The 49,805-nt window shown below is 63.7% G+C and carries 55 protein-coding genes and 1 pseudogene; 32 read left to right on the forward strand and 24 right to left on the reverse strand.

Annotated features, from left to right (window positions below):
• Positions 1-168: 168 nt before the first annotated feature.
• From V6M52_RS13795 to V6M52_RS13820, 6 genes are all read right to left on the reverse strand, one after another.
• Complete coding sequence (locus tag V6M52_RS13795; RefSeq protein ID WP_332692244.1) at positions 169-1,908, reverse strand: ABC transporter ATP-binding protein; 1,740 nt, start codon at positions 1,906-1,908, stop codon at positions 169-171.
• A 9-nt stretch (positions 1,909-1,917) separates the two neighbouring features.
• Positions 1,918-2,997 carry an ABC transporter permease gene (locus V6M52_RS13800; protein WP_332692247.1) on the reverse strand — a complete coding sequence of 360 codons (1,080 nt, stop codon included), beginning with the start codon at positions 2,995-2,997 and terminating at the stop codon, positions 1,918-1,920.
• Positions 2,998-3,066: 69 nt separating this feature from the next.
• Positions 3,067-4,386 carry a CmpA/NrtA family ABC transporter substrate-binding protein gene (locus V6M52_RS13805; RefSeq protein ID WP_332701462.1) on the reverse strand — a complete coding sequence of 440 codons (1,320 nt, stop codon included), beginning with the start codon at positions 4,384-4,386 and terminating at the stop codon, positions 3,067-3,069.
• Positions 4,387-4,792: 406 nt separating this feature from the next.
• A complete protein-coding gene (locus V6M52_RS13810; protein ID WP_332687733.1) occupies positions 4,793-6,007 on the reverse strand; it encodes a CmpA/NrtA family ABC transporter substrate-binding protein in 1,215 nt (404 codons plus the stop codon).
• A gap of 10 nt (positions 6,008-6,017) precedes the next feature.
• Positions 6,018-6,608 carry an ANTAR domain-containing response regulator gene (locus V6M52_RS13815; RefSeq protein ID WP_332701435.1) on the reverse strand — a complete coding sequence of 197 codons (591 nt, stop codon included), beginning with the start codon at positions 6,606-6,608 and terminating at the stop codon, positions 6,018-6,020.
• Positions 6,609-6,689: 81 nt separating this feature from the next.
• The gene (locus V6M52_RS13820; protein WP_332688490.1) at positions 6,690-7,559 is read right to left on the reverse strand and encodes an NAD-dependent epimerase/dehydratase family protein; all 870 of its coding nucleotides are present in this window, start codon (positions 7,557-7,559) and stop codon (positions 6,690-6,692) included.
• A 184-nt stretch (positions 7,560-7,743) separates the two neighbouring features.
• Here V6M52_RS13820 and V6M52_RS13825 point away from each other — a divergent pair, with 184 nt between their 5' ends.
• The 3 genes from V6M52_RS13825 to V6M52_RS13835 all read left to right on the forward strand — a co-directional run bounded on the left by V6M52_RS13825 (position 7,744) and on the right by V6M52_RS13835 (position 9,813).
• A complete protein-coding gene (locus V6M52_RS13825; protein ID WP_332688488.1) occupies positions 7,744-8,166 on the forward strand; it encodes a hypothetical protein in 423 nt (140 codons plus the stop codon).
• A gap of 108 nt (positions 8,167-8,274) precedes the next feature.
• On the forward strand, positions 8,275-8,613 hold the full coding sequence (locus V6M52_RS13830; RefSeq protein WP_332688486.1) for an SH3 domain-containing protein: 339 nt from the start codon (positions 8,275-8,277) through the stop codon (positions 8,611-8,613).
• 201 nt (positions 8,614-8,814) lie between these two features.
• On the forward strand, positions 8,815-9,813 hold the full coding sequence (locus tag V6M52_RS13835) for an asparaginase (protein WP_332701436.1): 999 nt from the start codon (positions 8,815-8,817) through the stop codon (positions 9,811-9,813).
• Here V6M52_RS13835 and V6M52_RS13840 read toward each other — a convergent pair.
• Positions 9,810-11,111 (reverse strand): TIGR03808 family TAT-translocated repetitive protein, encoded by a 1,302-nt coding sequence (locus V6M52_RS13840; protein WP_332701437.1) that lies wholly within the window; start codon positions 11,109-11,111, stop codon positions 9,810-9,812. The genes V6M52_RS13835 and V6M52_RS13840 overlap by 4 nt on opposite strands.
• A gap of 118 nt (positions 11,112-11,229) precedes the next feature.
• On the opposite strand from V6M52_RS13840, the gene V6M52_RS13845 reads away from it, so the two are divergent.
• The gene (locus V6M52_RS13845) at positions 11,230-12,720 is read left to right on the forward strand and encodes a helicase HerA-like domain-containing protein (RefSeq protein ID WP_332688480.1); all 1,491 of its coding nucleotides are present in this window, start codon (positions 11,230-11,232) and stop codon (positions 12,718-12,720) included.
• Positions 12,717-13,286: an LOG family protein gene (locus V6M52_RS13850; RefSeq protein ID WP_332688478.1), complete on the forward strand. Its 570-nt coding sequence runs from the start codon at positions 12,717-12,719 to the stop codon at positions 13,284-13,286. Before V6M52_RS13845 ends, V6M52_RS13850 begins: the two co-directional genes overlap by 4 nt.
• Here the strand turns inward: V6M52_RS13850 and V6M52_RS13855 are convergent.
• The 3 genes from V6M52_RS13855 to V6M52_RS13865 form a co-directional block, all read right to left on the reverse strand.
• Positions 13,283-13,822, reverse strand: a complete 540-nt coding sequence (locus V6M52_RS13855) for a response regulator (RefSeq protein WP_332688476.1) — start codon at positions 13,820-13,822, stop codon at positions 13,283-13,285. The two genes, V6M52_RS13850 and V6M52_RS13855, sit on opposite strands and share 4 nt — an antisense overlap.
• A gap of 171 nt (positions 13,823-13,993) precedes the next feature.
• Positions 13,994-14,602 (reverse strand): superoxide dismutase, encoded by a 609-nt coding sequence (locus V6M52_RS13860; RefSeq protein WP_332688474.1) that lies wholly within the window; start codon positions 14,600-14,602, stop codon positions 13,994-13,996.
• 74 nt (positions 14,603-14,676) lie between these two features.
• Positions 14,677-16,773, reverse strand: coding sequence for a S9 family peptidase (locus V6M52_RS13865; protein WP_332701438.1), 2,097 nt, complete (start codon positions 16,771-16,773; stop codon positions 14,677-14,679).
• 200 nt (positions 16,774-16,973) lie between these two features.
• Here V6M52_RS13865 and mbhE point away from each other — a divergent pair, with 200 nt between their 5' ends.
• The 10 genes from mbhE (at position 16,974) to V6M52_RS13915 (ending at position 24,369) form a co-directional block, all read left to right on the forward strand.
• Entirely contained in the window at positions 16,974-19,316 is a 2,343-nt protein-coding gene (gene mbhE, locus V6M52_RS13870) for a hydrogen gas-evolving membrane-bound hydrogenase subunit E (RefSeq protein WP_332701439.1), read from the forward strand.
• The gene (locus tag V6M52_RS13875) at positions 19,313-19,738 is read left to right on the forward strand and encodes an MnhB domain-containing protein (RefSeq protein ID WP_332688468.1); all 426 of its coding nucleotides are present in this window, start codon (positions 19,313-19,315) and stop codon (positions 19,736-19,738) included. Before mbhE ends, V6M52_RS13875 begins: the two co-directional genes overlap by 4 nt.
• The gene (locus V6M52_RS13880; RefSeq protein ID WP_332688466.1) at positions 19,738-20,115 is read left to right on the forward strand and encodes a Na+/H+ antiporter subunit C; all 378 of its coding nucleotides are present in this window, start codon (positions 19,738-19,740) and stop codon (positions 20,113-20,115) included. Before V6M52_RS13875 ends, V6M52_RS13880 begins: the two co-directional genes overlap by 1 nt.
• Position 20,116: 1 nt before the next feature.
• Positions 20,117-21,670, forward strand: coding sequence for a proton-conducting transporter transmembrane domain-containing protein (locus V6M52_RS13885; RefSeq protein WP_332701440.1), 1,554 nt, complete (start codon positions 20,117-20,119; stop codon positions 21,668-21,670).
• Positions 21,667-22,146, forward strand: coding sequence for a Na+/H+ antiporter subunit E (locus V6M52_RS13890; RefSeq protein ID WP_332688462.1), 480 nt, complete (start codon positions 21,667-21,669; stop codon positions 22,144-22,146). The genes V6M52_RS13885 and V6M52_RS13890 overlap by 4 nt, the downstream gene beginning before the upstream one ends.
• On the forward strand, positions 22,143-22,442 hold the full coding sequence (locus tag V6M52_RS13895; RefSeq protein WP_332688460.1) for a cation:proton antiporter: 300 nt from the start codon (positions 22,143-22,145) through the stop codon (positions 22,440-22,442). The genes V6M52_RS13890 and V6M52_RS13895 overlap by 4 nt, the downstream gene beginning before the upstream one ends.
• Positions 22,439-22,792, forward strand: a complete 354-nt coding sequence (gene mnhG, locus V6M52_RS13900) for a monovalent cation/H(+) antiporter subunit G (RefSeq protein WP_332688458.1) — start codon at positions 22,439-22,441, stop codon at positions 22,790-22,792. Before V6M52_RS13895 ends, mnhG begins: the two co-directional genes overlap by 4 nt.
• Positions 22,793-22,914: 122 nt before the next feature.
• Positions 22,915-23,337: a MucR family transcriptional regulator gene (locus V6M52_RS13905; RefSeq protein ID WP_332688456.1), complete on the forward strand. Its 423-nt coding sequence runs from the start codon at positions 22,915-22,917 to the stop codon at positions 23,335-23,337.
• A gap of 161 nt (positions 23,338-23,498) precedes the next feature.
• The gene (locus V6M52_RS13910) at positions 23,499-23,876 is read left to right on the forward strand and encodes a helix-turn-helix domain-containing protein (protein WP_332688454.1); all 378 of its coding nucleotides are present in this window, start codon (positions 23,499-23,501) and stop codon (positions 23,874-23,876) included.
• Complete coding sequence (locus tag V6M52_RS13915) at positions 23,866-24,369, forward strand: DUF6456 domain-containing protein (RefSeq protein WP_332701441.1); 504 nt, start codon at positions 23,866-23,868, stop codon at positions 24,367-24,369. Before V6M52_RS13910 ends, V6M52_RS13915 begins: the two co-directional genes overlap by 11 nt.
• 12 nt (positions 24,370-24,381) lie before the next feature.
• Here the strand turns inward: V6M52_RS13915 and V6M52_RS13920 are convergent, their stop codons facing one another.
• Both V6M52_RS13920 and V6M52_RS13925 read right to left on the reverse strand, forming a co-directional pair.
• Positions 24,382-24,807 (reverse strand): SufE family protein, encoded by a 426-nt coding sequence (locus V6M52_RS13920; protein ID WP_332701442.1) that lies wholly within the window; start codon positions 24,805-24,807, stop codon positions 24,382-24,384.
• 171 nt (positions 24,808-24,978) lie between these two features.
• Complete coding sequence (locus V6M52_RS13925) at positions 24,979-25,272, reverse strand: hypothetical protein (RefSeq protein WP_332688448.1); 294 nt, start codon at positions 25,270-25,272, stop codon at positions 24,979-24,981.
• Positions 25,273-25,652: 380 nt separating this feature from the next.
• Here V6M52_RS13925 and V6M52_RS13930 point away from each other — a divergent pair, with 380 nt between their 5' ends.
• From V6M52_RS13930 to V6M52_RS13940, 3 genes are read left to right on the forward strand one after another with little or no spacing between them, the layout of a single operon-like run.
• A complete protein-coding gene (locus tag V6M52_RS13930) occupies positions 25,653-27,422 on the forward strand; it encodes a PAS domain-containing sensor histidine kinase (protein WP_332701443.1) in 1,770 nt (589 codons plus the stop codon).
• Positions 27,419-28,603 carry a peptidoglycan-binding protein gene (locus V6M52_RS13935; protein ID WP_332701444.1) on the forward strand — a complete coding sequence of 395 codons (1,185 nt, stop codon included), beginning with the start codon at positions 27,419-27,421 and terminating at the stop codon, positions 28,601-28,603. The genes V6M52_RS13930 and V6M52_RS13935 overlap by 4 nt, the downstream gene beginning before the upstream one ends.
• A complete protein-coding gene (locus V6M52_RS13940) occupies positions 28,603-28,935 on the forward strand; it encodes a DUF1491 family protein (RefSeq protein WP_332701445.1) in 333 nt (110 codons plus the stop codon). The genes V6M52_RS13935 and V6M52_RS13940 overlap by 1 nt, the downstream gene beginning before the upstream one ends.
• Here V6M52_RS13940 and V6M52_RS13945 read toward each other — a convergent pair.
• Complete coding sequence (locus V6M52_RS13945; RefSeq protein WP_332693731.1) at positions 28,932-30,080, reverse strand: DUF2336 domain-containing protein; 1,149 nt, start codon at positions 30,078-30,080, stop codon at positions 28,932-28,934. The two genes, V6M52_RS13940 and V6M52_RS13945, sit on opposite strands and share 4 nt — an antisense overlap.
• A gap of 200 nt (positions 30,081-30,280) precedes the next feature.
• Here V6M52_RS13945 and V6M52_RS13950 point away from each other — a divergent pair, with 200 nt between their 5' ends.
• Both V6M52_RS13950 and V6M52_RS13955 read left to right on the forward strand, forming a co-directional pair.
• Positions 30,281-30,451, forward strand: coding sequence for a hypothetical protein (locus V6M52_RS13950; RefSeq protein WP_332693728.1), 171 nt, complete (start codon positions 30,281-30,283; stop codon positions 30,449-30,451).
• Positions 30,444-31,259, forward strand: coding sequence for a hypothetical protein (locus V6M52_RS13955; RefSeq protein ID WP_332701446.1), 816 nt, complete (start codon positions 30,444-30,446; stop codon positions 31,257-31,259). Before V6M52_RS13950 ends, V6M52_RS13955 begins: the two co-directional genes overlap by 8 nt.
• A 9-nt stretch (positions 31,260-31,268) precedes the next feature.
• On the opposite strand, the gene chrA is transcribed toward V6M52_RS13955, so the two are convergent.
• Together chrA and V6M52_RS13965 are read right to left on the reverse strand one after the other, a co-directional pair.
• A complete protein-coding gene (gene chrA, locus V6M52_RS13960; RefSeq protein WP_332701447.1) occupies positions 31,269-32,669 on the reverse strand; it encodes a chromate efflux transporter in 1,401 nt (466 codons plus the stop codon).
• A 2-nt stretch (positions 32,670-32,671) separates the two neighbouring features.
• Positions 32,672-33,490: a chromate resistance protein ChrB domain-containing protein gene (locus V6M52_RS13965; RefSeq protein WP_332701448.1), complete on the reverse strand. Its 819-nt coding sequence runs from the start codon at positions 33,488-33,490 to the stop codon at positions 32,672-32,674.
• Between the two features lie 274 nt (positions 33,491-33,764).
• Between V6M52_RS13965 and V6M52_RS13970 the strand changes: the two genes are divergently transcribed.
• Together V6M52_RS13970 and V6M52_RS13975 are read left to right on the forward strand one after the other, a co-directional pair.
• Positions 33,765-34,493, forward strand: coding sequence for an MBL fold metallo-hydrolase (locus tag V6M52_RS13970; protein WP_332701449.1), 729 nt, complete (start codon positions 33,765-33,767; stop codon positions 34,491-34,493).
• A gap of 1 nt (position 34,494) precedes the next feature.
• On the forward strand, positions 34,495-35,760 hold the full coding sequence (locus V6M52_RS13975) for an MFS transporter (protein WP_332693713.1): 1,266 nt from the start codon (positions 34,495-34,497) through the stop codon (positions 35,758-35,760).
• A gap of 24 nt (positions 35,761-35,784) precedes the next feature.
• Here V6M52_RS13975 and V6M52_RS13980 read toward each other — a convergent pair whose 3' ends face one another.
• The 5 genes from V6M52_RS13980 to V6M52_RS14000 form a co-directional block, all read right to left on the reverse strand.
• Positions 35,785-36,330 carry a DUF1254 domain-containing protein gene (locus V6M52_RS13980; protein ID WP_332693710.1) on the reverse strand — a complete coding sequence of 182 codons (546 nt, stop codon included), beginning with the start codon at positions 36,328-36,330 and terminating at the stop codon, positions 35,785-35,787.
• Entirely contained in the window at positions 36,327-36,899 is a 573-nt protein-coding gene (locus V6M52_RS13985; protein ID WP_332701450.1) for a DUF1214 domain-containing protein, read from the reverse strand. The genes V6M52_RS13980 and V6M52_RS13985 overlap by 4 nt, the downstream gene beginning before the upstream one ends.
• 111 nt (positions 36,900-37,010) lie before the next feature.
• Positions 37,011-37,352, reverse strand: a complete 342-nt coding sequence (locus tag V6M52_RS13990) for a helix-turn-helix transcriptional regulator (RefSeq protein WP_332693704.1) — start codon at positions 37,350-37,352, stop codon at positions 37,011-37,013.
• A gap of 12 nt (positions 37,353-37,364) precedes the next feature.
• The gene (locus tag V6M52_RS13995; RefSeq protein ID WP_332701451.1) at positions 37,365-37,613 is read right to left on the reverse strand and encodes a type II toxin-antitoxin system RelE family toxin; all 249 of its coding nucleotides are present in this window, start codon (positions 37,611-37,613) and stop codon (positions 37,365-37,367) included.
• Between the two features lie 61 nt (positions 37,614-37,674).
• A complete protein-coding gene (locus V6M52_RS14000; RefSeq protein WP_332701452.1) occupies positions 37,675-39,837 on the reverse strand; it encodes a transglycosylase domain-containing protein in 2,163 nt (720 codons plus the stop codon).
• Between the two features lie 133 nt (positions 39,838-39,970).
• On the opposite strand from V6M52_RS14000, the gene V6M52_RS14005 reads away from it, so the two are divergent.
• A complete protein-coding gene (locus tag V6M52_RS14005) occupies positions 39,971-40,426 on the forward strand; it encodes a YcgN family cysteine cluster protein (RefSeq protein ID WP_332693698.1) in 456 nt (151 codons plus the stop codon).
• Here V6M52_RS14005 and V6M52_RS14010 read toward each other — a convergent pair.
• Positions 40,423-40,866 (reverse strand): annotated as a pseudogene (locus V6M52_RS14010) (mobile mystery protein B); the annotation flags it as partial. The gene V6M52_RS14005 and the pseudogene V6M52_RS14010 sit on opposite strands and share 4 nt — an antisense overlap.
• A 316-nt stretch (positions 40,867-41,182) precedes the next feature.
• Here V6M52_RS14010 and V6M52_RS14015 point away from each other — a divergent pair.
• The 6 genes from V6M52_RS14015 to V6M52_RS14040 all read left to right on the forward strand — a co-directional run bounded on the left by V6M52_RS14015 (position 41,183) and on the right by V6M52_RS14040 (position 47,100).
• Positions 41,183-41,824 carry a diguanylate cyclase domain-containing protein gene (locus tag V6M52_RS14015; RefSeq protein WP_332701453.1) on the forward strand — a complete coding sequence of 214 codons (642 nt, stop codon included), beginning with the start codon at positions 41,183-41,185 and terminating at the stop codon, positions 41,822-41,824.
• Positions 41,825-41,903: 79 nt separating this feature from the next.
• Positions 41,904-43,160: an Hsp70 family protein gene (locus V6M52_RS14020; protein ID WP_332701454.1), complete on the forward strand. Its 1,257-nt coding sequence runs from the start codon at positions 41,904-41,906 to the stop codon at positions 43,158-43,160.
• A gap of 287 nt (positions 43,161-43,447) precedes the next feature.
• Positions 43,448-43,834, forward strand: coding sequence for a DUF2147 domain-containing protein (locus V6M52_RS14025; protein WP_332701455.1), 387 nt, complete (start codon positions 43,448-43,450; stop codon positions 43,832-43,834).
• A 259-nt stretch (positions 43,835-44,093) separates the two neighbouring features.
• On the forward strand, positions 44,094-44,516 hold the full coding sequence (locus V6M52_RS14030) for a hypothetical protein (protein WP_332693647.1): 423 nt from the start codon (positions 44,094-44,096) through the stop codon (positions 44,514-44,516).
• Entirely contained in the window at positions 44,497-45,750 is a 1,254-nt protein-coding gene (locus V6M52_RS14035) for a DNA-packaging protein (RefSeq protein ID WP_332701456.1), read from the forward strand. The genes V6M52_RS14030 and V6M52_RS14035 overlap by 20 nt, the downstream gene beginning before the upstream one ends.
• A gap of 195 nt (positions 45,751-45,945) precedes the next feature.
• The gene (locus V6M52_RS14040; protein ID WP_332701457.1) at positions 45,946-47,100 is read left to right on the forward strand and encodes a phage portal protein; all 1,155 of its coding nucleotides are present in this window, start codon (positions 45,946-45,948) and stop codon (positions 47,098-47,100) included.
• Here the strand turns inward: V6M52_RS14040 and V6M52_RS14045 are convergent.
• Genes V6M52_RS14045 through V6M52_RS14055 form a run of 3 tightly spaced genes read right to left on the reverse strand, consistent with a single transcriptional unit; the run spans position 47,097 to position 47,726 of the window.
• Positions 47,097-47,243, reverse strand: coding sequence for a hypothetical protein (locus V6M52_RS14045; RefSeq protein ID WP_332701458.1), 147 nt, complete (start codon positions 47,241-47,243; stop codon positions 47,097-47,099). The genes V6M52_RS14040 and V6M52_RS14045 overlap by 4 nt on opposite strands.
• Before the next feature lie 5 nt (positions 47,244-47,248).
• Positions 47,249-47,509, reverse strand: coding sequence for a DUF2442 domain-containing protein (locus V6M52_RS14050; protein ID WP_332693635.1), 261 nt, complete (start codon positions 47,507-47,509; stop codon positions 47,249-47,251).
• On the reverse strand, positions 47,484-47,726 hold the full coding sequence (locus tag V6M52_RS14055) for a DUF4160 domain-containing protein (protein ID WP_332701459.1): 243 nt from the start codon (positions 47,724-47,726) through the stop codon (positions 47,484-47,486). The genes V6M52_RS14050 and V6M52_RS14055 overlap by 26 nt, the downstream gene beginning before the upstream one ends.
• Positions 47,727-47,806: 80 nt before the next feature.
• Here V6M52_RS14055 and V6M52_RS14060 point away from each other — a divergent pair, with 80 nt between their 5' ends.
• From V6M52_RS14060 to V6M52_RS14070, 3 genes are all read left to right on the forward strand, one after another.
• A complete protein-coding gene (locus V6M52_RS14060) occupies positions 47,807-47,995 on the forward strand; it encodes a hypothetical protein (protein WP_046170283.1) in 189 nt (62 codons plus the stop codon).
• Positions 47,996-48,118: 123 nt separating this feature from the next.
• Entirely contained in the window at positions 48,119-48,592 is a 474-nt protein-coding gene (locus V6M52_RS14065) for an HK97 family phage prohead protease (protein WP_332701460.1), read from the forward strand.
• A 10-nt stretch (positions 48,593-48,602) separates the two neighbouring features.
• A partial coding sequence (locus tag V6M52_RS14070) for a phage major capsid protein (protein ID WP_332701461.1) occupies positions 48,603-49,805 on the forward strand: 1,203 nt, incomplete at its 3' end.

The raw sequence follows: 49,805 nt of genomic DNA on the forward strand, positions 1-49,805 counted from the left end.
GCGATCTTGCCCGTAGGCGTGTTGACGCAGCGAGCGCCCCGGCGTGGGATGGCGTCAATGGTGCCGATGTCGATCCAGTCGGTCATGATACTTTTCTCACTTCGCTGCCCAGTGTCGGGCCATGGGCATGCCAATCGTGACGAACGTCTGGACCATGGCGGCAACCTCCTATTCGGCAGCCGCGACCTGTCCGCCTGCGCGCTTGAGGCGGATGCGATCAAGGGTTTCCTGATCCGGATTTGCGCCGCCCTCATAGGCTTCGAGAAAGCCCAGGAGTTCCTCGCGATAGGCGTAATAGTCCTTGTGGGCGAGCAGCGCCTTGCGCGAGCGGGGACGCGGCAGGTCAACGTCCATGACATTGCCGATGCGGGCATTGGGACCGTTCGACATCATGACGACGCGGTCGGCGAGAAGGATGGCCTCATCCACGTCATGGGTGACGCAGATGGCGGTGACCTGGGTCTTGGCCCAGACATCCATCAGCACATCCTGCAGCTCCCAGCGGGTGATGCTGTCGAGCATGCCGAACGGCTCGTCGAGCAGCAGCAGCTTGGGCGAAAGCGCAAAGGCCCGCGCAATGCCGACACGCTGTTTCATGCCGTTGGACAGCTCGGCGGCCGGGCGATGCATGGCATCGCCAAGGCCGACGCGCGCGAGGTAATATTCGACGACATCGCGCCGTTCGGCCGGACTGGCGTTGGGATAGACCCGGTCGACGCCAAGGGCGACATTCTCGCGCGCCGTCAGCCAGGGCATCAGCGACGGAGCCTGGAACACCACGGCCCGATCCGGGCCGGCACCAACGACTTCGCGGTTGTCGAGCACGATGCCGCCCGCCGAAATGGGGTTGAGGCCGGCCACCATGGACAGGACGGTGGACTTGCCGCAGCCCGAGTGACCGATCAGCGTGACGAACTCGCCCTTCTTCATCTTGAAGTCGAAGCGATCGACCACCGTGAGCGGGCCTTTGGGCGTGGGGTAAACCTTCGATACCTGCGAGAACTCGACATAGCCGGCCTTGGTGGGCGAGGCTGCAGCCTTGGCATAGGCCTCCGGCATCTTGGCCGATTTGCCCCGATCGATCGGCACGACATTCGGCAAGGAGACGTCCCGCTCGCCCGAAACGTTGCGCCCGGCGCCCACATCCATCAGATATTCTGTGATTTCCCGGCGCAGCGTGATGAAGCGGTCATCGCCATTGAGCGCGGCACGATCGCGCGGGCGCTCGATGCCGACCGAGAAATTTGGTCCCAGCGTGGCGCCTGGACCCGGCGTCAGTGGAATGACCCGGTCGGCGAGCAGGATGGCCTCATCCACATCGTTGGTGATCAGGATGATGGTCTTCTTTTCCGCCTCCGAGATCAGGGCGAACTCGTCCTGCAGCTTGGAACGGGTCAGCGCGTCGAGTGCCGAAAGCGGCTCGTCCATGAGCAGCACTTCGGGCTTCATGGCCAGGGCGCGGGCGACCGCGACCCGCTGGCGCATGCCGCCAGACAACTCTGAGGGGCGCCGGTCCACGGCGTGGGCCAGCCCGACCATTTTGATATAGTGCGTGCGAAGCGCCAGCCGCTCAGCGCGGCTCTTTGATTTGTGTACGGCGTTGATCGCCAGGTCCACATTGCCGCCCACCGAAAGCCAGGGCATGAGCGAATAGGATTGGAACACCACGCCGCGTTCGGGGCCAGGGCCGTCGATTTCGCGGCCCCGGAAAATAATCCCGCCCTGGTTGGGTTCGATGAGCCCGGCCAGCATGGAGATCAGGGTGGTCTTGCCGGCCCCCGAAAAGCCGAGGATGGCGACGAACTCGCCCTCCTCGACGCTCAGGTTGAGGTTGGACAAAACGTTGGTGCGCTTGGCGCCCTCGCCATAGTGCTTGGAGACATCGGAAAGCTGGAGGATGGGTGCCACTGGGCTCTCCTAACGATTGGAGGAGAAGGTGAACGCGGTCTGCAGCGTGAACATCACCCGGTCGAGCATGAAGCCGATGATGCCAATGGTCAGGACGGCGACCATGATGCGGGACAGCGAGTTGGACGAACCGTTCTGGAATTCATCCCAGACGAATTTGCCGAGGCCCGGATTCTGCGCCAGCATTTCGGCGGCGATCAGCACCATCCAGCCCACACCAAGCGACAGGCGCAATCCGGTGAAGATCAGCGGCAGCGCCGAGGGCAGCACCAGTTTGGTGATTGTGGTGGCGGTCGACAGCTGGAGCACCTTGCCGACATTGACCAGATCCTTGTCGATCGAGGCGACGCCAAGAGCGGTATTGATCAGCGTCGGCCACAACGAACACAGGGTGACGGTCACTGCCGAAATGATCAGCGCCTTGGGGAAGGCCTCATTGACGTCCACATAGACCGCCGAAACGATCATGGTGACGATGGGCAGCCAGGCCAGCGGCGACACCGGCTTGAACAACTGCACCAGCGGATTGAGAGCGCCGTTGAAGGGGCGGCTGAGCCCGGATGCGATCCCAAGCGGGACCGCCACCGCGGTGGCGATCAGGAAGCCAAGACCGACGGTCTTGAGCGAGGTGAGGATCTGGTCGAGGAAAGTCGGCTTGCCGGTGAAGCTGCGGAACTTGACATCGTCCTGGCGACCATCGGCGACCAGTTCGGCATTGCGCTCGTCCTGCCGGACATAGAACTCGGTCTCTTTTTCGCGCTCTGAAATATGGTCCTGCCAGAGCGCGCCTGCCTGTTCCCAGACCTGGGCCGGGCCAGGAATGGCGCCAAGCGAGGTTTGCACCTGCGGCGCGAGCAGTGCCCAGGCGGCCAGAAACATCACGATGCCCATGAGGGGAAAGACGAGACTGTCACGCAACTCGCCCAATTGTTCGCGCGGATCATCGCCTGCCGCGATCTTGAGCAATGGCGTCAACCAGCCCAGCCCGAGGGCACTCAGCCAGGCCGATGCACGGTTGATCCCGGCAAACAGCTTCTGGCGCCTCTGATCGGAACGGTCCTTGTCGGAAACGTCACTGGCGATGGTCATGGTCTTCATCCTGTTTTCGTCGCGATGCGGTGGCCGGACCATCGGTCCGGCCGGTGCTCTCTTGGTGGCTCAGGGGGTCTCGCCGGTCTTCAGGCCGATCTCGAAGCCGTCAATATAGGCGTTCGGGGTGCGGCCGTCATAGGAGACGCCGTCGATGAAGTCGGCAGTGGCAGCGCGATAGCCATCGCTGTCCCACGGCACGTCGGCCTCTTCGATCATGCCTTCTTCGACGAGCAGACGGGCCGCTTCCAGGTAGATGTCGGGGCGATAGACCGACTTGGCAATTTCGGCATACCAGTCGTCAGGCTTGTCTTCGGCGATCTGACCCCAGCGGCGCATCTGGGTGAGGTACCAGACGGCGTCCGAATAGTAGGGATAGGTGGCAAAGTACCGGTAGAAGACGTTGAAGTCCGGCACGTCGCGCTTGTCGCCCGGCTCGTATTCGAAGGTACCGGTCATCGAGTTGGCGATGACGGCGGCGTCGGCGCCGACATATTCGGAGCGGGCCAGGATCTCGACGGCTTCGCCGCGATTGGCGTTGTCGTTCTCGTCCAGCCACTTGGCGGCGCGGATCAGAGCCTTGGTCACGGCGATAGTCGTATTGGGGTTCTGTTCGACAAACTCTGCCGTCAGCCCGAAGACCTTTTCCGGATTGTTCTTCCAGATTTCGTAGTCAGTGATGACCGGAACGCCGATCTTCTTGAACACAGCGGCCTGATTCCAGGGTTCGCCAACCGAATAGCCGTCAATCGTGCCGGCCTCCAGGGTGGACGGCATCTGCGGCGGTGGGGTCACCGATAGGTAAGCCTCGGCGTCGATCTGACCAGACACGTCCTCGGGCGAATAGTATCCGGGATGTACCCCGCCAGCCGCCAGCCAGTAGCGCAGCTCATAATTGTGCGTGGAAACCGGGAACACCATGCCCAGATTGAACGGACGCCCTTCGGCGGAGAAGGACTCGATCACCGGAAGCAGCGCAGAGGCGCTGATCGGATGTTGCGGCAGCCCGTTGGCGTCCATCTCCAGGCCTGGCTTCATCAACTCCCAGACGGCGTTGGACACGGTGATGGCATTGCCATTGAGGTCCATCGAAAAGGGCGTGACGATGTGAGCCTCAGTGCCATAGCCGATGGTCGCTGCCAGCGGCTGGCCGGCCAGCATATGCGCACCGTCCAGCGTGCCGGTGATCACGCCATCAAGAAGAACCTTCCAGTTGGCCTGCGGCTCGAGCGTGACGAACAGGCCCTCATCCTCGAAATATCCCAGTTCATAAGCAATGGCCAAAGGCGCCATGTCGGTCAGCTTGATGAAGCCGAATTTCAGTTCGTCCTTTTCGACATCGAGCATTTCAGCCTGGGCGCCGAGGGGCGCCATCACGCACGCAGCCATGAGGCCGGCGGCTAGGGCCTGCGGCAGCGTCCGCCTCGCCCGTGAGGATTGTCTGCTGGACTTGGTCTTCGTCATGTAGTTCTCCATCTGCACCGATCGGAAAAACAAAAAAGCTGCCAACAGGCCTTCGCATCCGGTTTGCACCGCACGCTGTACCTGTTGGCAGCTTTGCCTGGGTGACGCCCATCGTTGGACATCGACTTGAAGAGCGTCTTGGGAGGAGCCCGTTCGCTCACAACATTGCACGAAGCGTGCCAAGTCGTTGGTTTGATGTTTTATTTAACGAAATCAATGATTTGGCGCGTTGTCCGCTGCGGGCCAAAATCCGGCGTCCAATTTGGAACCGATCAAATCTGCACCAAACTGCCTATTTTGCGATCATCCGCCGCACATGCCCAAGATTGAATCAGGCAGTCGGGCGCTGGCTGGCGATATAGGCGTCGAGCGCATCCGGATCGAAAACCTGGCCATCAAAGAACAGGTCTGGTCCCATTGTCAGGCTACCGTTCTGGGCGGCGATTGTCCCAGTAGTGTTGCGCGTGCCGTCCGTCTTGTTGTCGGCAACGGGTACTGCGACGTCGAGGGGCGCCAGGGCCGTCCGATAGAGGTCGGAACGGAAGCACGCCGCTGCGATCTCGGCATGGGCGGCGCTGGCGGAAACCTCGCCCCAGCGCACCATCTGCGAATAGTACCAAAGGGCATGGCTCTTCCACGGGAAGTTGGCCGCGCCGGCATGCGGAATGAAATAGTCCGACACGTGACGCACCATGCCGCCGCCGATGTCGAGCATGCCGGTCAGGGCGCGACCGACGATCGCCTCGTCCGCGTTGAGATAGGCCGGTGCCGCCATGATCCGCGCCGCTTCCGCATGGTTGGCTGGATCAGTGCACCAGGTTCCAGCCAGGTAGATGGCGCGAACCATGGCCGATACCAGTTCGGGGTTCTCGCTGGCCCAGGTCGCTCGCATGCCGATGACCTTGTCGGGACTGGATTGCCAGATCGAGGCCTTGACGGTCGCAATGTGGGCGCCCTTGGTGGCCACGCCGATGCTGTTCCAAGGCTCGCCGACGCAGTAGCCATCAATGCCGCCGGTGCCAAGGGCATCAGGCAGCAAGGGCGGCGGCAGCACGACGATTTCGATGTCACGGTCCGGCATGATGCCGCTGGCGGAAAGCCAGTAGCGAAGCTCGTAATTGTGCGACGAGGTCTGGTGCACGACGCCAAACCGCAGCTTGTGCGAAGAGGCGGCGACGACCTTGGCAAGCGCTGCGCCGGCCGGCCCTGCCGCCAGATCGCCTGGGGCGCCATGGTCCGCCATGGCTTTCCAGAGGTCAGCGCTGACGGTGATGGCATTGTTGCCCAATCCGAGCACCACCGGGGTGATCATTGGGGTCGCAATCGGGGTCAGTCCCAGGCTGGCGGCCAGCGGCATGGGCGCCAGCATCTGTGCAATGTCGAAATGGCCGATGGCGGCGCGGTCGCGGATATTGGCCCAACTGGTCTCGCGCACCAGATGCAGGTCCAGCCCCTGCGCCTCGGCAAAGCCCTTTTCGCGCGCCAGCACCAGCAGCACGCTGTCGAGCAGGGGCAGGAATCCGGCGGTGATGTGGGTCGTAGGCATGGCGGCTTTCCTATGGGCCCAGGAGATCGGCGGCGGTCACAAGGCTTTGGGCGATGTCGACCATCCTCCGGTTCTGGTTCATGGCGGTCGAGCGGAGCAGGGCATAGGCCTCGGCCTCGGAGAGACCGCGCGTCTTCATCAGGATGCCCTTTGCCTGCTCGATGATCTTACGGTCTTCCAGCTCGCTGCGGGCCTGCTCTAGCTCGCGCGTGAGGCGAGAAAAGGCGTTGAAGCGTGAGATGGCCATGTCCAGAATGGGCTTGACCCGTTCCTTCTTGAGACCATCCACCACATAGGCGGAGACGCCGGCCTCGACCGCCTTCTCGATCATGGCGCCGTCGGAGCGGTCCACGAACATGGCGATGGGGCGCTGAATGGCGCGTGACAGCGAGAAGAAATGCTCGAGCGTGTCGCGCTTGGGGTTTTCGAGATCGATGAAGATAACGTCCGGCGTCGTAGCCTGAATGGTCCGCGCCACCTCGTTGACGTCATGGATTACCGCGACGCGGACATAGCCGGCCTCGCGCAGTCCATCCTCAATGATGGATGCGCGAATGCGGTTCTCGTCGATGATCAGAATGGAGAGGTCAGGACTTGGCATCGGCGGCAGTTATGCCGTCGCCCATAAAAAGCACAAGTGAAACGTGTGCACATTTCCTATGCAATCGCGTTTCAAGCGCCTTCAGCCCTTTGCGGCCGCCTCACTTTTCCAGCTGAATTGCGGGGAGTAGCCGAGCATTCGCTTGGCCTTTTCGATGGAAAGCAGCGTGCCATTTGCCGACAGGTTTCCCTTTGTCGGAACGTTCGGGAAGACTTCGGCCAGCAAGGACATGTTGGACCGGCTCATCACCGTGTCGGCATTGGCGATGATGAACGCCTCAAAACCGGTGAAGTCGGCCTGGATCGAACGCCGGACGGCCTGGGCGCCATCGCGGGCGTCGATATAACCCCAGAGGTTCCATTTGCGAGCGCGGGGGTCGGCGTCGAATTTGGGGAAGGCTGCGTAGTCTTCGGGGTTCATGACATTGGAGAATCGCAGCCCGACGATACGCAGGGATGGATCCCAGCGGCAGAATTGGGCGGCCATGGTCTCGTCGAGCAGCTTTCCCAGCGAATAGGCCGATTCCGGGCGCGGGTAATATTCCTCGTCGACCGGTGCATAGGGGGGAGGCGTATCGAAGGGCAGTCCCAGCACGGTCTCGCTTGAGGCGAAGACAATGTTCTTGATGCCGGCAAGGCGGCTAGCCTCAAAGACATTGTAGGTGGTCGGCACATTGTTGGCGAAGATTCGGGCATTCGCAGCCAGGCCCGGCGCGGGAATTGCCGCCAGATGCACCACGGCGTCGAATGGTCCCTTGCGCTCATCCACCCCGCCCAGGATCGCCGCGGCGACCTCGCCGAAACTGGTCAGGTCGATGCGCACGCTGGGGCAGATCGGTTCGGGCAGGGCCTGCTGATCGATGTTGAGAACATCGTAGCCATGGGCCACCAGATCGCGCAGCACCGCGCGCCCGAGCTTGCCGCTGCCGCCCGTCACCAGAACCTTGGCCATCCTAACCTCCTCTGCATTCAAGGGATTTCTCTTTTTCTTGGCTAAGCGTCGCATGCCGACGTTGCGATGCCAAGCCATCGCAACGGTAAATGAAACATGAATAACCCCCTCACGAGCAGTTCAAGCGGGCGGGGCGATAACGGTCATCACAGGGCGAAAGCCCATCATTCAGAGGAGATCGAAAATGGACCACATCAAGACCGTTGTCATCGCCGCCGGCCTGCTCACCGCCTTTGCCACGTCAGGCGCGAATGCCGCCTTCGTGCTCGGCAAAAACTCGCCGAACTATCCCAAGTCCAACACCCAAAATGAATGCAGTTTCAATGCCTTCATGCATCCCCTGGTGCGGACGACGGAGGTTGCCGCGATCCGTCCCAGCCAGGAAATATGGCTGACCCCGGTCTGTGAGGATGAGCTGGATCGCAACAATTACGGAACGCTGTTCCGCGACGGCAATGTCGAGACGTTGCGGGGCTTGATCGCCCGCAATCCGGCTCTCATGGCCACGCTGTCGGCCCGCGGCTACGACCAGTTCGACGTTGTCGCGCTGCGCTTCAGCCGCGACGATTCGGTCAACCTCTTCGTTCACCAGCGTGACATGCGCTGAAAGCGGTCACCGGTATGAACGCATTATGAACGGCCCCATCACGATCGGTTCAATGCCGGGAGGGCATCCTCCCGGTAACAAATGAAACCACGCTCGAGGGAGACAGAAATGAACAAGCAACAGGAAAAAGTTCTGGTCGCCACGCTCTGCGGTCTGATCATTGCCGCCGCCGGCGCCTTCGCGGTGCAACCCGCCATGGCCGCTGGATACCAGGTCGACCAGCTTGCCCAGGTGACCGGTGTCGCCCACTGGGACAAGCTCAACGTCCGCAAATGGCCCGCGTCATACTCACAGAAGGTCGGCGCGTTCACGCCCGGCAGCCATGTCTGGGTAGAACGCTGCATCGAGGCCAAGACCGGTGCGGATTGGTGCCTCGTCGGCGCGCAGGACACTTCAGGCTGGGTCAATTCCCGTTATCTGACCGTCGTCTACGACTGGGATATCTGATCCCGGCCGTCGGCGACGGCGGAGACCCGGCGGCCTGCAGCTCGACCATCGCCGCAGATCGCAACTGCAGACTGTCCCGGGTCTCCACCCTCGCCGATGCGAGATGTACCGAGTATTTCGTGCCTGCCTCCTTCCCATGCTGTGTTGACTTTTCCGGTCCTGCGCTGTTCGTGACGAGCAGCCTGGACCGGAGTTTTTTTCATGGATGCCAATCCCGTTCTTGCCGAGACCATTCGCGGCAACTGGATCGAGAACCGCCATCGTGGCGCCTATGTAGTGATCGACGCCGACGGCGCGATCATCGCCTCGGCCGGCGACATCACGCGGCCGATCTTTCCGCGCTCGGCGATAAAATCCATGCAGGCCCTGCCGATCTTCGCGCAACATGCCGACAACAAGTTCCATCACACCGAGGAAGAACTGGCACTAGCCTGCGCCAGCCACCATGGCGAGGACGCCCATGTGGCGACGGCCAAGGGCCTGCTCACCCGTCTGGGCCTGTCGGTGGCCGATCTCGAATGTGGCGCCCATGCCCCCACCAATGCGGCGGCCCGCGAGGCGCTGCGCGCCGCCGGCGAGGAGCCGAGCGCATTGCACAACAATTGCTCGGGTAAGCATTCGGGCATGCTGAGCGTGGCGTTGGCCATGGGCGTGCCGACCGCCGGCTATGTCGGGCGCGAGCATGAAGTGCAGAGACAGGTCCGGGCCGCGGTGGAAGCAGTGATCGGGGAGGCGCTAACCGAGGGCAAGTGCGGCACCGATGGCTGCTCGATCCCCACCTTTGCCGGGCCGTTGCGCGCCTTTGCCTATGGCTTCGCCCGGATGGCGACGGGCAAGGGAATTTCCGGCGAACTGGCAACGGCCGCCCGGCGGCTCTTCGATGCGGCGACCAGCCACCCGCATCTGGTGGCGGGCACCGACCATGCCGATACGCTGCTCATGGCTGCCTTCAAGGGCCGGCTGATGCAGAAGGTGGGCGCCGAGGGCGTGCAATGCGGCGCCATCCGCGACAAGGGCTGGGGCTATGCCCTCAAATGCGACGACGGCAATATCGCCGCGTCTCAGGCCATGCTCGCCGGCCTGCTGCTGCAACTGGCCGACCCCGACGCCGAGCAACGTGCGCTGCTCGAAGGACTGGCGCACCAGAAAATCAAAAGCGTGCGCGGCGCCGAAGTGGGCGAATTGCGGGCCGTCGGCTAGCCGCCCAGCGTGACATTCGGATAGCGATCCGCATTGGCGATCAGGTCTGGCTCGACGATCTCGGACCAGGCCAGACCCACCACGGCGTGGTTGCTGGCCGTCACGGCATTGCTACCGATATGGACCGGGCCGGCGCCATCCACCACGCTGACGCCGATGCCGATCATGCTTTCCGAAACGACATTGGAAGCAATCAGCACGTTGCGCAGGAAAGGTCCGTAGCCCGCGGTGATGGCGATGCCCGGAACGTTCTGGACCGTGTTGCCGGTAATGGCGGTCTCCGCTTCGGCGGCGATGCCGATGGGGACTGTGTCGGGATTCACCGCCGAATTCGGAGTGATGTTGCGCACGATATTGCCTACGCAGACGGCAAGCTGGCCGCCGCTGTCGAGATTGGTGATCGAAATGCCGGTGGCCGCACCATCGACGATATTGTTGGCGATGATCGAGCCGGAAAAGGCGAATTCCGAGAAGATTGCGACTTCGCCCGAGCGCAGGCAGGTATTGCCGCTGACCTGGCTGTTTTTGGTCGAGTTGAGGCGCACAGCGGTGAAAGCGCAGTCGGCGATGTGATTGTCGGCGACGATGACCTCGTCGGCCTTGAAGATATTGATGCCGTTGCCGTTCTGCCCGTTACCGCCGCCGTCCCAGCGGATGTTGGCGATACGGTTGCCGCTGACGATGGAGCCATCGGGGCCGCTTTCGGAACGCCAGATGCGGATGCCGGCATTGCCACAATAGTCGATGCGGTTTCCGGCAATGAAGAGGCCTCGGCTGTTCATCGCGTGAATGGCGGCATCGCCAAGCTCGGTGAAGTTGCAGTCGCTTACGGTGACACCAGCATCGGCGATGGCGACCCCGATCTGCGCATTGCGGAAGCGGCACCGCTCCAGCGCGATGTCGTCGCTCGCCTCGATGGTCAGCGCCGCCGCGCCGGAGGCAAAGCCGATATCGCGCAGCACCAGCGAGCCGCGATCATAGACGGAGATGCCGGTTCCATCGGGCAGGGTTCTGAGCTCGGTCTTGCCGGGCACGCCCTCGACGACGAGATTGCCGGGAATATCGAGGCCAAGCACATGGATGGTGCCGGCGGGCAGGCGCAGCGTCTGGCCGGCACTGGCTGCCTGTTCCAGCGCGCTTTGCAGTGCCGTGCCCTGATTCTCGGCGGTATCGGCAACGACGCCGAGCGTTGCGGCATCGAGCGTGCTCTGGGCCTGGGCCATTGTGGGCATGGTGGCAGTGAGGGTCGCTAGTCCTGCGAGGACGCGACGGCGATTGGCAAGCAGCGTGTGCATCATGCTTCCATTCTGCCGCGCCGCGCGCGATCCCGCCACCGACAATGGAAAACAGAGTTACGAGTTGTCCCGCGTCGACGCGGACGGCTATAAGAGCCCAACTCAAAGGATGGCGGCGCCGATGCTCGTTGACGACAAGATCTTTCTCGGGACCAGCACGCAGCCCGAATATCTCGCCCTCAAATATGGCAATCGCCATGGCCTGGTGACCGGCGCCACCGGCACCGGAAAGACGGTGACGCTGCAGGTGCTGGCCGAGGGATTTTCGGCGGCAGGCGTGCCGGTCTTCGCGGCCGACATCAAGGGCGACCTCAGCGGCGTCGCCAAGATGGGCGCGGCGCAGGGCTGGCAGACCCAGCGGGCCCAGGAAATCGGCTTCACTGATTTCAAGGATGACATATTCCCGGTGATCTTCTGGGACCTGTTCGGCCGGCAGGGCCACCCGATCCGCGCCACCATCTCGGAAATGGGCGCGCTGCTGCTGAGCCGCATGCTCGAATTGAACGATACCCAGGAAGGCGTGCTCAACATCGCCTTCAAGGTGGCCGATGACGAGGGCCTGCTGCTGCTCGATCTCAAGGATCTACGGGCCCTGCTGATCGACCTGCAGGAGCGGTCCAGGGAAATCTCCACCACCTATGGCAATGTATCGACTGCCTCCATTGGAGCCATCCAGCGGGCACTGCTGGTGCTGGAACAGCAAGGCGCCGAAAATTTCTTCGGCGAACGGGCGCTCGACATTGCCGACCTGATGCGCACCGACCGGAACGGGCGCGGCGTCATCTCCATCCTCGCGGCGGACGAGTTGATGCGCGCCCCGCGGCTCTACGCGACATTCCTGCTGTGGATGCTGTCCGAACTGTTCGAGGAACTGCCCGAGATCGGCGACCCCGACAGGCCCAAGCTGGTCTTCTTCTTCGACGAGGCCCATCTGCTGTTCGACGACGCGCCCAAAGTGCTGGTCGACAAGGTCGAACAGGTGGTCAAGCTGGTGCGCTCCAAGGGCGTCGGCGTCTATTTCGTGACGCAGAACCCGGTCGACATTCCCGATACCGTGCTCGCGCAATTGTCCAATCGCGTGCAACACGCCCTGCGCGCCTATACCCCGCGGGAACAGAAGGCCGTTCGCGTCGCCGCCGACACGTTCCGGCCCAACCCAGCCTTCTCGACGGAGGAGGTCATCACCCAGCTCGGCATCGGCGAGGCGCTGGTGTCAGTGCTGGAATCCAAGGGTGTCCCCTCGATGGTGGGGCGCACGATGATCCGGCCGCCCTCGGCGCAGGTGGGGCCGCTATTGCCCGAGGAACGCCGGGCCATCATGGCCAATTCGCCTGTGGCCGGGCTCTATGACACGCTGGTGGACCGGGACTCGGCCTTCGAAGTGCTGGCGCGCAAGGCGCGGGACCGGCAACTGGCCGAAGAGCGGCAGCGCCAGGAGGACGAAGAGCGCAAGACTGCGGAACGCAGCTATCAGGAGGACCGGCCGCGCCGCACATCCTCGCGCCAGACTCCCGCGGAAGCCGCGATGAACTCGCTGGCACGCACTGTCGCCAACCGGCTGGGGAGCGCGCTGGTGCGTGGTATCCTCGGCGGGTTGAAGCGCGGCCGATGAGCATGATGGAACCCACTACGGCCGCACACGTCGTCGCTGTCTTCGCCTCGGACAGGGGGCCGGGCGACCCCGAGCGCGCCTCGATCATGAGTCAGACCGGCAGCTATTTCGCCAAGCGCGGCGCCAGCATTGTGTGTCTTGCCGAAAACGGCATCATTCCCGTGCCGCTGATCACCGCCGCGCGGGCAGCTGGCGGTCCCGTGCGGATCATTGCCGATCCCGGCATCACGCTGCCACCGGCGCTCGCCGGGGTGACGATGGACACTTTGGCGACGCGGGAGGAGCGTCTGGCGCGCCTGGCGGAGCTGGCCGAGGCTTATGTGGCGCTGCCGGGATCGCTCGCCTCGGCGTCGGCGCTGTTCGGCACCTGGGCCGCGGCCAAGGCACAGGGGCGCACGCCACCCGTCGTCATGCTCAACCGTCATCGGGCCTATGAAGTGATGCGGGGCTATGCCGCCGACGTCTTGTCGCCAGGGCTGCCCGGCCACGAACGCGCCGTGCAGTTTGCCGATACGATCGAGGATCTGTGGGGCCGGCTGAGCCGACTGATCACCGAGGGACGCTAGCCGTCCAGCCCGGGATGCTGCGGCTTGCGGCGGTTGGGGAAGAGCGGGACGACGTTGTCGGTGACGCGCCGGGTCGGCACGGGCTGCGGCGTCGGCATGGTCGTGCGGTTGCGCCGTTCGGGGCCGCGATAGCCGCCGAGTACCCCGACGACGCTGCGGCTGCGCAGGCGCGTCTGGATGCGTTGCAGCAGGTGGCGCGGCGACATCGGCTTGATGATGACCTCGTCGATCCCGGCGCTGATCGCCTGGTGCCGCATGGGTGGGGTGATGGTGCGGGTCAGCGCGATCACCGGTACGTCCTGGCTGAGCAGTTCGTCATTGAGGCGGATGCTCTCGACCATTTCATAGGCCGGACGGCCCTCGCGGTCGAAATCGCACACCAGCATGTCCAAGGGGGCAATGCGCATATAGGCGAACAGCTCGATATCGCTTTCGAACTGGCGCACCTTGAGATGTGAGTCGCCCGCCACCACCATCGCCAGCAAAGACGATAGCGCTGGATTCGCCGCAATGATGGCAACGACCTTGGTCGACACGGGCTCTCAGGCTCCCCAATAGTAAATGAAGTGTTACCATGGGCGGGCAGGCGGTTGAAGGCCCAGCGCCTTGAAATGGCTAATAGATGGGGGAAACGCTGGCAGGGCAAAACTAAGCCCGCCGGCGCGGGGCGCGGCGGGCTTTTATTGATCTGGCGCAGTAGCGTGTGGTTAGGCCTTGGCCTCTTCGAACATCAGCTCGGCATGTTCCCAGTTCACCAGATTGTCGAACCAGGCTTCCAGGTATTTCGGGCGAGCATTGCGGTAGTCGATGTAATAGGAGTGCTCCCACACATCGACGCCGAGAATCGGCTTGCCGCCATGGACCAGCGGCGACTCGCCGTTCGGGGTCTTGGTGACTTCCAGCTTGCCATTCTTCAGCGACAGCCAGGCCCAGCCCGAACCGAACTGGGTGGTGCCGGCGGCGATGAAATCGGCGCGGAACTTGTCAAAGCCGCCGAGATCGGAATCGATCTTGGCAGCGAGTGCGCCCGGCAGCTTGTTGCCGCCGCCATTGGGCTTCATCCAGTTCCAGAAATGCACGTGGTTGAAATGCTGGCCGGCATTGTTGAAGAGACCGGCATTCTTGCCGAAGCTCTCCTTCACGATGTCTTCGAGCGGCAGGATTTCGAGGCCCGAACCTTCCAGCAGCTTCTCGCCATTGGTCACATAGGCCTGGTGATGCTTGTCGTGGTGATATTCCAGCGTTTCCGCCGACATATAGGGGCCTAGGGCATCATAGGCGTAGGGCAGGGGCGGCAGAGTGAACTTGGTGGACATGTTGGCCTCCGATTTTGGGATTAGACGCTGAGGGAATTCGGCACTGGTATAGTTCGATTGTGACGACACAACAATCAGTTGGAGGGGAAAGATCCTTCCAGACCGACCGCGTTGAGCGCAAAGGCGTAACACATGGCGGTTTCCTTGAGCCGGTCGAAGCGACCCGAGGCGCCGCCATGGCCGGCGCCCATATTGGTGCGCAGATACAATGGTGCGTCCCCGCTCTTGGTTGCGCGGAGTCTCGCCACCCATTTGGCGGGTTCCCAATAGGTAACGCGCGGATCGGTGAGGCCGGCCAGCGCGAAAATCGGCGGATAGGGCTTGGCCGCGACCTGTTCATAGGGGGCGTAGGCGGCGATGCGCGCATAGTCCTCGGGTGATGCGAGAGGATTGCCCCATTCGGGCCATTCCGGCGGGGTGAGCGGCAGCGTTTCGTCGAGCATGGTGTTGAGCACGTCAACGAACGGCACCTGGGCCAGAATGCCGGCCCAGAGGTCTGGCCTGAGATTGGCGATGGCGCCCATGAGCATGCCGCCCGCCGAGCCGCCCTGAGCGACAATGCGGTTGCGGGCAGTGTAGCCCTTCTCGATCAGCATTTCGGCGGCGGCGATGAAATCGGTGAAGGTGTTGGTCTTGTGCTCGCGCCGGCCCTGCACGTACCAGCGATAGCCCTTTTCCATGCCGCCCCGGATATGGGCGGTGGCGTGAACGAAGCCGCGGTCGACCAGCGACAGGGCCGAGATCGAGAAGGCCGCAGGCATGGACATGCCATAGGCGCCATAGCCATAGAGCAGGGTGGGGGCCGAACCGTCGAGCACGAGTCCCTTGCGGTAGAGCACGGTCACCGGGACCAGTTCGCCATCGGGTGCCGTGGCGAAGAGGCGGCGGGTCTCGTAGTCGTCGGGATTGTGGCCGGAGGGCACTTCCTGCTCCTTGAGCAGGGTGCGGGTGCCGGTTTCCAGATCCATGTCATAGGTGCGCGAGGGCGTGGTGGGCGACGAATAGGTGAGGCGGAACACCGAGGTGGCGAACTCGTAGCCGACCGACATGCCCAGCGAATAGGCTTCCTCTTCGAAGCGGACGGTTTCCTCCTTGCCGGTCCGCAGATCGCGCACGACGATGCGCGGCAGGCCCTCGTGGCGCTCGAGGCGCAGCAGGTGGTTCTGGATGACGATGGTGTCGAGGATCAGCACGCCCTGCTCGTGGGCGATGAGGTCGGTCCAGTTCCCGGCGCCGGGATCGGCGACCGGCGCGGTGACGACCTTGAAGTCCTCGGCGCCATCGGCATTGGTGCGGATGTAGAGAACGCCGTCGCGCTCGTCGATATCGTATTCGCGATCCGCCAGCCGGGGCGCGACCAGGCGCGGCTCGCCGCCGAGTTCGGCGTCGATCAGCCAGCACTCCGAAGTCTGGTGATCGTGCGCATCGATGACGATGAACTTGTCACTGAGCGTGCGGCCGACGCCGACGAAGAAGCCGGGGTCCTTCTCCTCGAAGATGATCGGGTCATTGGCCTGTTCGGTGCCGATGGTGTGCAGGCGAACGCGGTAGGGTCGGTGGTTGTCGTCATATTCGGTGTAGTAGATGGCGCTGGAATCATTGGTCCAGACATAGGAACCGGCAGTCTCGGTGATGACCTCGGCGCTGTCCTTGCCGGTATCGAGATCGCGGATGACGATGTCATAATATTCCGAGCCGGCACGGTCGGCGGCCCAGGCCAGATAGCGGTGGCTGCGGTCATGCTCGGCGCCGGCGAAGCCGAAATAGTCCGCGCCCGCTTCCACATTGCAGTCGAGCAGCACAGTTTCTGGGCCACCATTGCGGGCGGTGCGCACGATCTGGGGATATTGCTTGCCCTCCAGCATGCGCGAATTGTAGGCGAAGGGACCATCCGGGGAGGGGATGCCGCTGTCGTCCTCTTTGATGCGGCCGCGGATTTCCTTGTAGATGGTCTCCTGCAAGTCCTCGGTCGGCTTGCCGAACTCCGCCTCAAAATACGCGTTCTCGGCATCGAGATAGGCGCGGATTTCCGGATCCAGCGCTTCCGGCTTCTGCATCACCTCCTGCCAGTTATGCGCGCGCAGCCAGTGATAGGGGTCATCGCGCCTGATGTCGTGAAACGTGGCGGAGTGTGGCTTGCGGGCAGCGACGGGCGGAATGGGCTTGGTCATGAATGCATCCAGAAAGGCGGGTTCATTCACATAGGCTCGACGTCCGGCCAAGGGAAGGGGCGCGATCGTCTTACCTCTCCCCCGAAGGTAGAGGTGAAGAAGGCCCGTTTTGGCTTGTCCCCGAGGGATCAATCGTTAAGGTCTTGCCGCAAGTCGACCGCAAGAATCGGCTCAAGGAGTATCGGCGTTTGGGGCTGGGTATGGATGCAAGCATAGCGCTGGTGGCGATCGCGCCATTTATTGCGGCTCTGTTGGCGCCGCTGGTCCAGCGACTGACCAGTCCCTTCGCAGGTTGGGTTCTTGCCGCCGTACCGGCAGGCATCTTTGCGTTCCTGCTGACGCTGGTCGAGCCCGTGATCGCCGATGGTGCAGTCTCGGCCAGGATCGGTTGGGTGCCGGCTTACGACCTCGACCTGTCCTTCCTTGTCGACGGGCTCAGCCTCACCTTCGCGCTGACCATTTCGGGCATCGGCACGTTGATCGTGCTCTATTCCGGGGCCTATCTCAAAGGGCACCCGCACCTTGGGCGGTTTCTTGGCTTTCTGCTGGCCTTCATGGGCGCCATGCTGGGGCTCGTGCTAGCCGACAATATGCTGGCGCTGTTCATGTTCTGGGAGCTGACCTCGGTCACCTCCTTCCTGCTGATCGGGTTCGACCATACGCGACAGGTCGCGCGCCGGGGCGCCATCCAGGCCCTGGTGATCACCAATATCGGCGGTATGGGGCTGCTGGTTGGCGCGCTGCTGGTGTATCATCTGTCCGGCACCTGGGAACTGAGCGCGCTGGGCGACGAAATACGCGGCAGCGGCCTCTACGGACTGGTCCTCGTGGCCTTCCTGAGCGCCGCTTTCACCAAATCGGCCCAGGTGCCATTCCATTTCTGGCTGCCCAACGCCATGGAAGCGCCCACGCCGGTTTCGGCGTTCCTGCATTCCGCCACCATGGTGCAAGGCGGCGTTTACCTCTTGGCGCGAACCACGCCATGGCTGGGCGGCACCGAGGTCTGGACGGTCATTCTGGTATGCTTTGGCGGCGCAACGCTGCTCTGGGGCGCGCTGGGCGCGCTACGACAGACTGATCTCAAGCAGATGCTGGCACAGACCACCATCGCTTCGCTCGGCCTGTCGGTGCTGCTGATCGGGCTCGGCACCGAGGCCGCCATCGCGGCCATGGCAATCTACTTCGTCGCCCACGCGCTCTATAAGGCAGGGTTGTTCATGGTGGTGGGGGCCATCGACCACGAAGCCGGCACGCGCGACATCACCGTGCTGGGTGGCCTAGCCGACAAGATGCCGGTGACCTTCATCGGCGCGGCTCTGGCCAGCCTGGCCATGATCGGCCTGCCGCTGACGCTGGGCTACTTCGCCAAGGAAGAAATGTACCTGGGCGTGCTTTCCTGGGCGTGGACCGATATTACGGTTCTGCTGGTGCTGGTCGCCGGCAATGCCATGCTGGCGGGCGTCGCCATGCTGGTCATGGTCAAGCCGTTTCTCGGCCCCGTGCTGCCGACGCCAAAATCGGCGCATGAAGCGCCCCTTGCCATGATTGCCGGCCCCATCCTGCTTGGCACCTGCAGCATCGTCTTTTCGGTGATGACCGAGCGATTGGGCGAGGTCCTGCTGGTGCCGGCCGTATCGGCCATTCTCGGTCATCCGGCGGAAAGCCACCTGTCGCTGGCGATCAACCCGGCCAGCCCGCTGCTTTGGCTATCAATCGCCACCTGGACCCTCGGCCTGTTGGTCTATCGCCAGGCAGCGACACTGCGCACGCTGCTGCGGCGCATTGAGGCCGGGCTCGGCTGGACGAACGACGGCATCTTCGACGTCGTGATGTTCGGCCTGATCCGCTTCTCGGGTGCAGTCACGCGACTGCTGCATCATGGACGGCTGGAAATCTATCTGGTGACGGTATTTGGTGCGCTGGCACTGGCGCTGACCCTGCCATTGCTGCTGCTGGGGGGCTACAACGTATTGCTGCCGACGGCAGAGCTGGGCGATTGGTCGGCCAGGCTGCGCTGGCCGGACCTGCGGATTTACGAATGGGGCGTGGTGGTGCTGGCCCTGGTCGGCCTCAGCTCGGTGCTGCTGGCGCCGAACCGGCTCGTGGCCATCATGGCGCTCGGCATCCAGGGCACGGCCGTGGCACTGACCTACCTGCTATTCGGTGCTCCCGACCTGGCCTTTACCCAATTCATGGTTGAAATCCTCTCGGTCGTGATCCTGGCGCTGGTGATGACGCGGCTTCGGCTCGACGAGCGCGACCACCGCCCGCTCGAGGACCTGGCCCGCGATGGCACGCTGGCCGTGGTCTGCGGCGCCGGCGTCAGCCTGCTGCTGATGGTGGTATTGACCGGCACGCTCGACACGCGCCTGTCCGATCTGTTCACCGCCACCAGCGTGCCCATCGCCCACGGCGCCAACATCGTCAATGTGATCCTGGTGGACTATCGCGGCTTTGATACGCTGGGTGAGATCGCAGTGGTCATGGGGGCCGGCATGGCCATCATCGCGCTGCTGCGCCGCCGGAAGAAGGCAACGCCATGAACACCGTCATCTTCCGCACCATCGCGCCGCTGATTGTGGCCATCATGCTGGTGTTTTCGGCCTATGTCTGCCTGCGCGGCCATAATGAGCCAGGCGGCGGCTTCATCGGCGGGCTGATTGCCGCTTCGGCCATCGCCATCCTGGGCACGGCGATCGGCCCCGCCGCGGCGCGGCGCGCATTGCACATCGATCCTATGAGCATTGCCGGGTTCGGCGTGTTCATGGCCGCATTTTCTGGCCTGCTGTCGCTCTTCACCGGCTCGCCCTTCATGACCAGCATCTGGCTCTATCTCGAATTGGGCGAGACCACCGTCCCGCTTTCGACCCCTATGGTCTTCGACATCGGGGTGTTCTTCGTGGTGTTCGGCACCATAGCGGCAATTGCGCTGGGGCTCGAAGGCGATAGCGGGGAGCAGCCCTGATGGACTATGTGCTCGCCGCTCTCGTCGGCTGCTTTATCGCCCTGGGCGTCTATCTGCTGCTGTCCCGTTCGGTGATCCGCATGCTGCTGGGCATTACGATCTTCGGCAACGGGGTGAACCTTCTGATCTTCACCGCCGGCAGGCTGACGCGCGAAGTCGCCCCGATCATCCCGTCCGGGCTCGACCAGCCGGAAGGTGCCATTGCCAATCCGCTGCCGCAGGCGCTGATCCTCACGGCCATCGTCATCGGCTTTGCCATGTTCAGCTTCCTGCTGGTCCTGGCCTTCCGCGCCTATCAGAGCCTTGATGCTGACGACACCGATACCATGCGCGTCGCCGAGCCGGTGGACGAGCCCAACCCGCCATTGAGTTACTGACATGGATGAGCTGGTGCTTCCGCCCGCGATGATCGAGACACTGACCGCAGCGGCCGACTGGGTCATCGTGCTGCCCCTGGTGCTCTCGCTGATGGGCGCCGCCATGGCATTGATGCTGCGCAAGGCGGGCCGCCTGTCCTTCGTGCTGACCGCCCTGACGATCTGCGCCGTTATCGCCTGCGAGATCACCCTGCTGCTGCGCGTCCTGGAAACCGGACCGGTCAGCATGACCATGGGTAAGTGGTTGCCGCCCTTCGGCATCAGCTTTGCTGCCGACATGTTCGGCGCCGCTTTTGCGCTGGCGGCGGCTGTGGTGACTCTGGTGGTCCTGATCTATGCCGAGGGTGAACGCGGTGGCGACGAGCGCGACGGCTTTTATGCCATGGCATTGCTGCTGCTGGCTGGCGTCACTGGCTCGTTCCTGACGGGCGACCTGTTCAATCTCTATGTCTGGTTCGAGGTGATGCTGATCGCCTCCTTCGGATTGATGGTTCTGGGCGGACGGCCCATCCAGCTTGATGGCGCGGTCAAATACGGGTTCCTCAATTTCCTCGCCACCACCTTCTTCCTGCTGGCGCTCGGCCTGCTCTATGGCCTGCTCGGCACGCTCAACATGGCCGACATCATGCGCGTGGCGCCGGCAGCAAACCCGGCAGCAATAGCGGGTGTTGCTGCCATCTTGCTGCTGGCTTTCGGCATGAAAGCTGCCGCTTTTCCGGTTAATGCCTGGCTGCCGGCCTCCTACCACACGCCGCCCGCGGCAATCTCGGCGCTGTTCGCGGGACTGCTGACCAAGGTCGGCGCCTATGCGGTGCTGCGGTCCCTGGTCGTGCTGCTGCCGGCGAGCCGCGACCTGCTGGAGCCGGTGCTGGTCGCTATCGCCGTGGCCACGCTGGTGATCGCCCCGCTGGGCGCCATTGCCGAGACCAACCTGCGACGCGCCATCGGCTTCCTGGTCATCGGCGGCATCGGCGCGATTATGGCGGGCATCGCAGTGCCGTCGCTGCCCGGGATAAGCGGAGCAGGGCTCTATGTATTTCACGCCATCCTGACCATGACGGCGCTCTATCTGGTGGCCGGCCTGATCGAGCGGGGCACCGGGCAAACCGACACCAGGCGAATGGGCGGGCTCTACGCCGCCAGCGCGCCGCTCTCCATCCTGTTCCTCTTGCTCATACTGGCCACGGCGGGCGTGCCGCCCCTCCTCGGTTTCTGGCCCAAACTGCTGCTGCTGCAGGCCGGATTGGGAGAGGGCGGGTGGAGCGGTGGGCTTGTGGTCGCGGCACTGCTGGTCAATGCCGTGCTGACGCTTATCGCCGGGTCGCGGCTTTGGGGGCATGTTTTCTGGCGCTCGGCGCCCGCTGACGCCGATGCGACGGCACTGTCGCGCCAGACCTGGCCGCGCCTTGGCGCGACCGCCGCGCTGGTCACCATCGTCGTTGCGGCGGGGCTGTGGCCGAATGGGCTCTTCGAGGCGCTGAACGTTGGTGTGCCCGACCTGATGGATCCGGTGCGCTATGTAGATGCCGTTGGACTTGCGGGAGCTGCGCCATGAACCCGGCTTCAATCGTCATCATGCTGGCATTGGTCTGGGCCGCCATTACCGGCGCCTTTACCGGCCTCAGCCTGCTGCTGGGGGCGGCAATCGGCGGTGTGGCGGTGTTGCTCCTGCGCAGTGCCTTTGCGCCCCCACGCGTGTTGCGCAGGATCCGACAGGTCGCGTCGCTGGCTCTACTCTTTCTCTATGAACTGGCGGCCAGCGCGGTGCGCGTCGCTGTGGTTGTGCTGACACCCGATCTGAAGGCGGCCCTGCGCCCGGCAATCATCGCCTTTCCGCTGACCGTGAAGTCGGATGCCGAAATTACACTCCTGGCCAATCTCATTACGCTGACCCCGGGCACGCTGAGTATCGATGTCAGCGAGGACCGCTCGGTCCTTTATGTCCATGTGCTGACGCTGAGCACGCGCGAGGCACTGATCGCGGACATAGCCGGGGGATTTGAAGCCAAGGTGCGGGAGATCTATTCATGACGCCAGCCGACGCCCTCTCGATGGCGACACTCGTTTCGCTCGTCCTGCTCGGGCTGGCGCTGCTGATTTCGGCGATCCGCATCTTCATCGGGCCCACGCTGGGGGACCGGGTACTCGCGCTCGACCTGATGACCGTGGTTGCCATGGGCTTTGTCGGCGCCATCGCCATTCGCACCGGGCTCATGCTCTATCTCGATATTGCCATCGCATTGGCTTTGCTGGGGTTCCTGGCGACCGTGGCCCTGGCGCGCTACATCCTTTCGAGGGGCAGCACCTCAGAGGGGGACGGGAGATGATCGGCGATATCCTCATCTATGCCGGCTCCATAGTCCTCCTCCTGGGAGCATCGTTCAGCCTGATCGCGGCCGTCGGCGTCTTGCGGCTGCCGAATCTGTATACGCGCATGCATGCCGCCTCCAAGGCGGGTGCAGTGGGCGGGGGACTTATCCTGCTGGCGGTGGCCCTGGTGTGCTTTGACGCCGGTGTTGCGCTGCGCGCAGTAATTGGCGTCATATTTCTATTGCTTACCACCCCCGTGGCTGCTCACCTACTGGCAAGAGCAAGTTACCGCATCACTGACCAGTCATCGACAAATATGGTCATTGACGATCTAAAGTCTAAAAGAAGCCCAAGTTCTCCCTTATGATTGAACATGCTGGCAAGGTTCAATTGCTGCATATTGGGTTGCGAAGGGTAATGAACAATCCTAACAAGGCATATGGTTGTGACTGCCCCTGTCGCGGCCTAGTAAAAACGAAAGGTTGAATTATGAGTGATACCACCGGCTCGGCGACCGGTTACGAGAGCGATCTGATCGAGCTCAGCACCGAAATCGTCTCGGCCTATGTGAGCCACAACTCGGTGAGCGTGACCGATCTGCCCAAGCTGATCGCCGAAGTTCACGGAGCCCTGCGCGCCTTGCAGAATAACGAGGTCCAGGTTCCCGTTGAGGAACTCAAGCCAGCTGTTCCGATCCGCAAGTCCGTCGCTGCCGACTACATCATCTGCCTCGAAGACGGCAAGAAGTTCAAGTCGTTGAAGCGGCATTTGCGCACGCACTACAATCTCTCGCCGGAAGAATACCGCGAGAAGTGGGGCTTGCCTGCCGACTACCCGATGGTTGCCCCGAGCTATTCGGCGACCCGCTCCAAGTTGGCCAAGGACAACGGGCTCGGCCGCAAGGCTGCCTGATACGACGAGACGTCGCGTCCCACCGGGACCCCGGCGAGAACCAGACTTCAAACGGCCGCTCCCAAGGCGGCCGTTTGAATTTTATCAGCATACTTATCCCCCTCCCCATTGCTTGCCTCAGTATGTAGGAATTAATTCCTTGCATACGATGAGGCAGACCGATGCACCATACCCCTTCCCCGCTCTCGACACACCGTGCGGTCCGTTGGCGCGGCGCCGGCCTACGCAGTTGCGACGATGCGATTGTCCTGGTGGCAAGACAGAAAAACGTTCCGATCCGGATGCTTATGCACAATACCCGCAGCCGCCCATCGGCGGCGCGGGCGCGGCAGCTGGCCATGTATCTGTGCCATGTCGTCTTCGGGCGGACGCTGGCGGAGATCGGTGAAGCCTTCGGACGCGATAGGACAACTGTCTCCCATGCCTGTGCGCTCATCGAAGATATGCGCGACGATCCGCGCTTCGATGAAGAAGTGTGTGCTCTCGAACGACAGTTGGAGCGTAGCGGCGTGCCGGAGGAGGACAGCCATGCCCACTGAAAATCGAGACGATTCTCTATTGGCCCGGCTGGCATCCAGGGGCGGTCAGCGCGAGGCGGCCTTCCTGGCACCGCATCATCTTGCAGCGGCGGATCGACTGGAGCGGCTCATCCAGCGCGCGCAACTGGTACCCCGCGTGACCATGTCCTATGACCCGACCCGTGTCGGCGGGCGGAGCGGGGCGGGCAATGATGTGCTCTCGGCCACCGAAGCATCGGCCGCCGCGCGCCGGAAGCTGAGCGCCCTGGCAGACAACCTGCCGCCCGACTGCTGGGGCGTGCTGTTTGACGTCTGCGGCCTCGGCAAGGGCCTGCAACTGGTCGAGACCGAACGGCGCTGGCCCCGGCGCAGCGCCAAGCTGGTGCTACGCATCGGCCTTGAGCAACTCGCGGCCCATTTGGGCCTCTCGCCTCATGCTACCGGCGCCGGAAGCGGCGCGACGCGCAACTGGCTGGAGGCCCGGCTGCCGTTGATCGCCGATGAACCGTTGTGACCGGGCTGCCGATCAGCTCAGCGCCTTGCCCTCGGCCCGGATGCGGTTGACCATTGCCACCAGGCCATTGGAGCGCTGGGCGGTCAGGTGCTCGCGCAGCCCGAGCTTGTCAAAGATGGCAATAGCGTCGGTCTCTGCGATTTCCCTCGCCGGACGGCCCGAATAGAGCGCCAGCAGGATCGCTACCAGCCCCTGCACGATCATCGCGTCACTCTCGCCTCGGTAGGTGAGGATGGTCTGGTTGGCCTCCTGCCGCGCATCGGCCGCCAGCCAGACCTGCGAGACGCAGCCATGCACCTTGTTCTCGGGCGATTTTTCGGCCTCGTCGAGCTTGGGCAACGCCTGGCCGAGCTCGATGAGGTAGCGATAGCGGTCCTCCCAATCGTCGAGGAAGGAGAGGTTTTCGGCAATGTCCTGAAAGGCTAGGGGCTCGCTCATAGGGACTATCTAGTCAAAGCCGGCGGCCAATACCAGTGCGCCATCCAGCAAAGAAAAAGCCGCAAGCACAGGGGCAGCGTGCTTGCGGCAGGGCCAGGGGTCGCTGGAGTGTCGCTTGGGGGAAGTGACGCGAACCCTGGAGTCTAGATCGGGGCCCGGGGCAGGGCTCCGCTATCCCGCCCAGTCTGGCCTTGGTCGGGGAATAGGGGCCAGATTGATCGCCGGCTGCTCATGCATGGGTGTGCCGACGGACGGGGAGGCCTGAAGCGCCGCGGCGGCAATGGCCTTGCCGCCCACGCACTGGAAACTGTCGCATTCGATGTTCTGGATTTGCTCGGCAACGACCCTGCTGCCGGCGGCCATGGCTTGGGCCGACAGCGCGCTGGCATCGGGAAGATCGACGCCGGGCTTGATCACCATATAGGCGACGGTCAGCCAGAAAACGGAGCGAACCACTGCAAACATTGTCTTGTTCCAGAACTACTGCAGGACGGTCTCGACCTGCATGACCGACACTATGCCGGGCCCGTTAAGCCGCATTGGGACATTTCGATAAAATTTTAGTCAAATGCACTTCCCTGGATTTAGCCGGGCAACACCTTGTTTACGCTAACCGGAGAAAGGGCGGCGGGACGCGCTCTCCGAGCCGTTGGCGGGCATGGATTTAAGAGCGCCTTTAGCTCTTCACACGCAGGGTGGCTGCAACAAGACCTGATCCCATTCAGGCGGAGTGCGGCCATGGCCGCATTTGCCGGAGCCCATGGCATCCGTGACTGCTGGCGTCGTGATAGTGAGTAATGCGTATGCGTAGCCTGTTCTCTTTCGGCGCAAGCAAAGAGATGTCGATGGCCATCGCTGGCGGCGGCCATCGGCCCGAAATGCTGCGCCGTAAGACGCTTGCCAACAATTCCCGCATGCTGATTCTGCTCAGCGCGCTGTGCATGCCGCTTGCTGTCTATCTGCTGGTCATCGGCAGCCCATTCCCCTTTGCCATGGCGGCTCTGGGCCTTGCGGCGGGCATGACGACCCTTGCGCTGCATCAGCGCAAGCTGTTCGAACAGGCGGCGGCCGGACAGGTCTATGCACTTCTGCTCATCGGCGCGCTGCTCACATTGGCGGACCAACAGCTGGGCGATGCCGGGCTGGCCATTGCGGTCATGGCGCCGATCATGGCGTCTCTGCTTGGCCAGCAGCAGTTGCGGCGCCAGAGCTGGATCATGTTTGCGTCCGTGCTTGGCCTCGCCGGCCTGGCCGGCATGCTTTCGCTGCCGCCCATACCTGTCTCGGCTTCGGTCCTGGTGGGCACCAGCATCATCGGCTTCGGCATTGCTGCCTTTATCGTCATTCACAGCGCCAACCGCATCAATGCGGCCTATGAAGTCTATGACAAGGCGCAGATGACGGCCTATCGGCACCTGATCGAACATGTGCAGGATGGGGTGATCCGCTTTTCCAGCGATGGTCAAATCCTGCTTGCTTCCCGCTCGTCAGAACAGCTTTTCGGCTGCCGGCGCTACGAACTATCAGGTGCCGGACTGGGCGAACGCCTGCATGTGCTGGACCGGCCAGCCTATCTGACCGCCTTTGCCGATGCCAATCAGGGTGGCAAGTCGCGCACTATCGAAGTCAGGATGCGCCAGGACGATCCGCGCGCCACGACCAACCTGCCGCGCTTCATCTGGGTGGAGATCAGCCTGTCGCCGGTGATCGACCCGGAGACGGTGGGTCAGCGCCATGAAGTGGTCGCTCTGTTTCACGACATCACCCGCCGCAAGGACAACGAAATCGCCATGGCAGAAGCCCGTCGGACGGCTGAAGAAGCGTCCGCGGCCAAGTCCCGCTTCCTCGCGACCATCGGGCATGAGTTGCGCACGCCGCTCAACGCCGTGGTCGGCTTTTCCGAAATGATGACCAGCGATATCGGCGGTGAACTGTCGACCACCCATCGCGAATATGCCGGTCTCATCCATCAGAGTGGCAAGCACCTGCTCGAAGTGGTGCGCATGCTGCTCGACATGTCCAAGATCGAGGCCGGCAAGTTCGAGCTGCAGACCGAGCCCTTTGTCGTGGAAGACATGATCGCGCCCTGCTTCAGCATGGTGGACGCCATGGCGCAGGCGCAGGATGTGACGCTTGTGGCCGATGTCGCCAGCCATCTGCCGATGCTGGTTGCCGACGAGCGCGCATGCCGGCAGATTCTGCTCAACCTCTTGTCCAACGCCGTCAAGTTCAGCTATCCCGGTGGCCGTGTTACGGTGAGCCTCAAACGCCAGGGCCAGAGCCTGAACCTGTCGGTCAGCGACAATGGTGTCGGCATGGCGCCCGAATCGCTCAGCAGGATAGGCGAGCCATTCTTCCAGGCAGAGGATGGACTGGCACGCCGCTACGAGGGCACCGGGCTCGGCCTCTCCATCGTGAAGGGGCTGGTTGACCTGCATCAGGGTACGCTGCGGGCCATGTCGGAAATTGGAGCGGGGACAACCGTGACAGTTTTGCTGCCCATAAACGGTCCGGCAATAAAGAGCGAAGAAACTGGTTCGGTAACACCCTTCCGTAAAGAGCCAGCCGCAGCTCAGATTCATTCATGGCAAGACGAAAAAAGAAAAGCGCAATGACGGCAACCACCTTCTCGCGCCTGCCTTTGCTGGCGGGCAGTGCTGCCGCGGCCTCACTGGGTCGCGCTGGCCTCTGGGCGTTTTCGCGCTATATGCGTGCGCCGCTCGCCTCGACGGGCCTGCTGGCCCTGGTCACGCTGACCGCGATGGCGGCCAGCAATGCCCTTTACCTGCAGACGGCCCGGCACCCCGCGCCGTTCTTCATGCCGGCCACGGATGTGCCCGCGCCAGTGGCGCAGCCGCTGGTGGCGCCCGCGCCCTTGCCTGCGCCGACGCGCCAGACGGCAGTTCTGCCGCCGGTGGGCGAAACCACAGGCAGCGTTGCCACCGTGCCGCCGGCCATGCCCGCAGCGCCGGTGGGCAATAGCGAGGCCTTTGCCGTGCAGAAGAAGCTGACCGAACTCGGTCTGTTCAACGGCACGGTCGATGGCTTTTACGGCCCAATGACCGCCTCGGCGATCCGGGCCTTCGAAACACGCAACGGCATGACGCCGACCGGCGCGCTGACCCGCGAGGTGATCGACGCCATCCTGCGTGCCGACGCCGCCGGCATGGTGCCTGTGGCCCAGCAGGCCGCGGCCGTGCAGCCGGCTCCCGTTGTCCGGCCCGCGCCGGTACCGCAGCAGGCCGCCGTGCAGCAGCCAGTGGTGCCGCGTCCTGCACCGCAAGGCGACATTCTGGTGGGCCGGGTTGCGGAACTGTCTCCGGTCGACCAGGCGGTCGATACCATCGGCAATGCCGCGGCGCTGACCATCGATTCGATCGTTGCTGCCGTCGATGGCGGTCGCACGACTCCGCCGGCTCCCGTGAGCAGGCCGGTCCCCGCCGTGCCGCTGTCGGCCGCACCGGCCCAGCAGCCTATGCCGGCGCCGGTACAGGTGGCTTCGCTTGAGCCCATGGCGGCCCCGCGCGCTGCAACGGCAGTGCAGGCCGGACCCGCGCCAAACCAGATGATGGCGGCGACCACGAGTGTCGCGCCGGCCAACAATGTCCAGCTGGTCAGCCAGATCCAGCAGGGCCTCGCGAGCCTGGGCTTCTACCATGGCTCGATCGACGGCCATCCGGGCGACGCTACCGCCAAGGCCATTCGAGAGTTCGAGAACTTCCACAGCTACAAGGTCACCGGACAGGTGAAACCCGACCTGGTCGGCCTGTTGCGGCAGGCCGGCGCCGAGATCTAGTGAGCGCGCTGCGCAGCGATATCTGGTGTGGTGTCTTCGTGCGGCGCCATAACGACCTGGGCAATATGTGCGTGGTTGCGCGCCGCGGCGACCCGATTGCCGGACAGGTCTTCATCGAGGTCGATCATCTCGACGGAACCCGCTCGCTCTTTACACCCGCCCCCATGGCCGGCCGCCCCGACGATGCCAGACTGGTGTTTCAACGCCGCTTCGGCCGCGTCGAAGCCAGCAAGGTCAGCGAACGCATTGCGCGGGAAATCGAATTCGATCCCGATCTGTGGGTGCTCAGCCTCGACCTGCGCGGCGATGATGTCGGAATCGACGTTATCTAGCTCGCGCGGCGGGCACCAATGCGGGCGAGGGCCTCGATGGCCTGTTCGACCACGGGATTGTGGGCCGGCGCCAGCGTCTGGGATGGCGTGCGGCGGCTGGCTTCGGTGAAGGGCTTGTACTCGGGCTTGTTGAGCTCAAGCAGGTTCACCTCGCCACGCCAGGCGCTCATCAGATAGGCCATGGATTCCGGCGTGACATTGCCGAAGAGCGTGGCGAAATCGGCCAGTGCGCGCGAGCGATCGCTGTCGTGGCTGGTGGCGTGGATCAGTACCTTCAGACCTTCATAGGCGCTGCAGCCGAAGGCGCGCAGGATCACGAACAGCGCGGCGCCGGTGACGTCATGGGCAATCTGCCCGCAGCGCACTTCATCCAGGCTCGTGATCTGCGACAGCAGCCGGGTGACTTCCGGACGGCGGTTCTCCGAGAACAGCTTCATCAGCGCCTTGGTCAATTCCTGGTTGGCAACAGTGAGTTGCTCAATGGTCCGGCTGGTCGGCAGCTTCGGCGTTTCGCGGTTGGTAAAGGCCTGGATCACCTTGACCCGGTGTTCGTCCGACAGGTCGAAGAAGGCCGGAGCCAGCAGGGCCGCGTCGAAATCGCTGCGCTTGGCCAGAGATTCGGCGACCATGTGGTCCATCTGGGCGGATCGGGCGAGGGCGCTGAGATAGGCGCCGCGCGGCACGATCGCAGCATTGGAGGCCAAGGCCCGGTAGACCTTGCGCGAATTCATCTGGAAGAGCTTGGCCAAGACGACATTGGTGAGGTCGTCGCGCGCCGCAATGGTGGCGGCGGCCGGTACGTCATAGCGGGCGATGATATCGAGCATGGTGGGCTCGGAAAGATCGGCGGCGCCGGTGAGGAAGCTGATGAGGTCTTCGCCGATATTGTCGACGACGAGCTGTTCGAGCGTCGGGGACAGCATTTCGGCACGGCCCAGAATGGCAGCGCCCTTGGCGCGGGCCTGCGGCCCGGCAATGGGGAACAGGCGCGACGCGAGCGCTTCAAACTGTTCCATTTCGGGAGGCGTCGCCTTGCCGCGACGGGCATAAGCGTCGCAGGCCGCGATCAGCAAGGTGTTCGTACGGTCGACGCCGCCTGTCTCGATGAGCAGTTGAAACGTCTCGTAGGGCTGAAAACCAAGCATGTGTCGGGGACCGTCATTCGGAATCGCATCACATTCGATGCACCGTCACTCTTGCCGCCAATTCGTTAGCAGACTGTTAACCTTGACGATCTCTTAATGCGGACATGAGCAGGCAGCGCGAGGGGCGTCGCGCGGACTGATTTGTAACGCGAACCGTTGTCTCCATTGGGAATGGAGGAGCGAGCAACCTGGAGGACAGCTTGGGAAAGCTCGTCAAATTCGATCAGCGGCGCAAAGCCGCCAAACGCGGGGCGAAAGCGCCCGGCGACGCCCAGATCCTGATGTTTACCGGGGTGCGTTATGAACGCCAGGCGCCGCAGCCGCCAACGACAAGGCTCGATCCGACACGGCCAAAGCGCAAGCGTGGATAAGTTGTTTCGGCTGACCTCTGCGCTGGCCCTGGCCGCGCTGCTTGCCGCCTGTTCGGTCGCCCGACCGGTGGGCGATTTCGGCCGCGCCGCGCCCGGCTTCACCCATGACGTGGCTATGCCGGCGGCGGGCGATTTCATCGCGCGCAATCGCAAGGAGCCGGTCTCCAACTTCAACAAGACCGATCAGGAAGAGGAGATGCACAATCGCGTCTGGCGCTTCCTCGTGGCGGCGCATGCCAAGGACTGGGTGTTCGATTCCTCGGTGGAACTGCAGCGCACCCGCATTATCCCACCCAAGGACGAGCGCTATACCATCGAGCGCTACTATGCCTGGCTCAAGCGGACCGAGTACCAGTCCTCGCGCACGCGCTATTCCACGGTTGGCCGCCATATCGCGGCGGATATCGATACTCTGCCGGGCACGTTCGCGGCGATCTGCGCGGTGATCGAGATCGATCGTCAGCGCGCCATCGCCTATGACAGCCTGGGCCGCGACCTGCCGCCGGCCATGGGCGACAATCTGGCGGCGCGCAAATACGAGAACAGTGCCTTCATCGCCTGGTTCGTGCGGGCGCTGAACTACCGCCATGCCAGCTATGACTACGCGCTCGATAGCCTGCTGGTGGAAACGCCGCACGAACAGTCGCTGGCGGTGGACGAAGCCCTGCGGCGCCTGTCGGTCTATGTGTCGCGGGCCGATCGCCACGACTTCTGTGGCAATGGAAGTGCGCAGCAAAGCGGGGGCAGTATCGTGATCCCGTCACGGTTCCAGCATCCGGGCGATCAGGAAGTCGTGCTGCCCAAATAGCTTGGCGTGTCAGAGCGACAGCCAGGCGACCCCCGCAATCGCGCAGCCGGCGAGCACCCACATCGTGCCGATATTGAAGCGGAACACCGCCAGTACTGCTGCGAGCGTCAGCACCACCGCAGCGGGATTGATCGACGCCCAGGCCGGCACATCGAGGGTGAACCCCGGGCCTTGCCACACGGTGATCTCCGCGAAGAGGGCGTGCAGCGCAAACCAGACCGCCAGATTGGCGATGACGCCGACCACGGCGGCCGTGACCGCCGAGAGCGCCCCGGTCAGCGCCACATTGCCCCGCAGTTGCTCGATGAAGGGCGCGCCAAGGAAAATCCACAGAAAGCACGGCACGAAGGTGACCCAGGTGGTCAGGATCGCGGCCAGGGCAGCGGCAACCATGGGGTTGAGCAGGCCCGGATCGCGATAGGCGCCGAGGAAGCCGACAAACTGCACTACCATGATCAGGGGGCCGGGGGTCGTCTCGGCCATGCCGAGCCCGTCGAGCATTTCACCGGGCATCAGCCAGCCGTAGTTCTGCACCGCCTCCTGCGCCACATAGGCAAGGACCGCATAAGCGCCACCGAAGGTGACCACCGCCATCTGGCTGAAGAACATGGCGATCTGGCTGAAGACGTTTTCCGGCCCGAGAAAGACGACCAGCGCCAGCACGGGCACCAACCAGAGCGCCAGCAACGCCCCCGAAATGGAGAGCGACCAGCGCAGGTTCGGTCGGGCATGGGCAGGCGTGGTTTCGCCGAGCAGCGAGTGGGCATCCTCGAATACCGGCCCTTTGCCCGCGCCGTGGCCGCCTCCGACGCGGAAGAGCGGCGAACCAATGCGCCCGCCGCCATAGCCGATCAGCGCCGCGGCGAGGATGATGAGCGGAAACGGGATGTCGAAGGCAAAGATGGCGAGGAACGCGGCCACGGCAATGCCGATCATCACCTGGTTTTTCAGTGCCCGCTTGCCGATGCGCACCACCGCCTGCAGCACGATGGCAAGCACCGCCGCCTTGAGCCCGAAGAACAGCCCGGCAATGGCATCAAGGTGCCCCAGCCCCACATAGAGGTAGCTGAGCGCCAGGATGGAGACGAAACCGGGCAGGATGAATAACAGCCCGGCGACCATGCCGCCCTTGGTCTTGTGCAGTAGCCAACCGAGATAGACTGCCAGCTGCTGCGCCTCGGGCCCGGGCAGCAGCATGCAATAGTTGAGGGCGTGCAAGAATCGGTGCTCGCCGATCCAGCGTTTCTCCTCGACAAGGATGCGATGCATCACGGCGATCTGGCCGGCAGGACCGCCGAAGCTCAAGGCAGCGATCCGTGCCCAGACCTTCAACGCTTCCGAAAACGGGATCGTGACGCCCGGCTGATAGACTTCGGCACCGGGCACGGAAGGGGGCAAAACGTCCGACATCGTCAGCTCCTCGCCTTGCCCGAGGGCCAGTTGTGGGTTTCCTCGGTCGCGTCGCGCGCCCAGCGGTAAAAGGCATCATATAGTGCCATACCGGCCTCGAGTTGTTCGAGATCGTCCGCATACATCCGCGACAGTCCCAGCGAAGCGGCAAGCAGCCCGGCCGCTTCCGGCGCCAGATCGTGGCGAGAAGTATCGGCGCCACGCACAATGGTGGCCAGCCGCTCCAGGGCATCCGACGCCAGCCCGAACTCCTTGATCATCACGTCGAAGGTGCACAGCTCGCCGCGGTGGCTCCAGAAGACGTCGTCAATGTCGAAGGGTGCTCCCCCGAACCGCTCGGCGACGGCGGCAACCTCGGAGGGGGTTACGAAGAGGAAGGCCGCATCGGGATCGACGAACCGGCGGATCAGCCACGGGCAGGCGATGCGATCCACCTTGGGCCGGGCGCGCGTGACCCAGACCGTTCGCCCGGCGCTGTCGCGCGGCGGCATAGCCGCTTCGGGTACGACTGGTTTGCCGGCCTCGACCCAACCGGAATAGCCTCCCTCCAGCCCTTCCGCGGGAATGCCTTCATGCCTGAGCCAGGCGGCCACGCCTTCGCTGAGCTTGTGCCCATACTGGCAGATGACGACAACGCTGGAACCCCGAAACTGGTCGATCCACTCGGCCATGGTTTCGTGGGATCGGCGTACAGCGCCGGGGATGTGCCGTGGATCGGCCGCAAACGCCTCCGCGGTACGAACGTCGATAAGGCGGGGCGATCGGGGTGTGCCAATGAGGCGATAAAGCTTGTCGACGGAAATCGTCGTGTTCGAAGACATGGCGCGTCCTTGCATGATTTTGTGATGTGGACGCGATTCTTCGGCTGGCGCCTCGTGGGGAGATCGCAATCCCCATGGCCCGTATTGTCTCCGCGGCGAGATGGAAGTCAAGACGACGTGGGTTCCCCGGCGAGCGGGCGGGTTTTTCTGTGACCGTCAAGCCGTCCACTCCGCAAGTGACGACATGCGTGGCTGAGGCGCTTGACAGGGTGTTCGCGTTCAAACTAATACGTTCAACCGAATTATTGAATGAACTTTGATTGAGGAGGCGAGCATGATCCTGCGCCAGTTTCTGCATACCAACCCGGTTGGTGCGTCCTACCTGCTGGGATGTGGAGGAAAGGCTTCTGGCGCGGTGGTCGATCCGATAGGGGACATCGGCCCCTATCTGGCGGCAGCTGAACAGACCGGTATGCGCATTCTCTATGTGATAGATACGCATGTGCATGCCGACCACCTCTCGAGCGGGCGCCAGTTGGCCGAGGCGGCGGGCGCGCGTTATGTGCTCCACGAAAGCGCTGAGGTGGATTTCGATTTCCACAAGGTCGCGGACGGGGATGAACTGCAGCTGGGAAATGTCTCGCTCAAAGTCATGCACACGCCGGGCCACACTCCAGAACATATCTGCCTGCTGGTGTCCGACCGCAGCCGCACCGATGAGCCGTGGTTCGTTCTGACCGGGCACACGCTGATGGTAGGAGATCTGGGCCGGACGGAGTTGGCGAGCAGTGCCGAGGATGGCGCGCGCAGCCTGTTTGCCAGCGTCCGACGCCTGAAGCAGCTGCCCGATCATCTGGAAGTGTTGCCGGGTGCCTTCTCGGGTTCGGTGTGCGGTCGCAAGCTTTCGGGGAAGCCGAGCTCGACCATCGGGTTCGAGCGGCGCTTCAACAAAGCCTTCGCCATTGAAGGAGAAACCGAATTCGTCGCCGCGATGATCGCCGACATTCCGCCGCCGCCGCCCGGTGCAGTGCTGACTCGCGCCCAGAATGCGGGTCGCGGCTGACATGACGACAGAGGTGCATCGTTTCGGCATTGCCGAGAACCGGGGACAGTTTGTCCAGCAACTGGTGCAGGTCCTGCTGGTCGGGTTTGCCATCGGCATGACCCGCACGGTCGTGCCGGCGCTGGCTGAGAGTGAGTTCGGCGTCGCACGCGGCTCCTTCGTGCTGCTCTCGGCCTTCGTGATTGCCTTTGGGGTGGTCAAAGGTGTGCTCAATTTTGTCGCCGGGCGGCTGTCGGAACGGATCGGACGCAAGAAAGTGCTGGTGCTGGGCTGGATCGTCGCCCTGCCGATCCCCTTCCTCATCGCCTTTGCGCCGAACTGGAACTGGATAGTGGCCGCCACTGTGCTGCTGGGGATCAACCAGGGCCTGTGCTGGTCGATGACACAGACATCCAAGCTCGACCTCACGCGCCCCACCCAGCGCGGCGTGACCATAGGGCTCAACGAGTTTTCCGGCTATATCGGCGTGGCGCTTGCCGGCATCATTACCAGTTATGCCGCAACGCTGATGGGGCCGCGCCAGGGGCTGCTCGCCTTCGGGGTCGTGGTGATCGCGGCGGGACTGATCCTCTCTATGGTGTTCGTTCGCGACACACTGCCCTGGGCCCGCAGCGAAGCCCGCAACCACTTGGCCAACGGCAACCAGGACAAGGCCATGTCGACATGGGACGTCTTCGCGCTGATGACCTGGCGCGACCGCCGGCTTGCGGCAATCTCCCAGGCGGGTCTTGTCGAGAAGTTCGTCGACGCCCTGGTGTGGGTAATCTACCCGGTCTTCCTGTTCGATCGGGGATTGACCCTGCCGGAGATCGGCTGGGTTGTGGGCATGTATGGCATGGTGTGGGGCGGCTCGCAGCTCGTAACCGGCCGGCTGTCGGACAAGGTCGGGCGGCGCTGGCCCAATGTCACGGGCATGTGGATATGCGGCGCCGGCGTCGCCATGATGGTGATGGGCGAGGGCAGCGTCTGGTGGTCGTTGTCGGCGGCAGTGTCGGGCCTTGGCATGGCGTTGCTCTATCCCAATCTTTCCGCCGCCGTGGCCGATATCGCGTCCCCCACATGGCGCGGATCGGCGATCGGCATCTATCGGTTCTGGCGCGATCTCGGCTACGCCGTCGGGGCGCTGGGCTTCGGGGTGGCCGCCAATGTCACCGGCCAGATCGAGGCTGCGTTCTGGTTCGTCGCGTTGGCAATGTTCGCCTCGGGCGCGCTGCTATTCGCCTGGGGCGAAGAAACCCATCCGGGGATATCCGCCGCAAAGCTATGACCGGCGGATATCGGCGTCCTTCGCCTAACCTCGCGTTCCACAGTCCACTTCGGACAGTTCCTGCTCGAACCGTCCCCGCATGACCTGGTGCGGCGGGGCGAGGCGGACAAGGACCAGTAACTGGTCGCTGGACGATTCCACCACCAGCAGGCCCTCGGCGACGTCGAGTTGCTGCTGGGCCAGCAGGCGCGTCTGGGCCGCGTTGAAGATGCCCAGCTCCAGCGTCTGGCCGATGCCGTCGCGATTGGTGGTCGAATAGGTGACGATGCCCGATCGGTTGAACAGGGCGACCGACCAGAAGGCGTCGGGCAGGATGCCGCTGACATAGGCGGGGCCCTGGGAGAGGTCGACGCGGCAGAGCCCATAAACGAGTTCGGGGTCGAGCCCCAGCGGATTGGGTTTGCCGGCCTCCACCTGTGGCAGGATGACCATGCGGTTATCGGCCTCGATCGCGGCGACACGGGTCCACAGCGACTGCTCCGCCAATGCCGGCAGAGTCAGAATGACCACAATGTGGATGATGCCGCCGAGCACGGCACCGGCGAGCAGCCAGAGCAGGGGACGGATCATGCGCAGTTCCCGCGAACGATTGCCGGCATGGATTCATCGCTGGAAAAGCCCGAAAACACGGCAGTGTCGTAGAGGGTCAGCACCAGCCTGAAAGGTCCTTCGCCGGTCAACTCCAGCCAATTCAGCGGCATCAGGCGCGTGCCCACATTGATCTGGATGGCGCCGTCATCGCTGCGCACGATGTTCGAGCTGCGCATAGCCGGCGCAGTATCGGGCGCGGCGATATTGATGCCAGTCTCGTCCAGCGCCACCAGGGTCCAGAAGCTGGCCAGCGGCGTCCGGCCAGCGATGCGATAGGCGCAATCGCGGACGAGGGGCTGGCCGCTGCTATCGGCCGTCGCGGTGAATTGCAGGCCCTCGGCCTGGCCGAGTTCGAAGGCGGCCGTGCGCGCCAGATGGCCCCGCGTATAGGGATTGGGTGCATTGGCGCCGACATCGGGCCAGGCATGCCAGGGGCCGACCTGCGCCACGCCGAACAGGCGCCCATCGGTGAGCGCGTAATAGCTGAGCCCGAAGCCGACACCCAGCGCCACGGCGATCATCATCAGCAGATAGACTACGAAGCGCACGGTTTAGCGGCTCGGTCGGGAAATCGGCATGGGCGACGGCAACCTGCGCGCTAGAGTGGCTGGCCAAAGGCTATAGCAAGGGGGGCAGATGCGCGGAAGGGCGAAATGGGCCTATACGAGGTCGTCGATGGTCACGCGCAGGGCGGCCGCGAGTTTGCGTACTGTATCGATGGACCCTGATTTGCGCCCGGCTTCGATGTCGGCGATCTGTACGCGATTGACACCGGCAGCAGCAGAAAGGGCCGACTGGGTCATGCCGCGAAATTCCCGGTAGACCCGCAACGGGCTTTCGCCGCCGAGCATGCGGTCGACAAATTCGGATGGGATGAGCTCTTCGCGGCCAGCGGCCAGATCGGCCTTGACGCGGTCGTAGGCAGCGATGTCAGCCAAGTCTTCAGCGGCCTCGCGCAGACGTTCATATTCCTCGCGGGGGATGGTGACCATCTCGTTCATAGCAGGGCTTCCTCACTCATAGACGCTGCCTCTGGGGCCGATCTTCAAAACGTCGAGGACAGCGCCATCCTCCATGATGACGCGCCAATCGCCCACGCGAAGCCTGATCCATTTGCTGCCTTGCAGCGCCTTGACATTATTGGCTTGAGACGCCGGATCAGCAGCATATTCGGCTATCTTGCCGCGTATACGCAGAGCAGTGTTCAGCGGCATTTTGGTAAGCGCGCGAGCGGCTACCTTAGTGTAGGTGATCTGCTTCACGTCAGGCAATGTAGCTTATGGCTACTATGTAGTCAATGGCTACGTCTTGGCTTGGACGGCCTTAGAGCCCTTGAGTATCCGCTGGCACAGAGACGCTCGCCTGATCGACGAGTGGACGTGCAGCCCCAAGCGTTGCCGCGAAGCGATCGGCGAGGTCGACCAGCTTGCGGGCGGCGCCTGGGGTGAGGCTGGGCGGCCGCTGGGCGATTTCTTCTTCGAGCACGGCCGGATCGGTCTCGGCGACGACAACCGGCTCGGGCACGAAATCGACGCCGAACACCGGCTGAATGTCGATATTGGTATGGGCATAGGCCATGAATTTCTGCCAGGCGATGGCCGGCAGCGTGCCGCCCGTCAGATTGTTGGTCGGGTGGTAGTCGTCATTGCCGAACCACACTGCGGCGACGTAATTGCCGGTAAAGCCGCAGAACCAGGCATCGCGATAGGAGGATGTCGTGCCCGTCTTGCCTGCGACGGGCACGCCCGGCACGTCCGCGCGGCGCCCCGTGCCACCGGTAATGACGCTATGCAGCATGAAATTCATGTTGGCCACGGTGGTTTCGCTGAGTACGCGCTCGCGTGGAGCGCCAGGGTCGATCTCATAGACCTTTTCGCCATTGAGCGTGCTCATGCGGGTGATGCCGTAGGCGGGCGTCTTGAGGCCGCCATTAGCCAGCACCGCGTAGGACGAGGTCATATCCAGCACCGAAACGGACGCCACGCCCAGCGCCAGCGAGCGGGTGACGGGGTAATCGGCCTGCAGGCCCATGCGATGGCTGAGCGCGGCGATGGTGTCGCGCCCGGTCTTGATCGACAGCGTCACCGCGACGGTGTTGAGCGATTGGGCCAGAGCGCTTTGCAGCGTCACCGTGCCCTTATAGTTGCGGCCATAGTTCTGCGGGCACCAATCGCCGATGCAGACGGGGCGGTCGGTTATCGTGTCGGACGGGGTGAGGCCGAGCTGTTCCATGGCCTCGGCATAGACGAAGACCTTGTAGGACGAGCCGGGCTGGCGGGTGGAGACGATGGCACGGTTGAACTGGCTCTTGGCGTAATCGGTGCCCCCCACCATGGCGCGGATGGCACCACTGGTATCGGTAACCACCATGGCGCCCTGTTCGACATCATACCGCTCGGCGCCCTCGCGCACGGTCGAGACCACGGCCTCTTCGGCGTATTTCTGCAGGGTGGTGTCGATGGTGGTGCGGACCACGTAATTGTTGGTCGCCTGTTGGCCCTTTTCGATCAGCACCTTGGATTGCTCGAAGGCCCAGTCGAGGAAGTAGTTCGGTGAATTGGCGTCGGCGGCGCGGCTGATCGGGGTGGCCGGATGGCGGCGCGCCGCGGTAACCTGGCCTTCGGTAAGAAAGCCCGCGGCGACCATGTTGGACAGCACCAGATTGGCGCGGCCGCGCGCCGCGGCGAGGTCGACATGGGGGGCGTAATTGCCCGGCGCCTTGAACAGGCCCGCCAGCATGGCCGCCTCGGCCAGGTTGATGTCCTGCACGGTCTTGCCGAAATAATATTCGGCGGCGGCCACCACGCCATGATTGCCCCCGCCCATATAGGCGCGGTCGAAATAGAGCTTGAGAATGTCGTCCTTGCTGTAGTGCCACTCCAGCCAAACGGAGAGGAAGGCTTCCTTGATCTTGCGCTCGAGATTGCGCTCCGGCGTCAGGAACAGGTTCTTGGCCAGTTGCTGGGTGATCGAGGAGCCGCCCTGGATGCCGCGCTCACCCTGCGCGTTGCTCATCAGGGCACGCAAAGTGCCCACCACGTCGATGCCGAAATGCTCGTAGAAGCGCCGGTCCTCGGTGGCCAGAGTCGCCTTGATCAGATAGTCGGGCATGTCGGCCAGCGCCACGGAATCGTCCGAGCGGATGCCGCGCCGGCCGATCTCGGTGCCAAACCGATCGAGAAAGACCACTGAGTAGTCTTCGGCCTTGTTGAACTCGCCCGAGGCCGTGGTGTCGAAGGCGGGCAGGGCCAAAGCCGTCATCAGCACGCAGCCAATGGCCAGGAACGAGAAGCCGTCGCTCACCAATTCCACGAATACCCGCTTGAAGCCGGCGACATGGAAGATACTCATGAAATCCTGGAAGCGCGTATAGGTGTGGCCCAGCGCCTGCCAGAACTCGTAGAGCGAGGAATCCAGCCATGCATCGGCCGCCAGCATGCTGGAGGATTTCTTGCGCTTCTCTTTGGTGTAAAACGGATCCTGCACCAGTCGTCCTCAAGGTCGGCTTCACGGACTGTTGTCTGCGACGGCGATCAACGCAACACAATCGCTGGAATATGATTGCGCTGGCGCGCCGACAAGAGCAAACCGGCAACAGCCTTAGCAGCACTGGATTAAGATGGCCTTTTGGGAAGAAAAGACGCTGGACCAGATGTCCGCCGCCGAGTGGGAAGCCCTCTGCGACGGCTGCGGCCGCTGTTGCCTGATCAAGCTGGAAGACGAGGACACCGGTACGCTCATCACCTCCGATGTGCGCTGCCGGCTGCTCGATGGCGACACTTGCGCCTGCACCGACTATCCCGGCCGCCAGGCCAAGGTGCCCGACTGCATCAAGCTGACGCCGCAGAATGTCACCGAGATCAAGTGGATCCCCACCACCTGCGCCTATCGCCGCATCGCCGAGGGCAAGGGGCTGGCCTGGTGGCACCCGCTGGTTTCGGGCGATCCGCAGACGGTGGTGGACGTGGGCGTATCGGTCAAGGGCCGCACCTTCGGCGAGGATGACGTGCAACCCGACACCTGGGAAGAGCACGCGGTGGACTGGCCGGAATGGGAACCGCCGGAGAAGCTCTAGCTGCGGACGAAGCCGAGTAGCGGGCCGAAATCGTGCTGGTCGGCTGAACGAAGCGCCGCGAGGTAGGTCTGGCGGGTGGCGCTGTCGGTATCGAGGCCTTGACCGCCCCAAGTGAAGAAGTCCTGCCCGAGCCTGCGGCACATAAGGTCTGCGGCCAAGCGCGTATGGCGGCCGTTGCCATTGGTGAACGGATGGATGAGGACGAGGCCGTGGTGGAAGCGCGCAGCGATCTCGTCGGGTGCGTATGTTTCGTGGGCAAGCCAGTAGTCGACGGAGTCGAGGAATTCTCGCAACTTGACGGCAATCTCATAGGGCATGGCGCCGATATTGGTCTCACGCGCTCGAAGTTTGCCAGCCCATGACCACACATCACCAAACATGCGCCGGTGCAGTCGCATCAGATAGGACTCAGTGGTCAGATTGGCATGAACGCGCAGCGCCCAGGCTCGTCCGGCCGACCCCTAGTTTTTTGTCCAAGCTACGTCTTGCTCGCTGCAGGTTGCGATTCCAAGCCATTTCGATACCTCCACCAGGCTATGGCCTGGTTTGTGTGATAGCCATGACAGGTTATAGCCTGGCACGCGACATATTAAAACCAGGTTATAGCCTGGTATCTAATAACAACAAACCAGGTCATAGCCTGGTTAGATCGGGGTTTGTCAGTCGGTATGGGGCGGGCAAGGATAATATTTACACCTCGTTAACCATGTTGTGGCCTGATCTCGCGGTGCGCGAGCCCAGGATAGGCGACAACCCATGACTGTATCCGCGACTGCCGAACCCTTCTGGACCCGGGTCCGAACCGCCCTGGGGGCCTTGCGTCCGGTGCGGTCGGAGCGGGTGCCGGCTTATGGGCAGGCAGCGATCGCGCGATCCATGGGCATCAAGCCCAAGCTGGGGCAGCTGATCGAGGACGAACTGGCGCAGGGCTGGGCCAGCGCTGCGGGCCGGCATGTGTCATTGGGCCTGCTGGTCATCGAAATCGACCGATCTGCCGAATATTTCACCGCCTATGGCAAGAACAGCACCGACGACTGCGTGCTCTCGGTCATGCGCGCGATCACCGATGTGCTGCCGCGCAGTGGCGATACCTGCCTGCGGCTGGGGCGGGCCGGCTTTGTCGTCGTGCTGCCGGACCTGCCGGGGCTGATGGCGCGCGCCACGGCGAACAAGATCACCGAGGCGGTGCGCGGCCTCATGCTGGCGCACAGGGAGAGCCATGCAGGCATTGTCACGGTGAGCCTGGGCCTGGCGGTGACCAATCCGCGCGGCACCTATGACAAGAAATTCTTCGAGGCCGGCGCCGAAGCGCTGAAGAAGGCCCAGCGCAAGGGCATCGGGCGCCTCGAGGCCGTGGACCTGCGGCCAGCGCAGCAGCGCCAGCGCAAGGCCGCCTGAGCTTGCCTCCGGCAGGCTGATTATCTAAACAGGCCGTCCCGCGCGCCGCCCGGCGCATTTCCATGATGGACGGCATGCCATGACCCTCGTTTGCGGCCTCGACTTCGGCACGTCCAATTCCACCATTGCGCGGCTCAATACAGGCGGCGTGCCCGAGCTGCTCAAGCTCGAGGACGGGCGCGAAACCATACCCAGCGTGATCTTCTTCGGCTTCGAGGATGACAGCGTGCATTTCGGCCGCCAGGCGGTGGCCGAATATGTCACCGGCGCCGACGGCCGACTGATGCGCTCGCTCAAGAGCGTCTTGGGCACGGCGCTGATCGGGGACAGCACGCGCGTCAAGGCGCGCAGCTATGGCTTCCTCGAAATCCTGGGCATCTTCATCGCCGAGCTGAAACGCCGGGCCGAAACCGAACTGGACGGCGCGGTGGAGAGCGTGGTCTGCGGCCGGCCGGTGCATTTCGTCGATGACGACCCGGTGGCCGATGCGGCGGCGCAGGGGCAGCTGGAAAGCGCGGTGCGGGCACAGGGTTTTCGCCACGTCGATTTCCAGTTCGAGCCGATCGCCGCGGCGCTCGACTATGAGCGGCAGGTGACGGCGGAGCGGCTGGCGCTGATCGTCGACCTGGGCGGTGGTACGTCGGACTTTTCGGTGGTGCGGGTTTCGCCCGAGCGGGCGCGGACAGTGGACCGGGGCCAGGACATCCTGGCGACGGCGGGCGTCCATGTCGGCGGCACCGATTTCGACCGGCTGCTGTCGATGACCAAGGTGATGCCCGAACTGGGCCTGGGCACCATGACACGCGACGGCAAGCGGCACCTACCGGTGGCGCCCTATTATGACCTCTCCACCTGGCACCGCATCAACCGGCTCTATACCGCCCAGACGCTGCGCGACCTGCGCGGCACGCAGCGCGAGGCACAGGCGCCCGAGCGCGTGGCGATGATGATGGAGCTGATCGAGGACCGGCTGGGCCATCGCCTGGTGGGTGCGGTGGAGGCGGCCAAGATCGCGCTGTCGGATGCCGCGACGACCGACTTCGCCTTTCCGGTGCGCGACCGCCGGATCGAGACCATGATGACCATCGATGACCTGACCCGGGCCCTGCAGAGCCCGGTGGCGCGCATCGAGGACACCATCGCCGAAACGCTGAAGCGGGCAGGGGTGGCGGCGCGGGATATCCACAGCCTGATCCTGACGGGCGGTTCGACCCAGGTGCCGGCCATCGCGGCGCGGCTGCGGGCACTGTTCCCCGAGGCCGAACTGGTGCGCACCGACGTGCTGGGCAGCGTTGGGCTGGGGCTGGCGCTGGATGCCAGGCGGAAGTTCGGTTGACGCCTCTCCTTTGGGGGAGAGGTCGGCCGTAGGCCGGGGTGAGGGGGCCATCCCCTTGCACCGCACCCAGTAAAGGCCCCCTCACCCGACCCAAGAGGGTCGACCTCTCCCCCAAAGGGAGAGGTGGCTTCGCCATCAACTCGCCACGACGATGAACGCAGGATGAATGCGTGGTTATCGGCCGGTTCAGTCCGGCCGTGGCATCTGCTCGATCAACCACTCCATCTCGCCGACCTCCGCCCCGAAGGCGGGCCCGCGGCGTCCTGAACGTTATCGAGGAGACGACCATGACTATTGCAAAGACCTTTGCCGCCGCGGCCATGGCACTCTTCCTCGCCGCCCCGGCCTTCGCCCAGGACCTGACCCCGGTCGGCACCTGGCAGACTGCATCCGGCGAGTCCCGCTATTCGGTGAGCTATTGCGGCGACGGCACCCAGCTCTGCGCCAAGCTGACCTGGCTGCGCAAGGACGCGCGGAAGCCCGAAAACGTGGCGCTGCTCAACCAGCTGGTGGTCAACGGCGCCAAGCCGGTGGCCGAGAACAAATGGCGCGGCACGGTGAATTACGAGGGCAACTCGGTTTCCGGCTCGGTAACGCTGGTCACCGAAGACCGCATGAAGCTGCAGGGCTGCCAGCTGATCGCCTGCAAGAGCGTGGAATTCGTCCGGATTTGATTTTGATTGGTGCCGGGATTCTGAGCCCTGCTGCGGTGACGTAGCGGGGCTTTTTCTTGTTTCGATTTGCACGCAGCGGCGCGCCATTCTGCTCATCCCCCAAATCCCTCCCTAGAAAACCGCCGGACTACCGGGCCTTTGCCGTTGGTGCTGAGAAGTTATCCCCGCGTCACGGTGATCGGCTATAGTTCAGGCATGGTCGAAGAAGTGGGTGAGGCGGCGGTGAGCCGGTCGTCCCCGCAGAAGCACCGGGGAACTCATGGCAGCGTCGAAACTGAAGGACACCCGCGACTGGGTGGCGATCCGGCACGCCTATGAGCATAGCGAGGAAACGATCAAGCAGATCTGCACACGCTTCGGCGTGACCAAGGGTTCGCTGGAAAATCGCTATCGCAAGGATCACTGGCCGTCGCGCCGCTCCGATATTGCCGGCCGGCGCCGCTCCACCCTGTCGCGGCTATTCGCCGTGCTGGAATCGCAGGTGGGGAAGTTGGCCAAGGCCGACAACACGACGCTAGGGGACAAGGAAGCGAACCAATTGACCGAGATGATCAAGAACTTCGACAAGCTCAGCAGCATGGAGCGCGCCGACAAAGACAATGGTGGCCCGGCGCAGAACAAGGACATGCGCGACAAGCGCGAAAAACTGGCCAGGCGCATAGATGAACGCAAGCGACGCTGACGGCGCGACACAGGTCGCAGCACTCTCCGATCATGAAGTCGACGCGCGCTACTGTGACTGGAACGAATGGGCCTACGACCAGCAACGCGAGCCTCCGGGCGACTGGACGACCTGGCTGTTCATGGGTGGCCGGGGCTGTGGCAAGACACGCACGGGAGCGGAGTGGGTGCGGGGCCTGGCGGCCCGCAAGGTGTCACCCATCGCGCTGGTTGGCGAGACCATGAGCGAGGCTCTGGCGATCATGGTGCGCGGGGAAAGCGGACTGTTCAATGTGTGCCTGGACAAGGAACGGCCGAAACTGCGCGGCTATCAGCTGCTGTGGCCAAACGGGGTGGAAGCGACATTGATGTCGGCCTCGGACCCCGATCGCTTTCGCGGGCCACAATTTGCGGCGGCCTGGTGTGACGAGGTCGCGAAATGGCCCGATGCGGAAGCGGCGTGGGACATGTTGCAGTTCAGCCTGCGCCTCGGTGAGCGGCCGCGGCAATTGGCAACGACTACGCCGCGGCCCATCGCGCTGTTGCGGCGACTGCTGGCCGATCCCAAAACGGTTGTCAGCCGCATGCGGACACAGGACAACCACGCCCATCTCGCTCCCGATTTCATGGAGAGCGTCGTGGGCCGCTATCGCGGCTCGGTGCTCGGCCGGCAGGAACTCGATGGCGAGCTGATCGAAGACCTGCCGGGCGCGCTGTGGCAGCGGGGCATGTTTCGCCGTTTCGAGGGTGGCCCGGTCGGGCGGATCCTAGTGGCGGTCGATCCGCCGGTGACCGGTACGGCGCGCTCCGATGCCTGCGGCATTGTCGTGGCCGGTCGGGTGGGCGAGGGCGCGGTGGTGCTGGAGGATTGTACGCTCAAGCAGGCGGCGCCGCTGGCCTGGGCGCGGCGGGCGGTGGCGGCGTTTCATGCGCATGAGGCTGATGCCATCGTGGTCGAGGTCAACCAGGGCGGCGACCTGGTGCGCCAGGTGATCGGGCAGGTTGACACCAATGTGCCGGTGCGCACGGCAAGGGCCAATCGCAGCAAGTGGCTGCGGGCCGAACCGGTGGCCGCGCTCTATGGGCGCGGGCTGGTGCGCCATGTCGAAGGGCTGACGGCGCTGGAAGACGAAATGTGCGCGTTCGGGGCAGATGGGAAGAGTGATGGACACTCGCCGGACCGGGTCGATGCGCTGGTCTGGGCGGTGACGGAACTGCTGCTGGGGGGCGAAGGGCCGCGGGTAAGGGGTTTGTAGTGTTGTCCACAAGCTCGATGCCCCCTTCTCCCCTTGCGGGAGAAGGTGCCCGAAGGGCGGATGAGGGGTCTATAACGCCAACGCCAAGAGAACCCCCTCACCCCGCTCAATCCGCTGAACGCGGATTGAGCGACCCTCTCCCGCAAGGGGCGAGGGGGATGGAGCCATGGGCTCAGCGAACAAGGATATATCGCAATGCCGAACTGGATCAGCCGCCTGCTGGGTGGCGGAACGAACACGCCTGCCGAAACCAAGAATTTTGCTGGGCATACGCTGCTGAGCCTCAGCCAGCTCGGTGCGGCGAACTGGAGCCATCGGGGCTTTGCCAGCCTGGTCAATCAGGGCTTTGCGCGGAACCCGGTGGTCTATCGCTGCGTGCGGCTGATTGCCGAGGCCGCCAATCGGGTGCCGCTGGTGGTCAGCGAGCGGGGCAAGCGGCTGGATGAACATCCGCTGGCAAGCCTGCTGGCTCGGCCCAATGGGCGGCAATCGGGCGGGGAACTGCTCGAGGCGGTCTATGCGTACCTGCAGACTTCGGGGAATGCCTATCTGCAGGCGGGGGTGGTCGATGGCGAGGTCAAGGGGCTGTTCTGCCTGCGGCCCGATCGCATGAAGGTGGTGGCCGGGGCCGATGGCTGGCCCATGGCCTATGACTATACGGCCGGCGGGCGCACGAGCCGGCTGCAGCAGGACGAGGGGCCGGTGCCCTCGGTGCTGCACATGGCGCTGTTTCATCCGCTGGACGACCACTATGGCATGGCGCCGCTGGAGGCGGCCCAGACCAGTCTCGATATCCACAATGCCGCCGGGGCCTGGAACAAGGCGCTGCTCGACAATGCGGCGCGGCCGAGCGGGGCGCTGGTCTATTCCATGGGTGGGCAGACGCTGACGGGGGACCAGTTCGAGCGGCTCAAGACCGAGCTGGAAGAGAATTTTTCCGGGAGCGCCAATGCCGGGCGGCCCATGCTGCTCGAGGGTGGGCTGGACTGGAAGACCATCGCGCTATCGCCCCGCGACATGGATTTCATCGAGGCCAAGCACGCCGCGGCGCGCGATATCGCGCTGGCCTTCGGCGTGCCGCCCATGCTGCTCGGCATTCCGGGCGACAATACCTACGCGAACCTCGCGGAAGCCAATCGCGCGCTGTGGCGGCAGACGCTGATCCCGCTGGTGGTGCGGGTGGCGGATGACCTCAGCAACTGGTTGTCGCCGGCCTTTGGCGGAGCAGTGGTCACGCCCGATTTCGACGGGGTGGAGGCGCTGGCCGAGGATAGGGCGGCGCTGTGGGCACGGGTGGGGAATGCGGAGTTTTTGAGCGACGCGGAGAAGCGGGCGATGCTGGGGGTTTAGATGCCTGTGAAGACGATCAGCAGGATAGCCAGCCCAACGAGTGGAATTCCAACCTTGTAGACGCCGCGAGCGATCGCGACCACGCCGGCCGCAACGACGAACGGCAAGACCATGATCGGTAGGATTGCGAGGAAAAGGTCCAAGCTGGCTAAGCTGCGCGGGTCTGGCGGTGACCGGCAAGCAGGCCGCGGACGGAGATGTCTTCGTCAATGGCCGGCCAGTGAATGCCTTCGCCGCGACCGATCAGGCGCCAGTTGGCACGGTCGTTGTCCGACGCATCGCGCAGGCGGGGAAACCACTCGACCGGCACGGAGAGCTCGCGGCCATCATCGAGGGTGACGCGCAGAACTGTAGCGGTGACGGCGACGTCAACGGCAAGCGGCTCAGTCTGCAGCGTCAAAGTGGTCATGCCAGGCCTTCAGGAATTCGGTTCGATGCTCGACGACCAATCGCCGAACTGCGCCCAGTTCGTGGGAGCGCACACGCTGCGATGATGCCAGTTCCACGGGCTCAAGCCAATACTTGGCGAGCTTGTCGCCGAATTCAACGTGAATGTGTGGCGGCTCGTCGTTCTCGTTGCTGAAGAAAAAGAACCGATAGCCGTCGCGGCGAAGGATCGTGGGCATGTGAGTGTCCTCAATGACAATCTGCATTGAGTTGACCTCTAGGGCCAGATGGTTGTTGGCATCGCATAGGGGGCTTCATCATGGACGAGCTGACCAAAACCGTCATCGAGCGGGGTGATCTTGCACACCTCGCACTGTTCCTGTGGGCCAGTGGCGCGAGTGCCCTTCTCGTGTGGAGCCTGCGCGAGATGGCCAAGGTGAATCAACACTTCAACGACTTCGTGCAGGAGATTGCCAGTTTGAATCGGCTGTTCAGGAAGGATGACTAACACCATGGCAAACAAGCAGAATCGGGAGAATGCGCAGCAGACGTTCCGGCAATTTGCCTGGAACCTGGCGGGGACGCTCGCCAAGCCCGGCAAGCCGGTCGCCGCCAGGCCGGGCAAGCGCTGATGGCGGGGATACCCATCGACGGCGAGGGGCGGTTTTCGGGTTATGCGAGCCTGTTCAACCGGCTCGATGCCGGCGGCGACATCGTCATGCCGGGGGCGTTTGCCAAGAGCCTGAGCAAGCGGCGGGACCGCATCCGGTTGCTGTTCCAGCATGATCCCAAGGAGCCGGTCGGCACTTGGGACGCCATTGGCGAGGACGGGCAGGGGCTGTTCGTGGCCGGTCGGCTGGTGCCGGGCGTACCGCGGGCCGATGCGCTGCGGCGGTTGATCGAGAATGGGGCGCTCGACGGGCTTTCCATCGGCTTTCGCACCGTCAAGGCGACGCGCGAGGGCGGGCATCGCAAGCTGTGGCAGATCGATCTGTTCGAGATCTCGATCGTGACTTTTCCGATGATGGAGGACGCGCGGATTGCGCCCTCCTATTCGACCGGCGCCGCCATCGTGGCCGCCACCCAGACTATTCGCAACCGATAAGGACATTTGCATGGACATGACCAGTGACGGCCTTGAAACCAAGGCCGGCGCGGGGAGCGATATTGGCGCTCTCTTCGCCGAATTCTCGACCGCGTTCGAGGAATTCAAACGCACCAACGACCAGCGCCTTGGGGAGCTGGAAAAGCGCGGTTCGGCCGACGGGTTGCTGGAAGGCAAGCTCGACCGGCTGAACGCCGTGCTCGACGGGCAGAAGGCGGCGCTGGATCGCGCCCAGGTGGAACGGGCCCGGCCGCTGCTGGATGGCAGGGCGCGTCACGTCGACGGCGAATACAAGGAGGCGTTCTCCTCCTATGTGAAACGCGGCGAGGAGAAGGCGTTGTCGATCGGCGTCGGCGCGGATGGCGGCTATGTGGTGCCGCCCGAGACCGAGACGGAAATCACAAGGCTGATGACGGCGGTGTCGCCGATCCGGGCCATTGCAGGCGTGCGGCAGGTGTCGGGCGCGGTCTATAAGCGGCCGATCTCGATCACCGGACCGGCTGTGGGCTGGGTGGGTGAGACGGCGGCGCGGCCGACGACGAACTCGCAGACGCTGGCGGAGCTCAGCTACCCGACCATGGAGCTCTATGCCATGCCGGCGGCGACCTCGGCCTTTCTCGACGATGCCGCGGTCGATGTCGGCCAGTGGATCGCCGACGAGGTCAACGCGGCCTTTGCGGCGCAGGAAGCCACGGCCTTCGTGACCGGCAATGGCGTCAACAAGCCGACCGGGTTTCTCGCGGCAACGGCAGTGGCCGAGACGAGCTGGAGCTGGGGTAATCTGGGCTACATTCCGACGGGCGTCGCCGGCGCGCTGCCGGCGAGCAATGCCAGCGACGTGCTGATCGACCTGGTCTATGCGCTCAAGGCTGGCTACCGGCAGAACGCGTCCTGGGTGATGAACCGCAAGGTGCAGGGGGCGCTGCGCAAGCTCAAGGATGCCGACGGCAATTACCTGTGGCAGCCGGCGCTGACCGCGGACGGCAAGGCGCGGTTCATGGGTTTCGAACTGGTCGAGGCCGAGGATATGCCGAACATCGCGGCCAACTCGCTGTCGATCGCGTTTGGTGATTTCCGGCGCGGCTATCTGATCGTGGACCGCCAGGGCGTGAGTGTGCTGCGCGACCCGTTCAGCAGCAAGCCGTATGTGCTGTTCTATACGACGAAAAGGGTCGGCGGCGGGATTGCGGATTATGACGCGATCAAGCTGCTG

The sequence above is a fragment of the Devosia sp. genome (genome assembly GCF_036676215.1).
Classification (GTDB): Bacteria; Pseudomonadota; Alphaproteobacteria; order Rhizobiales; family Devosiaceae; genus Devosia.

Bases quoted from the DNA above. Each gene is read 5' to 3' on its own strand.
- V6M52_RS13840 (WP_332701437.1), bottom strand. From the start codon at position 11,111: ATGATGCACACGCTGCTTGCCAATCGCCGTCGCGTCCTCGCAGGACTA.
- V6M52_RS13830 (WP_332688486.1), top strand. From the start codon at position 8,275: ATGAACAAGCAACAGGAAAAAGTTCTGGTCGCCACGCTCTGCGGTCTG.
- V6M52_RS13875 (WP_332688468.1), top strand. From the start codon at position 19,313: ATGAACACCGTCATCTTCCGCACCATCGCGCCGCTGATTGTGGCCATC.
- V6M52_RS13885 (WP_332701440.1), top strand. From the start codon at position 20,117: ATGGATGAGCTGGTGCTTCCGCCCGCGATGATCGAGACACTGACCGCA.
- V6M52_RS13865 (WP_332701438.1), bottom strand. From the start codon at position 16,773: ATGACCAAGCCCATTCCGCCCGTCGCTGCCCGCAAGCCACACTCCGCC.
- V6M52_RS14060 (WP_046170283.1), top strand. From the start codon at position 47,807: ATGGACGAGCTGACCAAAACCGTCATCGAGCGGGGTGATCTTGCACAC.
- V6M52_RS13895 (WP_332688460.1), top strand. From the start codon at position 22,143: ATGACGCCAGCCGACGCCCTCTCGATGGCGACACTCGTTTCGCTCGTC.
- V6M52_RS14005 (WP_332693698.1), top strand. From the start codon at position 39,971: ATGGCCTTTTGGGAAGAAAAGACGCTGGACCAGATGTCCGCCGCCGAG.
- V6M52_RS13800 (WP_332692247.1), bottom strand. From the start codon at position 2,997: ATGACCATCGCCAGTGACGTTTCCGACAAGGACCGTTCCGATCAGAGG.
- V6M52_RS14025 (WP_332701455.1), top strand. From the start codon at position 43,448: ATGACTATTGCAAAGACCTTTGCCGCCGCGGCCATGGCACTCTTCCTC.
- V6M52_RS13805 (WP_332701462.1), bottom strand. From the start codon at position 4,386: ATGGCTGCGTGCGTGATGGCGCCCCTCGGCGCCCAGGCTGAAATGCTC.
- V6M52_RS13975 (WP_332693713.1), top strand. From the start codon at position 34,495: ATGACGACAGAGGTGCATCGTTTCGGCATTGCCGAGAACCGGGGACAG.
- V6M52_RS14015 (WP_332701453.1), top strand. From the start codon at position 41,183: ATGACTGTATCCGCGACTGCCGAACCCTTCTGGACCCGGGTCCGAACC.
- V6M52_RS13910 (WP_332688454.1), top strand. From the start codon at position 23,499: ATGCACCATACCCCTTCCCCGCTCTCGACACACCGTGCGGTCCGTTGG.
- V6M52_RS14040 (WP_332701457.1), top strand. From the start codon at position 45,946: ATGCCGAACTGGATCAGCCGCCTGCTGGGTGGCGGAACGAACACGCCT.
- V6M52_RS14035 (WP_332701456.1), top strand. From the start codon at position 44,497: ATGAACGCAAGCGACGCTGACGGCGCGACACAGGTCGCAGCACTCTCC.
- V6M52_RS13980 (WP_332693710.1), bottom strand. From the start codon at position 36,330: ATGATCCGTCCCCTGCTCTGGCTGCTCGCCGGTGCCGTGCTCGGCGGC.
- V6M52_RS13815 (WP_332701435.1), bottom strand. From the start codon at position 6,608: ATGCCAAGTCCTGACCTCTCCATTCTGATCATCGACGAGAACCGCATT.
- V6M52_RS14050 (WP_332693635.1), bottom strand. From the start codon at position 47,509: ATGACCACTTTGACGCTGCAGACTGAGCCGCTTGCCGTTGACGTCGCC.
- V6M52_RS13905 (WP_332688456.1), top strand. From the start codon at position 22,915: ATGAGTGATACCACCGGCTCGGCGACCGGTTACGAGAGCGATCTGATC.
- V6M52_RS13965 (WP_332701448.1), bottom strand. From the start codon at position 33,490: ATGTCTTCGAACACGACGATTTCCGTCGACAAGCTTTATCGCCTCATT.
- V6M52_RS13970 (WP_332701449.1), top strand. From the start codon at position 33,765: ATGATCCTGCGCCAGTTTCTGCATACCAACCCGGTTGGTGCGTCCTAC.
- V6M52_RS13820 (WP_332688490.1), bottom strand. From the start codon at position 7,559: ATGGCCAAGGTTCTGGTGACGGGCGGCAGCGGCAAGCTCGGGCGCGCG.
- chrA (WP_332701447.1), bottom strand. From the start codon at position 32,669: ATGTCGGACGTTTTGCCCCCTTCCGTGCCCGGTGCCGAAGTCTATCAG.
- V6M52_RS14030 (WP_332693647.1), top strand. From the start codon at position 44,094: ATGGCAGCGTCGAAACTGAAGGACACCCGCGACTGGGTGGCGATCCGG.
- V6M52_RS14065 (WP_332701460.1), top strand. From the start codon at position 48,119: ATGGCGGGGATACCCATCGACGGCGAGGGGCGGTTTTCGGGTTATGCG.
- V6M52_RS13825 (WP_332688488.1), top strand. From the start codon at position 7,744: ATGGACCACATCAAGACCGTTGTCATCGCCGCCGGCCTGCTCACCGCC.
- V6M52_RS14020 (WP_332701454.1), top strand. From the start codon at position 41,904: ATGACCCTCGTTTGCGGCCTCGACTTCGGCACGTCCAATTCCACCATT.
- V6M52_RS13915 (WP_332701441.1), top strand. From the start codon at position 23,866: ATGCCCACTGAAAATCGAGACGATTCTCTATTGGCCCGGCTGGCATCC.
- V6M52_RS13835 (WP_332701436.1), top strand. From the start codon at position 8,815: ATGGATGCCAATCCCGTTCTTGCCGAGACCATTCGCGGCAACTGGATC.
- V6M52_RS13925 (WP_332688448.1), bottom strand. From the start codon at position 25,272: ATGTTTGCAGTGGTTCGCTCCGTTTTCTGGCTGACCGTCGCCTATATG.
- V6M52_RS13860 (WP_332688474.1), bottom strand. From the start codon at position 14,602: ATGTCCACCAAGTTCACTCTGCCGCCCCTGCCCTACGCCTATGATGCC.
- V6M52_RS13880 (WP_332688466.1), top strand. From the start codon at position 19,738: ATGGACTATGTGCTCGCCGCTCTCGTCGGCTGCTTTATCGCCCTGGGC.
- mnhG (WP_332688458.1), top strand. From the start codon at position 22,439: ATGATCGGCGATATCCTCATCTATGCCGGCTCCATAGTCCTCCTCCTG.
- V6M52_RS13920 (WP_332701442.1), bottom strand. From the start codon at position 24,807: ATGAGCGAGCCCCTAGCCTTTCAGGACATTGCCGAAAACCTCTCCTTC.
- V6M52_RS13935 (WP_332701444.1), top strand. From the start codon at position 27,419: ATGACGGCAACCACCTTCTCGCGCCTGCCTTTGCTGGCGGGCAGTGCT.
- V6M52_RS13945 (WP_332693731.1), bottom strand. From the start codon at position 30,080: ATGCTTGGTTTTCAGCCCTACGAGACGTTTCAACTGCTCATCGAGACA.
- V6M52_RS13810 (WP_332687733.1), bottom strand. From the start codon at position 6,007: ATGCCTACGACCCACATCACCGCCGGATTCCTGCCCCTGCTCGACAGC.
- V6M52_RS14055 (WP_332701459.1), bottom strand. From the start codon at position 47,726: ATGCCCACGATCCTTCGCCGCGACGGCTATCGGTTCTTTTTCTTCAGC.
- V6M52_RS13845 (WP_332688480.1), top strand. From the start codon at position 11,230: ATGCTCGTTGACGACAAGATCTTTCTCGGGACCAGCACGCAGCCCGAA.
- V6M52_RS13890 (WP_332688462.1), top strand. From the start codon at position 21,667: ATGAACCCGGCTTCAATCGTCATCATGCTGGCATTGGTCTGGGCCGCC.
- mbhE (WP_332701439.1), top strand. From the start codon at position 16,974: ATGGATGCAAGCATAGCGCTGGTGGCGATCGCGCCATTTATTGCGGCT.
- V6M52_RS13850 (WP_332688478.1), top strand. From the start codon at position 12,717: ATGAGCATGATGGAACCCACTACGGCCGCACACGTCGTCGCTGTCTTC.
- V6M52_RS13930 (WP_332701443.1), top strand. From the start codon at position 25,653: ATGGCCATCGCTGGCGGCGGCCATCGGCCCGAAATGCTGCGCCGTAAG.
- V6M52_RS13990 (WP_332693704.1), bottom strand. From the start codon at position 37,352: ATGAACGAGATGGTCACCATCCCCCGCGAGGAATATGAACGTCTGCGC.